This window comes from Streptomyces sp. AP-93 (genome assembly GCF_022808175.1).
Taxonomy (GTDB): Bacteria; Actinomycetota; Actinomycetes; order Streptomycetales; family Streptomycetaceae; genus Streptomyces.
On record NZ_JALGBX010000004.1, the window covers coordinates 1 to 55,125 of the forward strand.

General features: G+C 72.6%; 54 protein-coding genes and 3 pseudogenes (1 of these 57 only partly in view). 25 read left to right on the plus strand and 32 right to left on the minus strand.

What is annotated here, in order from left to right; all coding sequences use genetic code 11:
- Positions 1-162, plus strand: a pseudogene (locus MTF69_RS07815) (IS110 family transposase); the annotation flags it as partial.
- Positions 163-400: 238 nt separating this feature from the next.
- Here MTF69_RS07815 and MTF69_RS07820 read toward each other — a convergent pair.
- Positions 401-580, minus strand: coding sequence for a hypothetical protein (locus tag MTF69_RS07820; protein WP_243331957.1), 180 nt, complete (start codon positions 578-580; stop codon positions 401-403).
- A gap of 146 nt (positions 581-726) precedes the next feature.
- Between MTF69_RS07820 and MTF69_RS07825 the strand changes: the two genes are divergently transcribed.
- From MTF69_RS07825 to MTF69_RS07840, 4 genes are all read left to right on the plus strand, one after another.
- Positions 727-1,533: a helix-turn-helix domain-containing protein gene (locus MTF69_RS07825; RefSeq protein WP_243331959.1), complete on the plus strand. Its 807-nt coding sequence runs from the start codon at positions 727-729 to the stop codon at positions 1,531-1,533.
- Between the two features lie 200 nt (positions 1,534-1,733).
- Positions 1,734-2,123, plus strand: a complete 390-nt coding sequence (locus MTF69_RS07830) for a hypothetical protein (protein ID WP_243331960.1) — start codon at positions 1,734-1,736, stop codon at positions 2,121-2,123.
- A gap of 68 nt (positions 2,124-2,191) precedes the next feature.
- Entirely contained in the window at positions 2,192-3,895 is a 1,704-nt protein-coding gene (locus tag MTF69_RS07835; protein ID WP_243331961.1) for a hypothetical protein, read from the plus strand.
- A 195-nt stretch (positions 3,896-4,090) separates the two neighbouring features.
- Complete coding sequence (locus tag MTF69_RS07840) at positions 4,091-4,555, plus strand: DUF3052 domain-containing protein (protein WP_374322578.1); 465 nt, start codon at positions 4,091-4,093, stop codon at positions 4,553-4,555.
- Here MTF69_RS07840 and MTF69_RS07845 read toward each other — a convergent pair.
- Positions 4,510-5,355, minus strand: a complete 846-nt coding sequence (locus tag MTF69_RS07845; protein ID WP_243332615.1) for a PaaX family transcriptional regulator C-terminal domain-containing protein — start codon at positions 5,353-5,355, stop codon at positions 4,510-4,512. The genes MTF69_RS07840 and MTF69_RS07845 overlap by 46 nt on opposite strands.
- A 35-nt stretch (positions 5,356-5,390) precedes the next feature.
- Positions 5,391-6,047 carry a GNAT family N-acetyltransferase gene (locus MTF69_RS07850; protein WP_243331963.1) on the minus strand — a complete coding sequence of 219 codons (657 nt, stop codon included), beginning with the start codon at positions 6,045-6,047 and terminating at the stop codon, positions 5,391-5,393.
- Between the two features lie 113 nt (positions 6,048-6,160).
- Here MTF69_RS07850 and MTF69_RS07855 point away from each other — a divergent pair, with 113 nt between their 5' ends.
- Positions 6,161-7,228, plus strand: a complete 1,068-nt coding sequence (locus MTF69_RS07855; protein ID WP_243331964.1) for a S9 family peptidase — start codon at positions 6,161-6,163, stop codon at positions 7,226-7,228.
- A 99-nt stretch (positions 7,229-7,327) separates the two neighbouring features.
- Here MTF69_RS07855 and MTF69_RS07860 read toward each other — a convergent pair whose 3' ends face one another.
- The 8 genes from MTF69_RS07860 to MTF69_RS07895 form a co-directional block, all read right to left on the minus strand.
- Positions 7,328-7,846, minus strand: coding sequence for a hypothetical protein (locus MTF69_RS07860; RefSeq protein ID WP_243331965.1), 519 nt, complete (start codon positions 7,844-7,846; stop codon positions 7,328-7,330).
- Between the two features lie 139 nt (positions 7,847-7,985).
- Positions 7,986-8,390, minus strand: coding sequence for a hypothetical protein (locus MTF69_RS07865; protein WP_243331967.1), 405 nt, complete (start codon positions 8,388-8,390; stop codon positions 7,986-7,988).
- A 126-nt stretch (positions 8,391-8,516) separates the two neighbouring features.
- Positions 8,517-9,092: a hypothetical protein gene (locus MTF69_RS07870; RefSeq protein WP_243331970.1), complete on the minus strand. Its 576-nt coding sequence runs from the start codon at positions 9,090-9,092 to the stop codon at positions 8,517-8,519.
- 288 nt (positions 9,093-9,380) lie between these two features.
- A complete protein-coding gene (locus tag MTF69_RS07875; RefSeq protein ID WP_243331971.1) occupies positions 9,381-9,980 on the minus strand; it encodes a hypothetical protein in 600 nt (199 codons plus the stop codon).
- On the minus strand, positions 9,977-11,251 hold the full coding sequence (locus MTF69_RS07880; protein WP_243331973.1) for a hypothetical protein: 1,275 nt from the start codon (positions 11,249-11,251) through the stop codon (positions 9,977-9,979). The genes MTF69_RS07875 and MTF69_RS07880 overlap by 4 nt, the downstream gene beginning before the upstream one ends.
- Position 11,252: 1 nt before the next feature.
- The gene (locus MTF69_RS07885; protein ID WP_243331975.1) at positions 11,253-11,996 is read right to left on the minus strand and encodes an ATP-binding cassette domain-containing protein; all 744 of its coding nucleotides are present in this window, start codon (positions 11,994-11,996) and stop codon (positions 11,253-11,255) included.
- A gap of 404 nt (positions 11,997-12,400) precedes the next feature.
- The gene (locus MTF69_RS07890; protein WP_243331977.1) at positions 12,401-12,895 is read right to left on the minus strand and encodes a hypothetical protein; all 495 of its coding nucleotides are present in this window, start codon (positions 12,893-12,895) and stop codon (positions 12,401-12,403) included.
- 9 nt (positions 12,896-12,904) lie between these two features.
- Complete coding sequence (locus tag MTF69_RS07895) at positions 12,905-13,204, minus strand: hypothetical protein (RefSeq protein ID WP_243331979.1); 300 nt, start codon at positions 13,202-13,204, stop codon at positions 12,905-12,907.
- A gap of 310 nt (positions 13,205-13,514) precedes the next feature.
- Here MTF69_RS07895 and MTF69_RS07900 point away from each other — a divergent pair, with 310 nt between their 5' ends.
- The 3 genes and pseudogenes from MTF69_RS07900 (at position 13,515) to MTF69_RS07905 (ending at position 14,995) form a co-directional block, all read left to right on the plus strand.
- Entirely contained in the window at positions 13,515-14,162 is a 648-nt protein-coding gene (locus MTF69_RS07900; RefSeq protein WP_243331982.1) for a hypothetical protein, read from the plus strand.
- Positions 14,163-14,172: 10 nt separating this feature from the next.
- Positions 14,173-14,528 (plus strand): annotated as a pseudogene (locus MTF69_RS42790) (transposase); the annotation flags it as partial.
- 50 nt (positions 14,529-14,578) lie between these two features.
- The gene (locus MTF69_RS07905) at positions 14,579-14,995 is read left to right on the plus strand and encodes a hypothetical protein (RefSeq protein ID WP_243331984.1); all 417 of its coding nucleotides are present in this window, start codon (positions 14,579-14,581) and stop codon (positions 14,993-14,995) included.
- Between the two features lie 165 nt (positions 14,996-15,160).
- Here the strand turns inward: MTF69_RS07905 and MTF69_RS07910 are convergent, their stop codons facing one another.
- Positions 15,161-16,885, minus strand: a complete 1,725-nt coding sequence (locus MTF69_RS07910; RefSeq protein WP_243331986.1) for a chloride channel protein — start codon at positions 16,883-16,885, stop codon at positions 15,161-15,163.
- Between the two features lie 336 nt (positions 16,886-17,221).
- On the opposite strand from MTF69_RS07910, the gene MTF69_RS07915 reads away from it, so the two are divergent.
- Positions 17,222-18,613 carry a cytochrome P450 gene (locus tag MTF69_RS07915; protein ID WP_243331989.1) on the plus strand — a complete coding sequence of 464 codons (1,392 nt, stop codon included), beginning with the start codon at positions 17,222-17,224 and terminating at the stop codon, positions 18,611-18,613.
- On the opposite strand, the gene MTF69_RS07920 is transcribed toward MTF69_RS07915, so the two are convergent.
- Both MTF69_RS07920 and MTF69_RS07925 read right to left on the minus strand, forming a co-directional pair.
- Positions 18,585-19,334 carry a ZIP family metal transporter gene (locus MTF69_RS07920; protein WP_243331991.1) on the minus strand — a complete coding sequence of 250 codons (750 nt, stop codon included), beginning with the start codon at positions 19,332-19,334 and terminating at the stop codon, positions 18,585-18,587. The two genes, MTF69_RS07915 and MTF69_RS07920, sit on opposite strands and share 29 nt — an antisense overlap.
- A 186-nt stretch (positions 19,335-19,520) precedes the next feature.
- Entirely contained in the window at positions 19,521-22,001 is a 2,481-nt protein-coding gene (locus MTF69_RS07925; protein ID WP_243331993.1) for a YfhO family protein, read from the minus strand.
- Between the two features lie 434 nt (positions 22,002-22,435).
- Between MTF69_RS07925 and MTF69_RS07930 the strand changes: the two genes are divergently transcribed.
- Positions 22,436-23,056: an L-threonylcarbamoyladenylate synthase gene (locus tag MTF69_RS07930; protein ID WP_243331995.1), complete on the plus strand. Its 621-nt coding sequence runs from the start codon at positions 22,436-22,438 to the stop codon at positions 23,054-23,056.
- Between the two features lie 16 nt (positions 23,057-23,072).
- Here the strand turns inward: MTF69_RS07930 and MTF69_RS07935 are convergent, their stop codons facing one another.
- The 4 genes from MTF69_RS07935 to MTF69_RS07950 all read right to left on the minus strand — a co-directional run bounded on the left by MTF69_RS07935 (position 23,073) and on the right by MTF69_RS07950 (position 26,832).
- Positions 23,073-23,324, minus strand: coding sequence for a hypothetical protein (locus tag MTF69_RS07935; protein WP_243331997.1), 252 nt, complete (start codon positions 23,322-23,324; stop codon positions 23,073-23,075).
- Positions 23,325-23,383: 59 nt separating this feature from the next.
- Entirely contained in the window at positions 23,384-24,244 is an 861-nt protein-coding gene (locus MTF69_RS07940) for a hypothetical protein (RefSeq protein ID WP_243332000.1), read from the minus strand.
- 78 nt (positions 24,245-24,322) lie between these two features.
- Positions 24,323-25,705: a uracil-xanthine permease family protein gene (locus tag MTF69_RS07945; protein ID WP_243332003.1), complete on the minus strand. Its 1,383-nt coding sequence runs from the start codon at positions 25,703-25,705 to the stop codon at positions 24,323-24,325.
- Positions 25,702-26,832, minus strand: a complete 1,131-nt coding sequence (locus tag MTF69_RS07950; RefSeq protein ID WP_243332005.1) for an aryl-sulfate sulfotransferase — start codon at positions 26,830-26,832, stop codon at positions 25,702-25,704. Before MTF69_RS07950 ends, MTF69_RS07945 begins: the two co-directional genes overlap by 4 nt.
- A 226-nt stretch (positions 26,833-27,058) precedes the next feature.
- Between MTF69_RS07950 and MTF69_RS07955 the strand changes: the two genes are divergently transcribed.
- Entirely contained in the window at positions 27,059-27,685 is a 627-nt protein-coding gene (locus MTF69_RS07955) for a helix-turn-helix domain-containing protein (RefSeq protein WP_243332007.1), read from the plus strand.
- Between the two features lie 275 nt (positions 27,686-27,960).
- On the opposite strand, the gene MTF69_RS07960 is transcribed toward MTF69_RS07955, so the two are convergent.
- The gene (locus tag MTF69_RS07960) at positions 27,961-28,908 is read right to left on the minus strand and encodes an AI-2E family transporter (RefSeq protein ID WP_374322581.1); all 948 of its coding nucleotides are present in this window, start codon (positions 28,906-28,908) and stop codon (positions 27,961-27,963) included.
- Positions 28,903-29,058: pseudogene (locus MTF69_RS43690) on the minus strand (AI-2E family transporter); the annotation flags it as partial. The pseudogene MTF69_RS43690 and the gene MTF69_RS07960, both read right to left, overlap by 6 nt.
- A gap of 346 nt (positions 29,059-29,404) precedes the next feature.
- Here MTF69_RS43690 and MTF69_RS07965 point away from each other — a divergent pair.
- From MTF69_RS07965 to MTF69_RS07995, 7 genes are all read left to right on the plus strand, one after another.
- Positions 29,405-29,785 (plus strand): hypothetical protein, encoded by a 381-nt coding sequence (locus tag MTF69_RS07965; RefSeq protein WP_243332009.1) that lies wholly within the window; start codon positions 29,405-29,407, stop codon positions 29,783-29,785.
- A 174-nt stretch (positions 29,786-29,959) separates the two neighbouring features.
- On the plus strand, positions 29,960-33,997 hold the full coding sequence (locus MTF69_RS07970) for a helix-turn-helix domain-containing protein (RefSeq protein WP_243332012.1): 4,038 nt from the start codon (positions 29,960-29,962) through the stop codon (positions 33,995-33,997).
- A 205-nt stretch (positions 33,998-34,202) separates the two neighbouring features.
- Positions 34,203-35,051: a C40 family peptidase gene (locus MTF69_RS07975; RefSeq protein ID WP_243332617.1), complete on the plus strand. Its 849-nt coding sequence runs from the start codon at positions 34,203-34,205 to the stop codon at positions 35,049-35,051.
- 168 nt (positions 35,052-35,219) lie between these two features.
- Positions 35,220-36,452 (plus strand): serine hydrolase, encoded by a 1,233-nt coding sequence (locus MTF69_RS07980; protein WP_279345541.1) that lies wholly within the window; start codon positions 35,220-35,222, stop codon positions 36,450-36,452.
- 176 nt (positions 36,453-36,628) lie between these two features.
- A complete protein-coding gene (locus tag MTF69_RS07985; RefSeq protein ID WP_243332619.1) occupies positions 36,629-37,369 on the plus strand; it encodes an NPP1 family protein in 741 nt (246 codons plus the stop codon).
- A gap of 155 nt (positions 37,370-37,524) precedes the next feature.
- Positions 37,525-37,863 (plus strand): HPP family protein, encoded by a 339-nt coding sequence (locus MTF69_RS07990; protein WP_243332015.1) that lies wholly within the window; start codon positions 37,525-37,527, stop codon positions 37,861-37,863.
- 98 nt (positions 37,864-37,961) lie between these two features.
- Positions 37,962-38,147 carry a DUF6381 family protein gene (locus MTF69_RS07995; RefSeq protein WP_279345527.1) on the plus strand — a complete coding sequence of 62 codons (186 nt, stop codon included), beginning with the start codon at positions 37,962-37,964 and terminating at the stop codon, positions 38,145-38,147.
- A 31-nt stretch (positions 38,148-38,178) separates the two neighbouring features.
- Here MTF69_RS07995 and MTF69_RS08000 read toward each other — a convergent pair whose 3' ends face one another.
- Positions 38,179-38,529 carry a hypothetical protein gene (locus MTF69_RS08000; RefSeq protein WP_243332017.1) on the minus strand — a complete coding sequence of 117 codons (351 nt, stop codon included), beginning with the start codon at positions 38,527-38,529 and terminating at the stop codon, positions 38,179-38,181.
- Positions 38,530-38,648: 119 nt separating this feature from the next.
- On the opposite strand from MTF69_RS08000, the gene MTF69_RS08005 reads away from it, so the two are divergent.
- A complete protein-coding gene (locus MTF69_RS08005; protein ID WP_243332018.1) occupies positions 38,649-39,260 on the plus strand; it encodes a YdeI family protein in 612 nt (203 codons plus the stop codon).
- A gap of 15 nt (positions 39,261-39,275) precedes the next feature.
- Here the strand turns inward: MTF69_RS08005 and MTF69_RS08010 are convergent, their stop codons facing one another.
- The gene (locus tag MTF69_RS08010; protein ID WP_243332019.1) at positions 39,276-40,469 is read right to left on the minus strand and encodes a cytochrome P450; all 1,194 of its coding nucleotides are present in this window, start codon (positions 40,467-40,469) and stop codon (positions 39,276-39,278) included.
- A 115-nt stretch (positions 40,470-40,584) separates the two neighbouring features.
- Here MTF69_RS08010 and MTF69_RS08015 point away from each other — a divergent pair, with 115 nt between their 5' ends.
- A complete protein-coding gene (locus tag MTF69_RS08015; RefSeq protein WP_243332021.1) occupies positions 40,585-41,349 on the plus strand; it encodes a dienelactone hydrolase family protein in 765 nt (254 codons plus the stop codon).
- Positions 41,350-41,431: 82 nt separating this feature from the next.
- Here the strand turns inward: MTF69_RS08015 and MTF69_RS42795 are convergent, their stop codons facing one another.
- A complete protein-coding gene (locus MTF69_RS42795) occupies positions 41,432-43,162 on the minus strand; it encodes an Ig-like domain-containing protein (RefSeq protein WP_279345528.1) in 1,731 nt (576 codons plus the stop codon).
- Positions 43,163-43,209: 47 nt separating this feature from the next.
- Positions 43,210-44,235 carry a hypothetical protein gene (locus MTF69_RS08030; RefSeq protein WP_243332022.1) on the minus strand — a complete coding sequence of 342 codons (1,026 nt, stop codon included), beginning with the start codon at positions 44,233-44,235 and terminating at the stop codon, positions 43,210-43,212.
- A gap of 326 nt (positions 44,236-44,561) precedes the next feature.
- Between MTF69_RS08030 and alc the strand changes: the two genes are divergently transcribed.
- Complete coding sequence (alc, locus tag MTF69_RS08035) at positions 44,562-45,692, plus strand: allantoicase (RefSeq protein WP_243332024.1); 1,131 nt, start codon at positions 44,562-44,564, stop codon at positions 45,690-45,692.
- An 85-nt stretch (positions 45,693-45,777) separates the two neighbouring features.
- Here the strand turns inward: alc and MTF69_RS08040 are convergent, their stop codons facing one another.
- The gene (locus tag MTF69_RS08040; RefSeq protein ID WP_243332026.1) at positions 45,778-46,188 is read right to left on the minus strand and encodes an organic hydroperoxide resistance protein; all 411 of its coding nucleotides are present in this window, start codon (positions 46,186-46,188) and stop codon (positions 45,778-45,780) included.
- 127 nt (positions 46,189-46,315) lie between these two features.
- On the opposite strand from MTF69_RS08040, the gene MTF69_RS08045 reads away from it, so the two are divergent.
- Positions 46,316-46,789, plus strand: a complete 474-nt coding sequence (locus tag MTF69_RS08045) for a MarR family winged helix-turn-helix transcriptional regulator (RefSeq protein WP_243332029.1) — start codon at positions 46,316-46,318, stop codon at positions 46,787-46,789.
- On the opposite strand, the gene MTF69_RS08050 is transcribed toward MTF69_RS08045, so the two are convergent.
- The 3 genes from MTF69_RS08050 to MTF69_RS08060 all read right to left on the minus strand — a co-directional run bounded on the left by MTF69_RS08050 (position 46,752) and on the right by MTF69_RS08060 (position 49,696).
- Positions 46,752-47,441 carry a cytochrome b/b6 domain-containing protein gene (locus MTF69_RS08050; RefSeq protein ID WP_243332031.1) on the minus strand — a complete coding sequence of 230 codons (690 nt, stop codon included), beginning with the start codon at positions 47,439-47,441 and terminating at the stop codon, positions 46,752-46,754. The genes MTF69_RS08045 and MTF69_RS08050 overlap by 38 nt on opposite strands.
- Positions 47,425-48,090, minus strand: a complete 666-nt coding sequence (locus tag MTF69_RS08055; protein ID WP_243332624.1) for a molybdopterin-dependent oxidoreductase — start codon at positions 48,088-48,090, stop codon at positions 47,425-47,427. Before MTF69_RS08055 ends, MTF69_RS08050 begins: the two co-directional genes overlap by 17 nt.
- Before the next feature lie 244 nt (positions 48,091-48,334).
- Entirely contained in the window at positions 48,335-49,696 is a 1,362-nt protein-coding gene (locus MTF69_RS08060; RefSeq protein ID WP_243332033.1) for an FAD-dependent oxidoreductase, read from the minus strand.
- Positions 49,697-49,880: 184 nt separating this feature from the next.
- On the opposite strand from MTF69_RS08060, the gene MTF69_RS08065 reads away from it, so the two are divergent.
- Entirely contained in the window at positions 49,881-50,423 is a 543-nt protein-coding gene (locus MTF69_RS08065; RefSeq protein ID WP_243332035.1) for an HAD domain-containing protein, read from the plus strand.
- Positions 50,424-50,599: 176 nt separating this feature from the next.
- Positions 50,600-51,388: an HNH endonuclease family protein gene (locus MTF69_RS08070; protein ID WP_279345529.1), complete on the plus strand. Its 789-nt coding sequence runs from the start codon at positions 50,600-50,602 to the stop codon at positions 51,386-51,388.
- 6 nt (positions 51,389-51,394) lie between these two features.
- On the opposite strand, the gene MTF69_RS08075 is transcribed toward MTF69_RS08070, so the two are convergent.
- The 4 genes from MTF69_RS08075 to MTF69_RS08090 all read right to left on the minus strand — a co-directional run.
- Entirely contained in the window at positions 51,395-52,561 is a 1,167-nt protein-coding gene (locus MTF69_RS08075) for a YncE family protein (protein WP_243332036.1), read from the minus strand.
- A 186-nt stretch (positions 52,562-52,747) separates the two neighbouring features.
- Positions 52,748-53,281 (minus strand): GNAT family N-acetyltransferase, encoded by a 534-nt coding sequence (locus tag MTF69_RS08080; RefSeq protein WP_243332038.1) that lies wholly within the window; start codon positions 53,279-53,281, stop codon positions 52,748-52,750.
- A gap of 58 nt (positions 53,282-53,339) precedes the next feature.
- A complete protein-coding gene (locus MTF69_RS08085; RefSeq protein WP_243332040.1) occupies positions 53,340-54,311 on the minus strand; it encodes an isopenicillin N synthase family oxygenase in 972 nt (323 codons plus the stop codon).
- A gap of 97 nt (positions 54,312-54,408) precedes the next feature.
- On the minus strand, positions 54,409-55,125 hold the 3' portion of the coding sequence (locus tag MTF69_RS08090; protein ID WP_243332042.1) for a GNAT family N-acetyltransferase. It continues 369 nt past the right edge of the window; only the last 717 of its 1,086 coding nucleotides appear in the window; its start codon lies off the right edge, out of view; its stop codon occupies positions 54,409-54,411.

The following is a 55,125-nucleotide window of genomic DNA, read 5'->3' on the forward strand; positions in this document are numbered from 1 at the left end:
GACGGGCCGAACCGGGACTTCTACCTCAAGAAGCGCGGCGAGGGCTGCAAACACGTCCAAGCAGTCATCGCCCTGGCACGCCGACGCGCCAGCGTCCTGTGGGCTCTCCTGCGCGACAACCGGGCGTTCACCTCCGCCCCGCCGGTCACGCAAGCGGCTTGATTTAGTCATTGAGACTCCAGGGGCGGCCAGGACGATCGATCCCGTTGCATCGTGCACGGAACCTCGCGGCAGGACTACCCACGCCTCATGCGCCCAAGGCCTGGGTTCACCCGAACGAGAAACGGCCCGCCAGGAAGCCCGTCTCTGCCCGTTCGATGCCTTCTGAGTAGTCGCGGCAGCTGACGAGTGTGCGGTTCATGCTCCTCAGGCCGCTTGCCATGCAGCGGCGGGCTGCACGTCAGCGGACGGCGATGGTGCACACGCAGGTCACGACGAGGGCCACGGCCATCCCGGCCGCCGTCAGTGGCGCGGTCAGCGCCGGGTGCCGGTGGACGGTGTAGCCGACGGCGCCCGCCAGGAGCAGCGTCACCAGGACCAAGACCAGGAGCAGTAGTACGGCCAGGGCGATCGAGGACATGGGGGTCTTCCTTTCGTCGGGCGGGGAAGTTGGCCGGTATCGGCTCTGTGATCGACCTTCGCGCCTAGGCTCGGTGTCCCCTCCTGGGAGCAGGTGGTTTCCCGGTGGGGAAGATTTCCGTGGGCCTCGGGGGAGCTGGAGCAGTCATGTCTGAGAGCGATGGCCGAAGCGGGGCCGGTTCCGGCGTGGAGGGCGCCGGGGAGCCGGGTTCCGTGGCGGCGGCGCGGGCGCTGGGTGAGCAGTTGCGGCTGCTGCGGGAGAACGCGGGGTTGTCCCAGCGGGCGATGGTCGCCCTGCACGGGGGGAGCATCACCTCGGTCTCGCGGTACGAGAACGGGGACCGCCTGCCGCGCAGTGCCTACGTGGAGGCGCTGCTGGAGGAGGCGGACCGGCGCGGGCGGGCCCCGCTCACCACCGCCGTACGTGAGCTGGTGACGGCCCTGTACGAGCGGGCCCTGGGCCCGGTGGGCGGGCGCAACAGCGAGCGGGCCGCGCTCTACGAACAGGAGCGGGCACTGCGGGAGGTTCAGGACCGGGAGGCTGAGACCGCCCGGCTGCTGGCCGAACTGGCCGAGCCGGCCGACCAGAGTCAGGACCCGCAGGCCGGCGCCGAACCCGGGGACGGGGCGGACGGGGTGGACGCGCGGGCGGCGCAGCTGGAGCGGCTCAGCGGCCACCTGGCCGTACAGCGGCAGCGGATCCTCGGCGAGATCGACCACCTCCTGGCCCGGCTCCCCGGCGAGGGCTCCGCCGAACTCGTGCCCCACCGTCCCCACCGTGGGATACGGCCGTTCCCGAGACTGTTTCCGGCACGGGCCGCGAGGCTGTTTCCCCCTGGAGACACCGTCTCCCGCTGGCGGGTCTGGCCGCGGTCTTGTTCGCGGTGGCCGCGATCGTCTGGGGCGCGGTACTGCTCCAGCGGGAGAATCCGGCGGCGGGAGAGAGCCCGATAGCCGATGCCGGCCCACAGCCCGCGAGCTCAGCATCGTCCCCGGTCGGGGCGGCGTTCGCGTCCCCGTCGCCGTCGCCGTCGCCGTCGCCGAACCCGTCACCGAGCCCCACGCCTTCTCCCACCCCGTCCGCCCCGCTCTCCTCCACCTCTCCCTCTCCGAGCCCCACCCCGTCCCCAGCGAGTGAACCCCCCGCCCCAACGGTGCCCGCTGCCGTACCCGTCCGATGGCGCGGGACGCTGACCCTGGACGACGGGAGCAAAACCGGGATCCCGACGACGGGCTGGTTCCTGGATCCCGTCCCGCCCCAGCGGGCACCACTGGGGGATCTCGGACTGTCCTGCCAACTCAGCTGCGATCCAGGACGCTACGTCGGCAACACGATCGTCGCCTTCAACGGTCCCGGGACACCCGACCGGCACAAGTGCGTCGACCTCCTGAACACCCAGCTCGGACAACGCACCGCGGACGTCCCCGCGGGCCGCTCCGCCTGCTTCGGAACCGAAGCCGGCCGGGTCGGGTACTTCACACCCGGCCCAGGAAACGGCGGCCAGGTCAGACTTCAAGTGACCGTGTGGGAACTGCCCACTTGACCCGTATGGCCTTGTTGGTTGGTCAGTGGCGGGAGCGTTTGTCACTCTAGGGGTGGCACGATGCCGTGGTGTCCGACTCTCTCCATGAACCGTGGCTGCACGGCATCGCCTTGAACCCGGCGGCCCCCTCCGACGTACTGATACGCCTGCTGGATCGACCGGCCGGTGATGAGGCCGGGCGGCTGATGTGCGAGGGCCGCGACCTGCCCGACGCCGTCATCGATGCGGCCCTGCGGCACCCGGCCAGGGGGATCCGCCGCGCGCTCGCCGGCAACCGGCACGTCGACCCCGCACGACTCGCCCCCTTGGCAACCGACCCGTCGGGGATCGTCCGCGCCGCCCTCGCCGGCGGCCCCCGCCCGCGCCCCAGATGGGTCCGACCGCTGCCGGACGACATCCTCGTCACCTTCCTGACCGCCCAGGACGGGGGCGAGGACGGCATGCTCACCGAGCACGAGATCACCCAGGAGCTCAGCGCCTCACGACAGACCCCTCTGTCCTTCTACCGAGCCATGGCCGGGCACGAGCACCCCGAGCTCCGCGTACGCGCCACCTGGAGGTGGCAGTCGCTCACCCCTGCGCAGCGGGAGGCCCTGCTCCACGACCCCGACCCCGCTGTACGGGAAGCGGCGCAGGGAAGCATCTGGGAGCTGGACCCGGAAGCTGTGGAGGCCAAGCTGCCGTCCTTCGGCTCGCACGGCAAGCGGTTCGTGCTCGGCACGTGCGCCCTGTCCCCCGGCCTCGTCGAGCAGTGCTTCGCGGACGACACGGTGCACCCCCTGACCTGGAACCGCCACACCCCGGCCTACGCCGTCGCCCGGCTCGCCCGCCACCCCGAGGCAAAGGTCCGCGAGATGGTCGCCGCCCGGCCCGACCTGGGACCGGACCTGGTCACCGAGCTGAGGGAGGACCCGGACGAGGACGTACGGATGCGCGCACGCCTCCACCCCTTCCCCCGCACTTGGGCCGAGTACTGGGCGATCCGCCGGGTCATCGGGCACGGTCCGGACTGCACCTGTCCGATCACCGAGGCTGACACCGAGCCTGACACCGAGCCGTCCCCCGCGTGGTTCGCCGCCTGCGCGGCATCCGAGGAACCAGTGCTGCGCCGAGTTGCGGCGAGCTGGCCCGGCCTGCCCGAAGAACTCGTCGAGACACTCGCGCAGGACGACGACGAGGAGGTACGGATCCGGCTGGCCTGCCACCACCCGCTGGCTCCGCCAAACCTCCTCCTGGACGTCTTCGCCAGCCGCCCGGTCCACCGTCCGCACCTACTGACCCTGCCCGCGTTCCCCCGCACCGGTCGGACCCACCTCATCGGCCACCCGGATCCCGAGGTACGCGCCCTGGCCGCATGCGATCCCACCCTGCCCGAACCGCCCGTGGAAGACCCCGACGAGTCGGTGTGCCGGGCAGCCGCCTCCAACCCGAGCCTGACAGCAGAGGTCCTGGAGTCCCTCCTCGCCGACCCCCGCACCGCGGAGGGCGCCGCCTCCAACCCGTCCCTCCCCGTTCCGCGCATGCACGCACTCCTCGACCGCTGCCTGAACGACGCGACGACCCCGCCAACATCCGCCGGATGCCGGATGCCGAGAGACGACTCCCACGTAGCGACCACAGGTAGGGCACGTGCTCCTCCCCGAAGCCCGGATGGCGCTACTTGGCCACGTCGTGGCCCGCCGGCCGGGAGAGTCGGAGGTGTACGCCGAGACCGCCGATCTCCACGAGCGGTTCTGTCCCGACAGCCCCGGCTGGGGTCATCCACCACTTGAGGACGACGTACGCACCACCAACGAGGGCTGGGGACTGGTCGACGCTGGGTCGGTGACCACGCGAACAACTGCTCCAACGGCAACGTGATCGACCACTCCGGCAGGTGACAAGCGTCCTGCTCGCAACGCAGGTGGGACGGGCGAGGGTTCCGGTCGGGGATACCCCCGGCCGGGCTGCACCCACCGGGGCTCGCCATCGAACCCAACATGGTCCTCCTCGAGCTCGGATGGGGCGAGGACGTCGACAACAGGGTCCGGAAGGCCGTCGAGGCACGCGCCGGCGCGGAACTGCTGGACGAGGAGGCCGATAAGGCCGCCGACGTCGTGCTCCTGCGGTGGCGCGGCCACGACGGAGACCTCGTCGACGCCTTGATCGACGCCATCGGTTCCCTCGCCGAGGACGGCATCATCTGGGTCCTCACCCCCAAATCGGGGCGGGACGGCTACGTGGAGCCCAGTGACATCGCCGAAGCCGTGCCAACCGCCGGCCTCGCCCAAACAACCTCCACGCTGCTCGCCATGATGGATGACGACTTCATCGGGACTCGGACGCCGGTCCGCACGATTCTTGATCCAGGCGAGGCGTTGAGCGTGAGGAAGTCCTCGCCCAGGTGTCAGCGCGCGGCCCGGTCCGCAGCTTCTCGGGTGATGTCGGCGTAGAGGCGGAAGAGGGTTGGGCGGGCTTCGCCGCCTTCTCGTTCGTGCAGGGCCGCCCAGCACCGGGCGACGAGCTCCCGGGCCTGGGTGCCGGGCCAGGGCTGGGGCAGGAGCTGAGGCGGCAACAGCGGGTCGGGCTCCATGGCGCGGGTCAGTTCGGCGGCGAGCTCGACCGCGATGGTGAGGAGCGCGGGCGCGGGGAGTCCGGCAGGACCGGTGAGCCGGGCGAGGCGGGGCCGGGCGATGCGGCTGAGGCGGTGGTAGCGGTCGGCGATCTCCTGCAGGGACCACAGGCTGCGTGCGAGTTCGGCAGGCTCTTGGGTGTCGCCCTTGCGCAGGTCGGTCGTGGTGAGGAGGGTGAGCGCGCCAGTGGCGCCGAGGCGCTGGGCCGCTTCTTCGACGTACGGTTCCCAGGCGTTGGCGCAGACGTACAGTCCGCCCTGGAGCGGGGCGCCGCCGAGGTGGACGAGCGTCTCACGCAGGGCGTCCCGGGCCGTGCGCGCCGATTCGGGCACCGCGAAGGCGGCCAGGTGCCAGACACCGTCCCAGGGAGCGAGCCCGGCGTCTTGCTGGAACGCGTGCCGGAGGAAGTCCGCGTGGGGAGCCAGGTCACGCGTGGTGTCCGCGGTCGCGTGCAGCTGCGCCTTGCGGCCACGGCCCTCGTGGGTGAAGCGGCCCTCGGCCACGAGGCGTTTGACGCACAGCCGCACCTGCTGGTCGCTCATGCCCAGGGTGTTGGCGACGGTGTAGAGCTCGTCCGCGCCGACGGTGCCGTCCGCGCGGATCAGCGCGTGGACGAGCATGCGGGTGGGGACCTCGACGTGGTCCGCCTCGGTGCTCACAGTTCTCGCGCCCCTCTCGTTCCGACGGCGCGACGCATGGTGGTCACCGCGCCGAACCCCAGCAGCCCGCGCAGGTAGGGCGTGCGCTCGGTCCGCACGGCCGTGAAGCCGCGCCGCTCGTACAGGGCCCTGGCGCGCGGATTGGTGTCGATCACATCCAGTCTGATCTCCCGGCACTGTTGCTCCGCCGCGACGGCGGCCACTTCCTCGATGAGCAGGCTACCGACGCCACGCCCGCGCATGCCCGGGTCCACGGCGATGCCGTCCATGACGAGCTGTCCGGGGGCCGGGTGGCGTTCGAACAGGGCGAGGAGCAGGAGCCTGTGCAGCCCCCGCACGTGTCCGTACGCGCCCAGCACGGCGGAGGCCGATCCCCCGGTGAGGGCACGGCCGCCGAGCTGGTAGCCGGCGAGGCCGACGAGCTGCCCGTCGAGGAGCGCGCACACCGCGCGATCAGCGTTCAGGTGGGCGGCGATGAAGGGCACCGCCTTGTCCGGCGGGTTCAGCGCGGGGCCGAATTTACGGCCGAAGGCGTCCCAGTACATCTCGGCCGCCCGCCGCTCGGCGCCGGCCGGAAGACCCCGCCGGACCGTCACCGGTCCAGTACCGGTGTTCGGCGTGTCCCTACCGCTGTCCGTCGTGTCCCGTCCCATCCCGTGCCCTTCCTTCTCACTGCAACCCGAAACTCAAAACTATCATCCTTACTACGATCGTGCTGGTACTGATAGTTTCAGGTTGGCTCACCGAACAGAGGCGGTCAAATCCCATGCATCCAAAGATCCAGCCGCCCCGACGGCGCGGGCTCCGCATGGCCGTGTGGTCACTCGTCACGGCCCTGGTCGTGGCCGCCGGTCTCGCCGGCGTGGTGCTGTGGCAGCACTCCTACGCCATGGACGAGCAGCGGGTATCGATCCGCCACGGCGGCCACACCCTCAACGGAGTGCTGACCACCCCCAAGGGCAGCCGCGAGCCCCACGGCCTGGTCGTGTACGTCCACGGCGACGGCCCCGTCGACGCCACCCATGACGACGGGTACAAGCCCCTGTGGGAAGCGACCGCCAAGGCCGGCTACGCCTCCCTGTCCTGGGACAAGCCCGGCGTCGCGGGCGCGCCCGGAAACTGGCTCAGCCAGTCCATGGACGACCGGGCCGACGAGGCAGCCGCCGCCATCGCCTGGGCGCGCGCCCGCCCGGACATCGACGGCGACCGGATCGGGCTCTGGGGCGCCAGCCAGGCGGGCTGGGTCCTGCCGAAGGTCGCCGCCAAGACGCCCGTGAGCTTCGTCATCGCCGTCTCGCCCGCGATCAACTGGCTCCGGCAGGGCCGCTACAACCTCCTCGCCGAGCTGCGCGCCGACGGCGCCTCGGCAGACCGCACCAACGCGGCGATCGCCAAGAGCGACACCACCCGACGGCTACTGGAACGCCACGCGACCTTCGAGGAGTACGTCCAGGCGATGGGCGGCGACGCGGACGGCATGACCGCCGACCGCTGGGGCTTCATCTCCAAGAACCACACCGCGGACGCCACGCACGACCTCCGCGCCCTGCGCGGCGTACCGGTGCTGCTGGCCCTCGCGGGTCATGACATCAACGTAGACACCGCCGACACGGAGCACATCTACCGCGAGGTACTGGACGCGGGCGGTGCGTTGACGTCCAAGAACCACCCGGACGCGACCCATTCATTGCTCAAGCAGTCCATCGAGCAGTCGGACCTCAAGCTCACGCTCACCGCGCTCTTCTCGCCCCGCTCGCTCTTCGCGGACGGATTCCTGGACGGCCAACGTCAGTTCCTCAAGGATCTCGACCGAGGCGGCCACGCCATTCCGTGACAGACCGCCAAGATCGGCCACAACAGCGTCCCGTCGAGTGGCGGGCCGAAGGGGAAGGGGAAGGGGGACGGGTGGTACGGCGAGGAGCGAGCCGAGCAGCTACTCGGCCGTCGGCTCGACGTAGGTGTTGTCGAACCAATCGAGGAACTCGCGGACCGTGCCGATCTTGGCGACTCGGAGATGCAGGGCCTTCTGGTCGTGTCCGGCCAGGAACCAGCCGCCGGCGACCGGTTCGCCACAGTCGCAGCCGCACAGGCGCTTGTCATGCGGGGAGTCGAAGTAGGTGATCGGGTTGCGGGTCGACTCCACGGGAGGCTTCCCGCCGACGTAAGCGTCGTAGACCGCGTCGCCCGGCTTGAGGAACCTGCCCTCCATCGCCTTGCGCCCTCCGGCCACCGGAACCAGCCCGTCGATCTGGATGGCCATACGCACCTCACCCTCGCAGGAAAGCAGCGCGTACTGTTCCTTCTCCGCCCGCTCGCCCAGGACCCAGCAGCCCCGGTTGGCGCGGAACAGAGCTTCGTCGCCCATGTTCGGGTCCCATCCGACGTGTTCCCGGCCCAGCTGGTCCTCCTGCGGGTTGACGTAGCGCATGCGGCCGAGCGTGATGTGGATCATGATCCGCCCCCAATAGATGGATACCCAGGGCTACTTGCCCTGTCGACCATCAACACCCTGGCAGAGGATGCCGATACCTTCAAGCCCCGGGATGCCAGGCCTTCGACTATGCCAGTGCACCGGATCGGTGAGGCGATACCTAATGGGCGGTCGGCTTGGGTGTGCCCTTGATGGGGAGCGTGCCGAGGCCGATGACCCAGTCTCCGTCCTTCTCGTTCATCAGGACGTACATGCTGAACGGCTTCCCGGTGCCGTCGGTGCCGGTGATGCCTACGCTCGCCAGGGTCGGCTCGAACTCCTTGCTCACGTCGATACCCGAGATCTTGAGGCCGCGGCCGCCGTTCTCCGCTATCAGCTTGTCGGCTTCCTCTTTCACCCCGGTCTCGCCTGGCGCAAGATGATTCAGGTCGATGAGCCCCTGAGGGTCCCGGGCGTTGAGCGCGGCGATGTACTTCTCCGCGCTCTGCTTCTCACTCCTGCCGCCCTTGTCATCAGAAGAACAGGCGGCAAGTGCTGCGCACAGGACAGGCACCGCCAGCAGCACGAGGGCCCTCTTCATGGCTTCCACCCTTCGGGTCAGGTGCGGTGGGCGTACCACGATGAGCCGGGGTACTTGGCTCGAAGGTAACTGAGGGGAGCGTCGACGGAGTTGGGGGGGTGGTTTGGGGCCCTAGTCTTCGGAGCCGGGCAGTGGCTCGTCGTCTGGGCCCGGCTCGTTGATGGGGCCGGGGTCCTCAAGCTGCGTGGGCACCGCGGGGCCCGAGCCGTTGTCGGGCGTCTGATCGTCCGCGAGCTTCCACGCGCCGTCCACGGCACGCTTGAACGTGAGCGTGTGAGGGAGGACGTACGAGGTGTGCGTGATCGCGTCCCCCTCCTGGACGTCGGGGAAGTACAGGCGGGTTTCCTCCTCGACCTCCAGCGTCGCGGTATCGCCGCTGACCGTGCCCTTGCCGGGAATGACGGTCACTTCGGCGTGGCTGAACCCGCTCCAGCGCTCTTCCAGCGCCCGAGCGTTGTCCTGCAGAGCGGCGATCTCGCCTCCGAGTTCGTCGGCCGCCTGCGCGGTCAACGCAAGAGGTGCCGCGGCGCGCAGGCCCTGGGATCGCGAGAGGGTGACGGCGTCGGCTCGGCGCTGGAGGTAGGCGTCGGCGATCTGCGCCAGGTGCCCCTTCTCTGCGGCCGGCAACTCAGTCGCCGCCGCCTGCGAGACGGGCAGGGCCATGCCGAGCAAGAGCGAGGCCAGCATCAATGTCACGGCGCCGGCAGCGCGTACGGAAACTCTGGTTCTACGCAAAAGGTCCCCCCGGGTTGCGTCGAATGATCCATCAGAGTTATACGGCCACTCCTATCTGCCCCATGAACCATTTCGATCATCCGTCCGGTAACCGTGCCGGATGTGGCCGATTGCGCGTGTGCGATCTCTCGGGTTCGGGACAGTGGCTCGAGAGGGCGGTGCGACTTTATGTCAGTGCACGTTTCTCCTTCCAGGGGTGCGACTGCCTCTCGCGCGGAGGCCGGGTCTGGGGGTGGCGGACTACAGGCCCCGGATGGTCAGGGGCGGTCGGCGCCACGTCAGTGCGAATGCCATGCCTGCTGGGAGCAGGGCGGTCACGAGGAGCAGCGCGGGGAGGGAGTCGGCGGGGTGGAGGATCCAGGCCCAGTAGTCGGGTTGGCCGTTGCGGGCCCAGCCCGTGGCGGCGCAGACGAGGGGGATGCAGGCGAGTGCCGAAGTGGACAGGTGTTGGCCGAGGAGGGGCATGAGGAGGAGGGCGAGTGCGGTGTAGCCGGCGAGGTTGCGGCCCAGGACGGTGGTGAGGCCGTCCGCGTCGGCGAGGCGGCTGACCACTGCGGTGCTCAGTCCGAGGAGGCCGATCGCCCCGGCGAGTGCGGTGTCCCAGACGCGCAGGGGTCGGCTTGCGACCGTCTCGGTGGCGAGGTCGCCTCGGCCGGTGCCGTAGAGAAGGACGATCGCCGGTGCCAGGGTGATCAGGTGACCGATGAGGAAATCGCCTGATGCTCCGGTCAGCGCGGGTACGGGGAGCTGGGCGTCGCCGATGAGGAGGCCGAGGGCGATCGTGGCGATGAGGGTGGCCAGGAGGGCGGGGACCGCGCGGGCCTTGCACCACCAGATCACTGGCTGTTCCCGGCAGCGAGGGCGATCGGGGGCTTGTCGATGCAGTTGGCCATGGCGGCGGTGTTGCGCTGGTACCAGTCGAGCTGGACGTTCTTCGGCTGGCTGAGGACCTTCTCGGTGACGAAGGCGACGTCGCGCGGGTCGAAGCGGCCCTCGATGAAGCGGGTTTCGCCGGTGGCCGTGGCATAGAGCCAGGCCGCGACGGGGCCCTGGGCAGCACCGGCGGGGTAGGCGTCTCCGTTGAGGGCGCAGGCGGGAGGCTGAGGCAGGAACCCGGAGATCACACCGGCCGCGAGGTCGCTGGGGGTGGGCCGGGTGGGGATGCCGAGCTTGCTCTCTCCTGGGCCGGGTTCGGCCGCCATGGTGAGGGTGGGGGCGATGGTGAGACCGGCCTTGGCCAGGCGGTCGGTCGCGGCCCGGGCCCCGGTCGCGATCACGTCGGCTTGGGGTTTCAGTTCCGGCCACAGGCACACCTTGGGGGCGCCGTTGTCGCAGGCCAGTTCGGCGGTTGGGCGGGCGACGACGGGGTCGTAGTCGATGTCCCGGGCCAGGTAGCCCGCGATGCCGGCGCCCGAAACTGCGAGGGCTACGGCTGCCGCGGCTGCCGGGAGGGTGTCTTCGAAGTGGATCACGACCAGGGCGGCGCAGCTGGTGGCGAGGGCGAAGACGGCGCCGCTCCACAGGGCGCGGGGGTCGACGACCTGGTCAACGGCGCAGCAGCTGTCGAGGCTGGCGGCGACGAGGTGCCGGATCCAGCGGATGTCCCAGGACGCGGGATAGGCGTTGGCGATGAAGGCCGCGATCAGTGCGAGGGGCGCCGCGAGCACGCCGGGCAGGAATCGGCCCAGGACGGCGCCGGCGAGCGTGTTCGCGATGAGGATGGCGGTGGAGACGGCGAGGATGCCCAGGTCCGGGATGCCGAGGCCGAGGTCGGCGGCGGCCGCTGCGGTGGCGAACGCGATGAGGAGGGCGAGCAGGCCCATGACGACGACCGGGGCGAGGGCGGGGAAGGTGATGGCGAGCGGGGAGCGGACCGGACCCTGGTCGAAGACCCTTCCCCGGTGGAGGCGGGCGCCTTCCCATGCCCCGGCGGCCGCGCACGCGGCGGCGATGAAGGGCTGGGCGAACGTGGCGGTGCCGGTGGCGGAGGGCCAGTACTGCGGCGTCACCCAGGTGGTGAGGTCGTCGCCCAGGGCTGTGACCACGAAGAGGGCGAGCAGGGGCAGGAGCCAGGTGGCCGAGGAGGACCGGATGATGGTGCGCAGCAGCATCTCAGACCTCCTTGCCTACGAGGCGGGCGTAGGCGCTCTCCGCGTGTGCGCGGGGTGGTTCCCCGTGGTCGGCGAGCTCGTGGAACTGGGCGGTCGTGCCCTGGAAGCGGACGGTTCCCTCGTCCAGGACGACGACTTGGCTGTAGAGGTCGAAGAGGTCTTCGGTCTGGTGGGTGGAGACCAGGACCTGGACGTCCCCGGTGAGTTCCTCGACGAGTCGGCGGAACACGGACCTCTGCTGCGGGTCGAGGCCGGCGGTCGGCTCGTCCATGAGGATCAGTTCGCTGCGGTGCGTAAGGGCGCCCGCGATGCCCATGCGGCGGAGCTGGCCCCCGGAGACCTGGTGGCTCTTGCGGTCGGCGAGCTTGCCCAGCAGCACCCGGTCAAGAGCACGCTCGGACGCCTGCCAGGCGTCACCGCGGGACATTCCCTTGAGCCAGCCCGCGTAGGCGACCTGCTCCCGGACGGTGAGGCCGGGCATCGGCGTCACCCGCTGGGGAATCCAGGCGACCTGGCGGCGGAAGGCTGCCCTCTCGCGGCGCTTCGCGGGATCGAGGTCCTTGAAGGACAGTCTGCCCGCATGGGGATGCAGCTGCGATGAGGCCAGCGCCATGAGCGTCGACTTGCCGGCACCGTTGGGTCCCAGGAGGACCGTCGCGGGACTGTCCAGATGAAGGTCGAACCCGTCGAACACGTCGTTCCTCCGGCTGTACCGGAAGGTTACGCCGTCGAATACCAGAGCCATGAGGTTGCGCAATCCGCCGCCTGATCTACGGGCAGCTGGTAGTGGTCCACTGGAGGAGCGTGTGCCGCCTCAAGGGCCCGGTGGAATACGAGCCTTGAGGCGGCGGCACGCGATGTCTATCAGTACTGGGTGTAGACGTTGCCCACCCACAAGTACCGGCCGTACAACCGGCCCGAGAGCCCGACGTAGTACTTCCCTGCGGCCTTGTCGCCCCAGTAGCTGGTCCGAAGCCAACAAAGGTTTGGGCGCCATCGGAGTTGCGCGGTCGTCCCAGCGGCGCAAGACGAGATTTGTGCGGCGCCTGCATGCCCCTCCCTCCCCCCGGCCACGCCAAATGTGAGACTCGAACGTTCAAACGCCGTGGCCGGTTGACCCCGCCCGTTGTAGCGTCGGCTCCGGCCGGATCAAGCCTGCTTGATGTCTCGGAGCGACTGGTCGATTCGTTGGCTGGTCCGCAGGGTGGCGGCGGTTGTCGGCTGTTGCGGCCAGGCGGTGAGGAGGTAGTCCTCGACGGGTTCTTCGCTGACTCCGTCACGGAGGAGGTCGCGTCCTCGGGCGTGCACCCGCATCCGGTACCAGCCGGGGCCTTGGTTGCTGAGGGCGGGCGGTTCGTCTGGGCCCTCGCCCTGGAAGTAGTGCAGGGCGAGATCGACCTCGTCGGCGTGCACGCTGACCTCGACCACCTCCTCCCAGCCCGCGGTGTCGGCGGGTGGCGGGGTGGAGGTGATGAGAGTCTGGACGTTCACGAGTCCCGTGTGGATGCCGGTGAGGATGAACGCCCCGTGGTCCATGGGAGCGGCGAGGGCGTTGGACCAGTCCGCGGACTCGACGCTGTAGACGGAGCCGCCGGTAATGGCGAACATCCCGTCGTTGACGAAGATGACAGCCGGTTCAGTCATGGCCGCAGGCTATGCCAGCGGGCCGAGCGCTGCGGGGCGGTTGAAGGTGCCGGTGATTCCTCCCTGGTAGTCCTGGTCATTCTCGCTGATCATGCAGGCGCCGGCTCCGGTGGTGCCCGTTCGGGTCGGTACCCCCGTGATGGAGCAGCCGGAGAAGGTGCGGCGGGCGCCGCCGGCGGACATGCGCTGGGCGGATGTGGCCAGCGGATACTCGTCGCAGGTCTTGCCGACCGGGCGTGTTTCCCCCGTGGGGCAGGCCCGGGTGATGTGGGAGGCGAGCTGGGCTGCCTTGGCTTTGCTGTAGACCATCGCCGAGGCGTACGCCGCTGACGTTGGGGAGCGGGTCGGCGAGGGGCGGCGAGGGGCGGCGACGGTACGGCGTCGAATCCTACGTATGTCTGCAACTCCTTCAGGCGGAGCAGGCATCGCTCTCATCTGAGAAGGGTGTCGGGGAGCGACCGCCTGGGGCACGACCGGTTTTGTCGGCATGGGCCGCCGTTCGGTGGTTGGGCAGAGGGCTCAGGCCCAGGTGTTTCGGATGGGACGGCACCCTGACGACTGCCGGACAGGCCGTGGCTGACAGAATCCGATCACCGGCTCTCAGCGATGGAGAAATAGCGTGCGCGGCTTCATACGAGGAGTGGCGACGCTCCTTGTCGTGTCTTCCGCAGCGGCGGGTTGCACCAGCGAGAAGGCGGGTGAGAAGGGGCGCGCGATGCTCAGCTCCGCGGATCTCTCGGAGGCCCTGCTGACGGGGGAGCACTCCGGGTTCACCGTCTCGCCCCAGCGGGAGCCCTTGCTGGAAGACGTGGACGTGGTCACGGCGGCCGATCCTGCCTGTCAGCCCCTGGCCGACTTGAGGAGCGTCAAACCCGAGCACGAAGCTACCGGGACCGCCTGGGCGACCCTTGAGCCCAGGAACGGAACCGCCGGCGGGAGCGTCGTGCTCACCAGTTTCGCGACGGGTGAGGCAAAGAGCTGGATGGGCGAGCTGAAAGCAGCTCTCACCACGTGCAAGGATCTCGCGGCTTCCTCCCAACGCGGTTGGTCGGAACGAGGCACCCTCGTGGCGTTGCCATCTGTCGGAGTGGGCGACGAATCCGTCTCCTACTCGATCACCAGCGACCAAGTTCCCGACAGACGGCAGATCATGACGGTCGTACGAACCGGCGGGTCGCTGGCCGTCTATCTCACCCCTCCAGACGAGGATCAGCCCCCGGCCTCCCTCATGGAGCGCCAACACGAAAAGCTGGAGGCGGCCGGCTAGCGGTCCCTGGAAACTGCGGGGCTCGGCGGCGGCAGACCGCTGAGCCTGGCTCGTCCTGGCCGCACACGCGCAGCTCCGTCTCGCCCGCCGCCTCGCACGCGACCTCCGACGTCCCCGGGAACGAGCCGCGGAACCGAACGGGCTCTCCCCCGCCCGGGTCTGCCGGGGGTTCAGGAACCTGCGCGGGAAGACGGGCACGCCAGCCGGTATAGCAGAAACCCGCCCGTCCCGGCCCCGGTCGGCCGTCCGGCTCGAAGAACGGACAGCCGCCACCCGCTACGACGTCGGACGCGTCTTCGCACCGGCGAGCCCTACATTCGGCCCGCCCACCACAAGGTCAGCACGAAACCCAGACGTGCTGGATAGGCCATGCCGGACCGCTCCGTAGCCCGAGCACGGCGGCCTACCCTGCAGCCATGCCGAAGATCAGATTGAGCAACGACACCAAGAAGACCCTCGGGATCTGGGTTGAACCATGGGGTGAGGACTACTGGATGAAGCCCGGGGAGAAATTCACGATCGTCACGGACACCCCCAAGGACACCGACCCCGACGAAGCACCATTCGAGGTCCTCTTCCACGACCAAGGCGCCAGCGTGTGGGTGAACACCGGCTACAAGGCGACCGTCTACGACCATTCGGGCAACGAAGTCGACTGCGGGCATCAGCGGCCCATCGAAGTCCTGCGTGCCTGGACCGAAGCCTCCGAGGCTGCCGCGGATCGCCCCGACCTGACGGCGGAGCTTCAGGAGAGGGCCCGTGGCGAGGCGGAGACCATGCGATGGCGCCTCTCAAGAGCCGAAGCCGCCGAGCAGGAGGCGCAGGACGGCTGACAGCCTCGGAAGGACGGACTCCAACGGAGTCTGCCCTGTTCAGTTCAACTCAGTTCAACGGCCGGCGCCTGAGGTTGAATAACCAAGCCAACGGGGCGTCTGAGCGTGGGTGCCGGGCGGAGCGGCCGTCGCGGCGCAGGCCGGTCACCGGCCTGGGGCGCCGCGTCAGGTCGGTGGGTGCAGGGTCAGCAGGGCCGAGCGGTGGGAGACCCATCCCAGGAGGCGGAGCCGTTCCTCGTCGAGGACCGGGAGTCCGTCGCCCTCGCTCGCGGCGAGGAGCGGCAGCGCTTGCTGCAGGGACTGGCCGGCGAGCAGGGCCGGCGGGTGGTCCCGTACCGCCTCGACGGGCGTGTTCTCGGGGAGGCCTTCGTGCAGCGCCCGGGAGAGGGCGAGCGCGCCGACCGAGCCCGTGTAGTGGCCGTGCCGGTCGACGACGGGGAGGCGGCCGGCGTCCGCCTCGATCATCGCCGTGACCGCCTCGCGCAGTCCGGTGCCGGGCGCGAGCGGGGGCGGCGGCGGCCCCATGGCGGTCCGGACCTCGATCGCGGCCGGGCCCGTCAGGTCCAAGTCGACGCCGCGGCGGCGGAGTTTGGCCGTGTAGACAGTGTCCCGGCTGAGCGCGTGGCTGACTCCGGTGGCGACGGCGACGGCGGCCATCAGCGGCAGGATGATGCCGTACTCGCCGGTCAGTTCGTAGATGATGACGACGGCGGTGATCGGTGCGCGGGCCGAACCGGCGAAGACCGCGCCCATCCCGATGACGGCGTAGGTCGTGGCCGAGCCGGTCACTCCGGGGGCGAGGTGGTCCATCGACTGTCCGAAGGCGCTGCCGAGCATGGCGCCGACGAAGAGGCTGGGTGCGAAGACGCCTCCGGAGCCGCCGATCCCGATCGTGACGCTGCACGCGATGATCTTGCCGACGAGCAGCACGAGCAGGAACCCGATCGCGTACCCGCCCACCGCGGCCTTGCCCAGGACGGGGTAGCCGACCCCGTACATCTCGGGCAGTGCGAGCAGGATCGCGCCCAGCACGATGCCGCCGGCTGCCGGGCGGAGCCATTCCGGGCCGTGCCAGACGGAGTCGCAGAGGTCTTCCACCCCGTACAGCACCTTGGTGAAGAGCACCCCGACGACCCCGGCCAACGCGCCGAGCAGTACGTACAGGGCGTACGCGGCCAGGTGGCCGGCGCCCACCGGCGCCAGGTCCAGGAACCGTTCGTCGCCGAGGACCACGCGTCCGATCACGCTGGCGGTGACCGAGGAGACCGCCACCAGGCCGAAGGCGCGGGCCGTGAAATCGCGCAGGATCAGTTCCATCGAGAAGAAGACGCCGGCCAGGGGCGCGTTGAAGGTGGCGGCGATGCCGCCGGCCGCGCCGCAGGCGACGAGCAGCCGCATCCGTTCCTCGCGCACGCGCAGGAGGGCTCCGGCGGTGGAGCCGAGGGCGGCCCCGATCTGGACGATGGGCCCTTCGCGGCCGACGGAACCGCCGCCGCCGATGCACAGCGCGGAGGCGAGGGATTTCACCACCGCGACCCGGGGCGGGATCCGGCCACCCTTGCGGGCGACCGCGTACATCACCTCGGGGACTCCGTGGCCGCGCGCCTCCTTGGCGTAGCGGTAGACGAGCGGTCCGTAGAGCGCGCCCGCGACCACGGGCGCGAGCAGCACGAAGTACGGTCCGAGCCAGGGCACGTACGGGTTGTCGGCATGGCCGGCGGAGGAGTAGTCGTCGTGGCCGGACAGCGCCCGGGTGAAGACCTCGATCAGCCAGCGGAAGCCCACCGCGCCGAATCCCGACCCGGCGCCCACGAGTACGGCGGGCAGCAGCATCGCGGCCTGGGTGCGGTCCAGCGCGTCCCGTGCCCCGTCCGCCGAGAACGGACCCATCGCCACTCCTCAGGAACCGATCCACTGCCGATCGCGCGCCCCGGCCCCTGACCACGATCCCCCGGACCCCCATCCAACGGGCCGCCTCCCGCCTCGGCCCGGAGGCGGGCCGGAGGTACACCCGCCCGGCGTAGGGCCCCCGTCACCGGTCCGTCGAGGGCCCGTCCGGGACGGTGTGCCGCCTGGCCGAAGGGCGACCCCCGTCCGTGCCCGGTCCCGTACAGTCCGTGCTGCCGCCGGCCCCGCGCGGGCGGAATCCGCCGCAACCGGCGGAACGCAGGGGGTGCCCGAGCGGAACCCGGCCCAGCCGGCGAACGGACGAACAGGGGAACACCGATGGCCATCGAAGCCGGTCCCGTGGGCCGCCTCAGTCCCCCGGTCCCCGAGCTGGACCCCTCCGTCGTGGAGCGGTGGAGCGCGGGGGGAGGCCAGCTCGTCGAGCTGCTGGCCGAGGTGTGCGGACGGCTCGGCGGGGTCGGTGCGTTCCGGCTCGGCGACGGCCCCGGGGGCGGGGCGGCCAGCGGGCCAGCCGCCCGGCCGACCGTGCTGGTCACCGATCCCGGGGCGATCCAGCACGTGCTGGCCCTGCATCCGCAGCGCTACGTCAAACGCTCGCACCGCGCCCGGCTGCTGGTCGGCGAGGGCGTGCTCTCCGCGACCGGCGAGGCGTGGAAGCGGCAACGGCGGCTGCTGCAGTCCCAGTTCACGGGGACCGGGATGCGCCGCTACGAGCAGCGGATCGCCGAGGCGGCGCGGATCACCGCCGGGCGCTGGGCCGCGTACGCCCGTACCGGGGAGGTCTTCGACGTCGGGGAGGAGATGCGGCGCTTCGCCCTCGACACCATCTGGCGCTCCCTGACCGGCCACCCGCTGGACGCGGACACCGAGCGCGAACTGGGCTCCGTCGCGGCCGTGGTGGCGGCGCTGCCGACGCTGCCCGCGGATTCCGCCGACGCCGGGGAGGCGGTGGCCGCCGATCTGGCCAGGATCGACGCCGTGGCCCACCACGCCATCGCCGCCGCCCGCCGGGGCTCCGCGGGTCCCGACGGGCCGGGGCTGCTCCACCTGCTGGTGGAGGCCTCGGCCGAGCGGCCCGAGTACACCGACCGGCTGATCCGCGACGAGCTGGTCACGCTGCTGGTCGCCGGGCACGAGACCACGGCCACCACGCTGACCTGGCTGTACCTGCTCCTCGACCGCCGTCCCGAGGCCCGCGAGTGGGCCCTCGCGGCGGGCGGCGAGGGTTCGGCGGAGCGCCGGGAGGCGATCCAGGCCCTGGTCAACGAGACGTTGCGGCTGTACCCGTCCGCCTGGATCCTGCCCCGGCACGCCGTCGAGGACGACGTCCTGGCGGGCTACGCCATCGAGGCGGGCACCGACGTGCTCGTCTGCCCGTACCTCGCGCACCGCGACCCCGCGCTGTGGCCCGATCCCGGGCGCTTCGACCCGCTGCGCTTCACCGCACCGGGCGGCCGGCCGTCCGCCACGGGCGGGTACGTGCCCTTCGGCATCGGCCCCCGCGCCTGCCTCGGGCTGCAGTTCGCGCTGCGCGAGTCGACGGTGCTGCTGGAGCAGCTGCTGCCGGCCCATGTGCCGGCCTTCCGGTCCGTCCCGGACAAGGCCGCCTACAGCATCACGGTGCGTCCGGACGGTCCGACGCCGGCCACGCTCGCTGCTCGCACGCTCGCGGCTCGCCCGCTCACAGCTCACCCAGACCCAGGGCGGTGAGGAATCCCGCCACGGTCACCAGACCGGTGGCGAGGTGGGCGTTCTCCTGGGCCTCCGGGAGCATGGTGTCGGCGATCATCGCGAGGATCGCGCCGGCCGCGAAGGCGGTGACCGCCGCGAGGGTCTCCGGCGCGGCGTCACCGAGCAGGGCGTTGCCGAGCAGCGCGGCCGCACCGCTGAGCAGGGCGATCCCGCCCCAGAGCCCGAAGACGTACCGGCGTCCGCGGCCCGCGGTGCGCATGCCGGCGGCGCTGGCCATGCCTTCGGGGACATTGCTGATGAACACGGCGCCGATCGTGGCCAGTCCGACGGATCCGCCGTCGAGCAGGCTCGCGCCGATCACCACGGACTCGGGGACCCCGTCGAGCACGGCTCCCATCGCGATGGCGCTGCCCGAGCCGGGCTGCTGGTCCTCCGAGGGCTGGTGGCCGCCCGAGCGTTTGCGGTGCCGGCCGCCGCGCCGGGCCAGCAGGGCGTTGCCCGAGCTGTACACGGCCGCGCCCGCGGCCGTACCGAGCGCGGTGGGGAGCATGCCGCCCGTGTCGTGGGCCTCGGCGATCAGATCGTAGGAGACCGCCGCGATCAGCACGCCCGAGCCGAACGCCATGATCAGGGCGATGAGCCTTCGCGGTACCGCGAAGAAGGTGCCGATGGCCGCGCCGGCCAGCAGGGCGCTGCCGGCGAGGAGCCCCCAGGCGCCGGCCACGAGTGCGTCGTACAAGCTGCGCTTCCTTCCCCTGACTCCTCGAATCGGCGATCCAGGACGCCCTCATTGTTCCCTTTGCGGCACTCCGCCCCGGCGGGACGGGCCGGTCGTGACCGGGATCACCGTCGACGGGCCCGTTCTCGCACGGGCTGATCACGGGTCGGGATACGGCCGGAAGATGAGGGTGGCAGGGCTTTTCGATCACCGATCGGCGGGATGGGAGGCCCTGGAGCGCCACCGCGCGCCGACCAGGGCACCCGCGATGAGCAGCAGGCCCGCGCCGGTGCCGGCCAGGCCCGCGCGGAGCCCCTCGGGGACGTACGAGCACTGCAGCCGGTCGGCGCCGCCGGACCCCAGGGGGACGCCGAGCAGGCCCTGGTACGGGACCGGGGCGCGGGCCGGTCCCGCGTCGACCGAGCAACTCCAGCCGGGGGACGCCGTGGTGGCGAGCACCGCGGTGCCCGTCGAGCCCTTGGGGAGCCGGGCGTCGACGGTGTGTCCGCCGGCCGAGACGTGGGTGGCTCCGTCGGCCTTCAGCCGGGCCACGGCGGCGTCGAAGGCGGCCTGGTCCAGGCAGCCGAGCGCCTCGGGCGGCAGGACCTGGCCGCCCTTCGGGGTGCGCACGGAGAAGGTGAAACGGCCGTCGGCCGCCACCGTGCCCAGTTCCGTGACCGGAGCACTGACCGCGGGCGGCCTGCCGGCGAAGTCCTGGAGCCGGCCGGTGCCTTCGGCCCGGACGGTCGCGTACAGGTCGGGTGCGTGGAGGAAGGCGCGGGCCCCCGGGGCGCACTGCCCCGTGAACGCGGTCCAGCTCTCCGGGCCCTTGCCCTCGGCCCTGGTCAGGGCGAAGCCCGGCCCGGCCGCCGGTGCGGGTGCGGCCGGCCCGCCGGTGCGGGCGAGCGCGGGCACGGTGTAGATCCTGGCGCCGAGGGCGGCCTGGCGGCGGCCCCATACGGAGTCCTCGGGAGCCCCGTAGGACTGGTCGCTGCCTGGTGTGCGGAGGGTGACCAGGGGCGGTGCGGGCAGGGTGCGGACGGTGACGCCGCTCTCGCCGACCGGTTCGAGGACGGTGCCGATGCCGAGCAGGGCCCGCAGCACCGGGTCGCCCGCGGGCCACAGGTGGCGGCCGCCCATGCCCTGGCCGAGGCCGAGGCCGCGCAGTCCGCGCGCCGTCTGCACGCTCACGTAGCTGCTGTAGTAGGCGCCGCCCTGGCCGCCGACCAGCATCGCGTCGTTGTTGGTGACGAAGAGGCCCGATCCGGCGTCGGCCCGGGTGGCGGGCCAGTTCTTGTGCGCGTCCAGGGCCTGGTGCGCGCCCTTGCCCCGCTCGGTCATGGTCTGGGCGCGGACGGGGCCGCGCCGGCGGGGGTCGTCGGCGACGGAGTTGCCGTAGACGGAGTACGTGGTGCCGGCGAAGACCGATAGGGCCAGCAGCAGCATGACGCCGGTGCGGGCGGGGCGGCGCAGCCCGCGCGCGTAGAGGAGCAGCAGGACGGTGGTGACGGCCCCACCGATCAGGACGCCGGTGAGGGCTTGCCCGTTGACCGGCGGGAGGTCGTAGGTGGCCGCGACGAGCAGGGCCAGCAGGCCGGCGCCGCCGAGCAGGGCCCGGGGCCGGGGCATGTGGGCCAGGCAGATCCAGGCGGCCATCGCCAGCATGCCGCTGAGTACGAAGGACTCGCGGAAGGGGGCGCCGTGCGGGAGGGCCCCGCCCTGCCAGAGTTCCGCGGTGGGGGTGAGGACGAAGGAGACGCCGGTCAGCAGTATGAGCGAGAACCAGGCGAGGCGTTCGCGGCCGCGCACCTTCGACTGGAAGGGCAGGGTCAGGACGAGGAGGAGGACGAGCACCCCGGCGTAGACGTTCGGCGACGCCACGCGGACGGGGTGGGTGCCCGGTATGAGCATCGAGAGGAAGGTCAGCGGGTCGGTGTTCACGCCGACCACGTACAGCTCGGTGGGCTGGGCCCGCCGGTTGGCGAAGGCGCACACCAGGATGGCGGGGGCGGCGAGGAGCAGCCCGGTGCCGGTCATGGTGGCGGCCCGCCACAGCGCCCGGCCGCGGGTGCGCAGGCCGGTGTCGGCGAGCAGGAGCCGTACGGAGAACACGAGCGCGGTGGCCGCGGTGGCCATGGCGGCGGTGTAGAAGTTGGCGAACCAGCACAGGGCGACGAGGAGGCTGCCCAGGATCCAGCGGCGGCCGGTCAGACACCAGTCGGCGGCCATCCCGAGCATCGGTATCGCGACCAGGCCCCAGGTCCACATCGGCACGACGGTGCCCTCGGTGACTCCCCAGCCGCAGACGGCGTAGCCGACGGAGAGCAGGGCGCGCAGCCAGGGCGAGCCGGGGCGCAGGCGTCCCAGGTACACGGTCATCAGCGCGGCGGCGAGGCCCATGCTGCAGAGGCTGACGAGGTACACCGAGAGGTCCGCCTGCTGGCGGGGCAGGAGTCCGGTGAGCAGGGAGAACGGATTGGTGAGATAGGTGAAGAAGTCACCGAGGAATCCGACACCGTAGCCGCTCTGCCAGTTGAAGAGCAGATCTCCCTGGGCATTGCCGTGCTGGAGGTCCCAGAGGCGGGTGTGGAACGGAACGTATTGGTGGCGCAGGTCGTTGGTGGCGCGCGAGACGGACCCGAAAGGGTAGACGCCGCGCGCGGCGAGACCGGAACTGTAAGCCGCCATGGATATGAGCGCGGCCACGAGAGCGGAAAGGAATTCAATATTCCGTTTGACCCCGCCCACCTGGGGCGCGACCCCTCTGCGGCCTCGCGTGGAGAGGGGTTTTCCGGCTGGCTGGAGTGAAGTGGCGGTCATGTGTGGCAATTCCCCGTGCGTGGCCGATCGGCCGCGGGCAGGCCACCGATTCCCGCAGCCTATGCACACCGCCGAAAAATTCAGGCACACGGCGCAACGAATATGATCGCAATCACGAGATTGTCCGGTCCGTGCAGCATAAAAAATGGACAATCGGCCATTTTTTTGTGCGGCCCGGCCTCGCGGAGTCGTCGGGCGGGGGCGTCGGGGGGCTCGGGCGGGGTCCTCGGGGGGCCTCGGGGGGAGCCTCGGGGAGCGCCCGGCCCGAGTGCCGGAACCACCGGATCCCGTAGGCTCGGCGGATGGCAAAGTACTTCGACGTACACCCCGAAAACCCCCAGCCCCGCGCGATCGGCAGCATCGCCGACGGCATCCGCGCCGGAGGGCTCGTCGCCTACCCGACGGACTCCTGCTACGCGCTGGGCGCCCAGCTGGGCAACCGTGACGGCGTGGACCGGATCCGGTCCATCCGACAGCTCGACGACCGCCACCACTTCACCCTGGTGTGCGAGAACTTCGCGCAGCTCGGCCAGTTCGTCATCATCGACAACGACGTCTTCCGCGCGATCAAGGCGTCCACCCCCGGCAGTTACACCTTCATCCTCCCGGCGACGAAGGAGGTCCCGCGCCAGCTCCAGCACCCGAAGAAGAAGACGGTGGGCGTGCGCATCCCCGACCACGTCGTGGTCCAGGCGCTGCTGGCCGAGCTCGGCGAGCCGCTGCTGTCGAGCACGCTGCTCCTGCCCGACGAGGCGGAGCCGATGACGCAGGGCTGGGAGATCAAGGACCGGCTCGACCACGTCGTGGACATGGTGGTCGACTCGGGCGAATGCGGGACGATGCCGACGACGGTCATCGACTTCTCCAGCGGCGAGGCCGAGATCGTCCGGCGGGGCGCGGGGGACACCGCCCGCTTCGAGTAGCGGCGGCCGCTGCGCGTCAGGTGGGCGGGTGCAGGACGGCCTTGAGGCCGTAGTCGAGCTCGGAGCCGTCCACGAGGAGCGCTTCCACCGTTCGGGTGACGGGGTCGATGTCCGCCACCATCCCGTCACCCGAGTAGCGGGGATAGCCGGAGGCGCCGTTCTGGCCCGTCGGCGTGACGACGGCCGAGCGTACGGCGTCGGCGGCGGATCCCTCCACGACGTGCTCGGGCACCAGCAGGATCTCGAAGGTCTGCGGTTCGGTACTCATCCCCCGACGCTAACCGGCTCCCGCGCATCATGCCGTCCGGCGCGGGCGGGCGGGCGGGGCTAGGCCGTTTCCTTCCCGGGTGGCGACGGGTGGCGCAGCAGTCCGCGCGCCCACCGTTCGTTCAGGCCCGCGAGGAAGCCGATGGCTCCCCAGAAGAACCAGGTCCTGGCCAGGGCCCCGGGCCCGTCGCCGGAGAGCGGGCCGGGGCCGCACAGTTCGGCCGGGTCGGCCGGCGGGGTGAGGGCGGTGAGGATCCCGCCGGCGACGAGGAGGTAGAGCGCGGTGGCCAGGAACCACCCCACCACCACCCGGTACCAGCCCTCTTGGCGCAGTGCCCGGCACAGCTGGACCGGATCCGCGTCCGGGCCGGCCCCGCCCGGACTGTCGCGGATGAGCTGCCGGGGATCGCGCAGCCGGACGATCACGCTGAAGACCGCGCCCATCGCGCCGCCCGCGAAGCACACCAGGGCCCCCGCCAGGGCCAGTCGCGACTCGCAGCCGAGCTCCACTCCGAAGATCCTGGGCACCCACGCGCCCAGCGCGAAGACCACGACCAGGATCACCGGGCTGACCACGATCCCGCACGTCAGGCCGGTGTTCAGGCCGCGCGCCCCCGCGGTGGCCGTATCGGCGTCCAGCCGCGTTCCGGCCAGCGCGACCGCCGTCTCCAGCCGGGCCACGTCGGCCCCCTGGGCAACGGCGCGCAGGGCCCGCAACAGGTCCTCGGTGACCGCCGCCCTCGTGCGCCGTTCGAAGGCCCGCTGTGCGGCCGTGTGCAGGCGGTCGAGGCGGAGCATCAGCTCCGGTTCGGCACACCACAGTTCCCGCAGCCGTTCCGGATCGATGCCGGGCACTTCTTCGAGTGCCCGTATCTCCCCGTCGGCCGCGCCGTCGAACCACTCGCGCGCATCGCGCAGCATCGGCTCCCCCTCTTCGCACAGCAGTTGTATCCGCCTTCGCCGCGCGAGGATAGCCGCCGGCCCGGCGGATCACCGCCGTCAGTCCGCGGAGCGGGCCTTCCGCGCGGACACCCTGCCCGGCGGCTCGCCGCCCCCGAACGCGCGGAAGAGCGCGTGGAGCAGGACCGCGGCGAGCGTGCCCGCCACCACCCCGCTGCCGAGGACCGTCCGGGCCCAGGTGGGGAACCCCTGGTAGAGGTCGGGGGCCACCACCGGCAGCAGTCCGGCGGTGAGGGCCAGCGCGATCACGGTGGAACCGCCGCCGGCGCCGGGCGCGGTCCGCCCGAGCATGTCGACGCCCATCACCGCGATGATCCCGTAGATCACCAGGGCGGATCCGCCGACGACGGGCGCGGGGATCGCGGCGAGCAGCCGGGAGACGGGTGCCAGCAGGCCGACGGCGATGAGCAGTACTCCCGCCCCGGCGGTCACGAAGCGGCTGCGGACCCCGGTGAGCCGCCCGATGCCGATGTTCTCGGCGCTCGTGACCATCAGCGAGGTGCCGAACAGCCCGCCGAACACCGAGATCAGGGCGTCGGCCCTGGCCACCCGGGGCACATCGCGGCCGGGGTCGCTCTCGCGGCCCACCGTCTCGCTGTTGAGCACGGTCTGCCCGGTGATCTCCGCGAGGGTGGTGAGGCTGAAGACGAGGAGGGGCAGCGCGGCGAGCACGTCGAAGTGCGGTGCGCCGTACGGGAGGAGGTGCGGCAGGGTCAGGCCCCCGCCGGCTCCGCCCACGGGCTCGAAGTGGCCGAGGCCGGTCGTGAGCGCGATGAGGGTGCCCGCGCCCATGCCGAGGAGCACGGCGGTCTGCCGCCAGATCCCGCGCAGCACCATGAGGAAGAGCACGGTGGCGGCGATGGTCGCGCCGGCCAGCACCACGGCCGACGGCGCGGCGTACCCGGGGCTCCCGGGGCGGCCGGTGACCAGCTGGGCGGCGACCCGGATCATGGCGATCCCGATGAGCAGCACGGTGATGCCCATGACCACGGGCGGGAAGAGCCGTACGACCTTCGCGTAGAAGGGCAGTACGGCGAGGAGCAGCGCCGCGGCCAGGAGCACGGAGCCGGTCGCGGTCGCGGGGCCGTGGTCCTTGGCTATCTGGAGGAAGAGGGCGGTGGCCGCCCCGCCGGGGAGCATGACGAAGGGCAGCCGGGCCCCGAACCGCCAGATCCCGAGGGACTGGAGCAGGGTGCCGGCGCCGCAGAGCACGAGGGTGGCGCTGAGCAGGGAGGCGGTGGCGGCTGCGGTGAGGCCGAGGGCCTGGCCGGTCAGGAACGTGGTGGAGACGGGCGCGGCCACCATGGCCAGGACGTGCTGTGCGGACAGCGGGGCCAGCCGGCGCAGCGGCAGCCGCTCGTCCACGGGACTGACGGGACCGGCCGGGCTCTGCGGTGCGCGCTTCGCGGAGGCGGCGCTCACCGGGCGGCCTCTCTGTCCAGCCAGGGCAGCTCTTCGGCGGTGTACCGGTAGGCGCGGAAGACCGCGTTGGGTTCGGACGGGAACAGGCCTCGGACCTCGGACTCCTGGTAGGGGCCGAAGTGGGGGACGACGTACTCCCAGCAGAGGTAGCCCTCGGGGGTCACCTCGAAGAGGCGGCCGGACGGGGAGTCGGTGACGAGGGTGTTGCCTCCGGCGAGGCGCTGGGCGCTGCCCATGAACGGGGCGAAGAAGGCCTCGCGGGCGGGGTCGTGGTACTCCCAGACGACCTTGCCGGAGGAGCGCTCGATCTCGATGACGCGGGAGTAGGGGACGTCCGATCCGGGCCGGAAGACGCCGTTGTCGAACACCAGCACCCTGCCGTCGGCGAGTTCGGTGGGGGCGTGCTGCTGCGAGACGGTTCCGGGCTCGGTGCGCCAGAGGATCTCGCCGGTCGCCCGGCTGATGACGACCACGGCCGAGACGCTGCGCAGGCTGGCCAGGACGTTCCCGTCGGCGAGCGGTACGACGCTGTTGATGAGCGGCCAGTGCTCGCGGGCGTAGTCGGGGTGCAGGGCGTAGTCGGCGCGGTCGAGGTGTTCGGCCGCGCTCCACGACCAGCGTACGGAGCCGTCGGCGTCGACCTCGGTGATGGTGTCGGCCCACACCGTGCCGTCGGCCGCCTCCGAGCCGGGCACTCCGCCGAGCACGCCCGCCGCGTCGGCACCGCGCAGCGGTTCGAGCGCGGTGTAGAGGACGCGGCCGCCGCCGAGGTGGTGGGCGCCGTGGTGCTGGAGCGGATCGCGGTGTTCGCGCAGGACGGTGCCGTCCGGGGCGGCTTCGAGCATCACGCCGCCGCGGTACTTGTGCCACATCGGGAAGAGGGCCTCCTCGCCGGGGAGCACGCCGCTGTAGGCCAGGTTCCCGTTGGCGAGGATCCGGGCGTGCCGGCCGGGGCGGTAGGGCAGCCGCCACTCGTGGACCACCTCGCCGTGGATGTCGATCAGGTAGACCTCGCCGGTGCCGGTGAGCGGGGCGTAGAGGGTGTACCCGCCTTCCGAGGCGGTGGGGTCGAGGGCGATGAGACCGGTGCCGCGGCGGCGGCGGAAGTTCTGGTCGACCGGGGGCATGCGGATGTCCTCCTGCGGGATGGGGCGGGGGGCGAGGCCGGGCGGGCCATGAGGTGGCGGCGGTCGTCGCCGGATCGTGAAACTTTCTTTGATGCGAGCAATCTCCTTTGAAGTTAGCCGCGCATTGTTGCGGCACTGTGAAGGGCGTGCGAAGCCCGCGGCGGGGTGCGGGAAGATGATCGTCAGAGGCGGAGAACGACGAGCGGGGTGCGGGGTGGGCGGCCAGGTGGAAGACGAGACGTCCGAGCGGAGGATCGGTGCGGGCATCCGCAGACGGCGCAGGGCTCTGGACCTCACCCTCGCCGAGGTGGCCGCGCGCAGCGGGCTGTCCTCGCCCTTCCTGAGCCAGATCGAGAACGACCGGGCCCGCCCCAGCATGCGTTCGCTCCAGCGGGTGGCCGACGCCCTGGACACCACGGCCGTGCAGCTGCTGGCCGCCGGGGAGACCCCGCGCCGGGTGGACATCGTGCGGGCCGACGCCGATCCCGGGCTCGCATCCGGGCCGGGTTCCGGGCCGGGTTCCGGGCCGGGTTCCGGGCCGGGTTCCGGGCCGGATCCGACGGCCCGGGTCCGTCCGCTCGTACGCGGGCAGCACCAGATGCACGCGCTGGAGTTCACCGGGGACCACGACGCCGAGCGCGCGTTCCGGCACCGCAACGACGAGTTGATGTACGTGGCCGACGGCGCCGCCGAGGTCGAGGCCGACGGGCGGACCCACCGACTCGGCCGCGGCGACACGCTGTACCTCACCGGCGGGGTGGAGCACCGGTGGCGGGCGCTGGAGGCCGGCACGCGGGTGCTGCTCGTCGCCGTCGCCGACCACGTCGAGGCCGTCGTGGACCCCCTCGGCTGACGGGTGCTCCGCGCGTGCGGGACCCCTGCGCGTCAACTCGTACGGGCCACCTCCGCGTCAGCCCGTGCGGGCGCCCTCCGCATCAGCTCGTACGGGCCCCTCCGCGTCAGCTCGTACGGGCCCCTCCGCGTCAGCTCGTACGGGCCCCTGCGCATCAGCCCGTATGGCCCCCTCCGCGTCAGCCCGTGCGGGCCCCCTCTGCGTCAGCCCGTGCGGCGCTCTGCGCATCAGCCCGTGCGGCCCCCTCCGCGTCAGCCCGTGCGGGCCGCTCCGCGTCAGCCCGTGCGGGCCTTGCGCAGGGACTGGTGGACGGACCAGGCCACCGAGACCAGGGGCACCGCCACCACCGCCCCCACGATCCCGGCGGCGATGGCTCCCGCGACCACCGACAGGGCCACCACCATCGGGTGCAGGCGCACCGCCCAGCTCATCACGAGCGGATGCAGCAGGTGCCCTTCGATCTGGCCGATGACCACGATGAGCGCGACCACCAGGGCGGCCACGAGCGGCCCCTTGGTGGCGAGGGCGACGACGGCGGCGACGCCGAGGGCCACCGGGGAGCCGATGAGCGGGACGAACGCGGCCACGAACTCCAGCAGGGCGAGCGGCACGGCCAGCGGGACGCCGAGGAGGTAGAGCGCGATGCCCACGAGGACGGCGTTGGTCGCGGCCACGAGGACGATGCCGTGGGTGTAGCCCGTGAAGGTCCGCCAGGCGGCGCGGCCGGCGTCGGCCACCCGCCCCCGTACCCCTTCGGGCAGTTGTCCGCAGAACCAGTTCCACTGCCGGTCGCCCGAGTGGATGAAGAAGATGGAGCAGAACAACCCCAGGGCCGCCACGGTGAGCACCGACACGACCCGTCCCGCCCCGCTCAGGGCCGTGCTCAGCACGGTGGATCGGTGGCTGGAGAGGTAGGTGCCGATCTTCGACTGGACGTCGCTCAGGGCGTGCGAGTCCAGGTGGAACGGCGGGCCCTGGAGCCAGCTCTGGATGCGGGCCAGCCCGACCCGGAACTCGCGCACCAGCGCGGGCCATTCCCCCGCGACGGCCTCGCCGACCAGGGCGAGGGCGCCGGACACCAGGACCAGACTGACGATCAGCGTGCAGGCCACGGCGAGCCCGCGCGGCATCACCCGGGCCAGCAGCGCGGCCGGCGGGCGCAGCATCGCCGCCGCGACCAGACCGAGGAAGAGGGCCAGCGCGATCTCGTGGAACCGGCCCAGGACGGCGAAGACCGCGTACGCCGCCGCGCCGACGACCAGCAGCCGCCAGGCGTACCCGGCCGCCGTCCGCAGGGCCGGGGCCACCGGGGTCGCGGCGGCGGCCGCCCGTGCGGCCGGGGCCGCCGCTAGCTCAGGGGTACGGGCCCGGCCGGTCCCTCCTTCGCCGCGGGGGCGGCCGCCGGGAGGGAGCCGCCGGGCGGGCCGCGTCACGAGTCGCCTGGTCATGTGCGGCCGCACCTCCGGGGTGTGTTGGTCCCCTCGGGCTATCACCCCGGCGGCGGCCGCCCCGTGTGCCGCGCAGCGCGTTCGCCCGAAGGCCTCATCCGCGCTGGGCCGAAGGAGCAGGCACGGGCGTTGCCCCTCCATCGGGGAGTTCGCTGGTCACAGGGGGTTTCCCGGTCCGGTCCGCGGACGGGCGACGGGAAACCCGTCGACCCCGGTGCCCGCCGGGGACAGGCTCGAAGTGTCAGCACGGAGCAAGACCCGAGGGGACACCATGCGCAAGATGATCCGCGGCGCCGCCGCGTTCGCCACCGCCGCGGCCGCCGTCGTCGCACTGAGCGGAGCCGCCGGAGCCGCCGGAGCGGCCGGCGCCCAGCCGGCCGACACGTGGGCCGGATGTCCGGACGGGGCGGTCTGCATCTACCCGCAGAACCAGAACCCCGCCGTCAGTCCGAGCCACGTCTTCTACAGCTACGGGGCCCACAACCTGACCAACCAGTACGGCAACCACTGGGTCCTCAACAACCAGTACGGCGGCGCCACCGCACGCCTGTGCCGCGGTTCCAACGGGGTCAACTGCGGCAACCCCATCGCCCAGGGCACCGGCGTCTACGCCGACCTCGGGCCGATCAACTCGATCACCCTCAACCGCTAGCGGTTCACGGGCCGGTACGCCCGTTCGCCACCCGCAAAGACGTTCCGGAGTCCGGCCCGCGGCCGGGCTCCGGAACGCCGCCGTTTCACGCCACACCGCACGAATGGCCGGTCGGCCCTCCGACCCCCGCGCTAGCCTGGGCACCTGCCTCTCACAACCTGGGCGCACATTGCCATGGGGGACGTCTTGGGGGATCCGGACCGCGCGAGCGGGACCGCGGCGGCCTTTCCCGCCCAATTGCGAAGGCTGCGCGTGCAGCGCGGCCTGTCGCTGGGCGACCTGGCCCGCCGGACGCACTACAGCAAGGGCTATCTCAGCAAGATCGAGACCGGTGCGAAGCCGGTCACCCTCGATGTCGCCCGCAGCTGCGACCGGGCCCTCGGGGCCGAGGGCGAACTGCTGCGGCTGGTACCGGAGAACGAGGGGTCAGGGCCGCCCCCGGCCGGATCCCGCGCCGGGCCGGCCGGCCGGCCCGGTCCTCCTGACACTTCCGGTCCTCCCGGTCCTCCCGGTCCTCCTGGCTCTCCCGGTGCTCCCGCCGCTCCCGGCCCGCCCCGCCAGCGTGCCCCGCAGTCGGACGGCGCCTGCCCCTACCGCGGTCTGTCGGCCTTCACCCCCCAGGACGCCCAGTGGTTCTTCGGCCGCGAGCGTGCCACGGCCCTCCTCGTCGAGCGGGTCCACGACCGGCTCGGGCACGGCCCGTTGCTCCTCGTCGCCCGCTCGGGCGCGGGCAAGTCCTCCCTGCTCAGCGCGGGGCTGGTACCGGCGCTGCGGCGCGGTCGCTTCCCGGTGGCGGGGGCCGACGGCTGGCCGGTCGTCAGGTTCACCCCCACCGCGCATCCGCTACGGGAACTGCTCGAAGCCACCGTCAAGGCGGTGGGCGGCGATCTCGACGTCACCCCGGGGCAGTTGAGCGCCCACCCGGAACTGCTGCTCGAATCCGTCCACCGGCTGACGCACGGCGCCGGCTCCCTCCCCGGTCCGGACGGGCAGCAGCTCCCGACCGTGCGGCCGGTGTTGCTGGTCGACCAGTTCGAGGAGCTGTTCACCCTCTGCTCCGACGAGGAGGAGCGCCGCTCCTTCGTACGGGTGCTCCTTGCCCTGTCCGCTTCCCCGGCCTCTCCCACCCACGCCGAGGCCGACGCCGACGCCGGTGCCGGTTCCCGTGCCGGTGCCGGTGCCGGGTACGAACCCGCCGTCGTCGTGCTCGGTGTGCGGGCGGACTTCTCCGGTGAGTGCCTGGACCTGCCGGAGCTGGCCGCCGTGTTCAGCGACGGGCTGTTCGTCCTGCCCCCGATGTCCGTGGCGGAGCTGCGGGAGTCGATCACGCGCCCGGCGGAGCTCGCGGGGCTCGTACTGGAGCCGGGGCTGGTCCCGCTGCTGCTGCGGGACGCGGGCGTACGGGACCCCGGTGCGGGTGACCCCGCGGCACGCACCGGCGGCGGTACGGAAGCCTGGCCCGGGGAGGCTCCCTCCAGCGCCCTGCCCCTGATGTCCCACGCGCTGATGGCCACCTGGCAGCGGCGCGAGGGATCCACGCTCACCGTCGCGGGATACGAGTACGCCGGCGGCATCCAGGGCGCCGTCGCGCGCAGCGCCGAGCAGGTGTTCGCCCACCTGTACCCGGCCGAGCAGCGGATGGTCCTGCGGCTCCTCGTCCGGCTGGTGCACATCGCCGACGGAACGGGGCCGACCCGGCGCCGGATGAGCCGCACCGCCCTGCTGGAGGGGCAGGCCGACACAGCACGGGCCGCCGCCGCCCTCGACGCCTTCGTCCGGGCCCGGCTGATCAGCGCGGACAGCGAGAGCGTGGAGATCACCCACGAGGCCCTGCTGCACGCCTGGCCCCGGCTGCGCGGCTGGATCCACGCCGACCGGGCCGGACTGCTGGTCCACCAGCAACTGGCCCAGGCCGCCGACGAATGGGCGCGCGAAGCCCACGACCCTTCCGTGCTGTACCGCGGCAGCCGCCTCGCCACCGCCCGCGCCTGGGCCGACGAGCTGGACGGCCGCAGCCGGCTGGGCACCCGGGAGGCGGCCTTCCTCGACGCGAGCCGGGCCGCGGAGGAGGCCCGCCGCCGTCAGGAGCGGCTCCGGGTCCGGCTGCACCAGCGGATGCTGGCCACGCTCGTCGTCCTGCTCCTGCTGGCGCTGACCGCCGGCGGGGTGGCCTACCAGCAGCGCGCGGGGGCGCTCGGCCAGGAGCGGACCGCCCGGTCCCAGGCGCTGGCCGCCCGGTCCCTGTCGCTGGCGGCCGGACAGCCCGAGGCCTCCATGCTGCTCGCCGAGGAGGCCTACCGGGCCGAAGCGACGCCCGAGGCGCGCGGCGCCCTGCTCAGCACCCAGTCGCAGCCCTTCCTGGCGCGGCTCGGCGGGCACGGCGGGCCGGTCAACGCGGTGGCCTTCGCACCGGACGGCCGGCTCCTGGCGACCGCCGGCTCCGACGGGAAGGTGCTGCTGCGGCGGGTGGCCGACCGGAGCACGGTCGCCGCCTTCACCGCGCCCGGCCGGGTGCGCACGGTCGCCTTCAGCCCCGACGGGCGGACCCTGGCGGCCGGTTCCACCGACGGCCCGGTCCGGCTCTGGTCCGTCGGCGCGGGCGGCCGCCCCGTGTCCGTGCTGCCCGCCAGTACGGCGGGCGCCCGGGCGGTGGCCTTCGCCCCCGACGGGCGCACCCTCGCCATCGCCACCGCCGAGGGGACCATCCAGTTGCGGGACCCGGCCGGGGAACACGGCGAGCGCGCCGTCCTGACCGGGCACACCGCACGGGTCAACACCCTGGCCTACGCCCCGGACGGCCGGAGCCTCGTATCGGCCGGCGCCGACGGGACCGTACGGCTGTGGGACACGCGGCGGGCGGAGCCGGCCGCCGTCCTGGAGGGGCACACCGGGGAAGTGCTGGGCGCGGCCTTCGCCCCGGACGGCCGTACGGTCGCCACCGGCGGGGTCGACCGTACGGTGCGATTGTGGGACGTCGGCGGGCGGCGCGCGGCCGCGACGCTGGCCGGGCACAGCGACGACGTCAACTCCGTGGCCTACACGCCGGACGGGACCACCGTCATCAGCGGGGGCGGCGACGGCACCACCCGGCTGTGGGACGTCCGGGGCGCCCGGCTCACGGCGACGCTCGCCGGGCACACCGACTACGTGCTCGCCGTCTCCGTGGATCCGGCGGGATCGGTGCTCGCCACCGCCGCGTTCGACCAGTCCGTCGTGCTCTGGGACCTGCGGGGGCCGGTGCTGACGGCGCGCCCGTTCACCGAGGTGTGGCACTCCGCGTACAGCCCCGACGGGAAGCTGCTGGCCACGGCCGACGCCGATCACACGGTGCTGGTGTGGGACGTGGCCGGACGGCGGGTTCAGGCCACTTTCGCGGGGCACGCCGAGACGGTGTTCTCGGTGGCCTTCGCCCCCGACGGCCGCACCCTCGCCTCGGCCGGAGCCGACGGCACCGTACGCCTCTGGGACACCGCCGGGCGCGCTCCCCTCGCCACCCTCACCGGGCACACCGGGACCGTGTTCTCGGTGGCCTTCGCCCCCGACGGCCGCACCCTCGCCTCGGCCGGGGCCGACGGCTCCGTGCGGCTGTGGGACACCGCCACGCGCAGTCCGCTCGCCATCCTCACCGGGCACACCGACTTCGCGAACGACGTGGTCTTCAGCCCCGACGGGCGGACCCTGGCCAGCGCCGGGGACGATCTGACCGTACGGCTGTGGGACGTGGCAGGGCGCCGCCCGCTCGCCGCGCTCAGCGGGCACGCGGGAGCGGTACGGGCCGTCGCGTTCGGCGCGGACGGGCGGACCCTGGCGAGCAGCGGCAACGACGGCACCGTACGGCTGTGGGACGCGGAGCAGCGGCGCGTCACCGCGGTGCTGACCGGGCACACCGGATCGGCGCGGGGCATCGCCTTCTCCCCCGACGGGCGGACCCTGGCGAGCAGCGGCAACGACCGTACGGTGCGGCTGTGGGACGTGCCCGGACACCGGCTCCGGGCCGCGCTGTCGGGCCACACGAACGCGGTGTGGGGGGTCGTCTTCTCCCCCGACGGGCGGACCCTGGCCAGCAGCAGCAACGACGGCACCGTACGGCTGTGGAACCCGGATCCCGGCGCCCGGCTGGCGGACATCTGCCGGACGGTGGGCCGCCTCGGACCGCGCGAGCGGCAGGCGCTGGTGCCCGGCCTGCCGCCGCGGGCTCCGCGGCGCTGCTGAGCCGTTCCGGGGTTTCCTCGGGGGTTTCCCGTTGCCCGTTCGGGTGGTGCCGCGCCCGGTCCTCGACGGGACGCGGCGGCGGCCGACAGGCTGGTCGCGGGTGCGGCGCCGACGGCCAAGTGCCGGGCGGACGGCCGCGCTTCACACCACCACCGCGCCCAGTGAATCGAGGTCTCCCATCGTGTCTCCCCTCGTGTCTCCCCTCGTGCTGCGCCGAACAGGTCTCATCGGAACGCTCCTCGCGCTCCTGGCCGTACTCCTCTGCACCCCCGCCGGCCCGGCGGCCGCCGACGGCGGTTGCCGGGTCCTGGCCCCCGGGGCCTCGGCGGCGGCCGAGCGCGCCGTCGCCGCCGCCTGCGAACAGGTGGGAAAGGGGGTCTGGTACACCTGGGGCGGTGGTCACGGCCCGGGGCCCGGTGCCACGTACGGGCAGGTGGACCCCACCGATCCGGCGAGCGAGCACGATCCCGAACGGCTCGGCTTCGACTGCTCGGGGTTCGTCCGCTACGCCTACGCGCAGGCAGCCGGCTCGGACCTGCTGGACGGGGTGGCCAGTGCGCAGTACTACACGCACCGCGCGGCCGGCCGCTTCACGGCCGCCCAGGGGCTCGCGCCGCTGCTCCCCGGCGACCTGCTGGTGTGGGGCACCTCCCGCGACCTGCACCACATCGCCCTCTACCTCGGGGCGGGCAAGATGGCGGAGGCCCGGCAGTCGGGCACCAAACTGATGGTCAGCGAGGTCACCGACGCACGGCTGTCGAACGGCTACTACGGGGCGGTCCGCGTGGACACCGGCCCGGTCACCGGACACGTGTTCCAGACCTGGGGCTCGGGCGTCTGGACGAAGGACCGTCCCTCCACGGCGGCCGCGCGCGTCTACGCCTTCCCCGGGCCGACGACCATCCGCGTCGAATGCCAGAAGCACGCGGAGTCGGTGACCTCGGACGGCTACACCAATGACGTCTGGTCGTATCTTCCGGACTATCAGGCGTGGATGACGAACATTTACGTCCGCGGGGCGGCTTGGCTGGAAAACGTGCCTACCTGTCGTTGATCATCCGTAAGGTCGGAATCGACCCGCAAACCCCCCGCGCCGGCCCGCCCGGCCCATCCGAGGAGCAAAGTGCGCCTGTCCGCGTCCCCGTCGTCCCTGTCGTCCCCGTCGTCCCCGTCCACCCGGCCGCCGCTCCCCCGCTCACGGCGCCTGGCCGTCGGCGCCGCCCTGCTCGCCGTCGTGGCCGGCGGTACGCTGCCCGCCACCGCCGCCCACGCGGCGACCGCGCCGGGCTCGGCCGCCCAGGCCGCCGCCCAGCCGGCCGCGGCGCCGGCCGCCGCGCCCGATCTGGAGGCGCTGACGCAGGCGTTGCGCAATACGACGGCGGCCGGAGCGCCCGGCGCGATGGCCCGCTTCACCGGTCCGGACGGCGTCCGGTCCCGGGTGGAGGGCGTACGGGACCGGAGCACGGGCGCGGCGATGGACACGCGGGCCCGCTTCCGCATCGGCAGCGTCACCAAGACGTTCTCCTCGGTCGTCCTCCTCCAACTGGTCGACGAGGGGCGGATCGAGCTGGACCGGCCGGTCAACGCGTACCTCCCGGGCCTGCTGCCCGACGACCGGATCACGGTGCGCCACCTGCTCACCCACCGGAGCGGTCTCGCGGACTACACGAACGCGATGTTCGAGCACACCGTGCCCGGCTTCGAGGCCGTCCGGAACAAGGTGTTCACCTACAAGGAGCTCGTCGGCCTCTCGCTCGCCGAGCCCAGGACCACCGAGCCCGGGGTCGCGTACAAGTACTCGAACACCAACTTCGTCGTGGTGGGGATGCTGATCGAGAAGGCCACCGGAAAGCCGGTGGCCAAGGAGTACGAGCGGCGCATCATCAAGCCCCTCAAGCTGAAGCACACCTCCTACGTCCACCCGGGCACGGCCATCAAGGGTCTGCACGCCAACGGCTACCTCCACCCGGACGAGGCCGGCGCCCCGCTGGTCGACTCCACCGAACAGACCGTCTCCTGGGCGCAGTCCGCGGGCGCGATGATCTCCAGCGCGGCCGACCTCAGCACCTTCATGTCCTCCCTGCTCGGCGGGAAGCTGCTGCGCCCGGGCACGCTGGACGCCATGCTCACCGTGACCCCGACGGACACCACGAACACCCGGTTCTACGGGCTGGGCCTGCGCCGCTACGACCTCTCGTGCGGTGCGCAGGTCTACGGGCACACGGGCACGGTGCAGGGCTTCTACACCTACGCGTTCACCACCCGGGACGGCAAGCGCTCCCTCTCCGCCATGGCGAACACCTCCAACCGGGGGCAGGCCAACACCGCCCTCGGCGGCACGCTGGAGGCCGCCTTCTGCGGTAAGGCTCCGGCGGCCGGCCCGGCCACGGCCCGCGGTTTCGCGTTCGCCCCGGCCGCGGCCGCGGCGGAGGCGGACCTCCCCGAGAACCGCTGACGGCGATTCCCGGACACCGGGAGGCTCCCGCCCCTTGGCCTGGGGGCGGGAGCCGGGAAAGCTGAACTCCGCATTCCCACACGGGCGTTGTCCGTGTGACCGATGAGGAGGACACGATGCCCGACGCACCGTCCGTGAAGCGTTCCCGCAGGGGGCCGGGCCGACGGGCCCGCAGGATGGCCGCCGTCACGGCGGGGGCCGCGGCGCTGGTCCTCGCCGCCTCGGGGATCGCGTACGCGGCTCCGCCCCCGGCGCTGCCGGCCAACGCGGACGGGCTGGAGCAGACCTTCCAGCCGGCCTACGACTACGACCGCGACGGCTGCTACTCCAGCCCCGCCATCGGTCCGGACGGCACCATCAATGGGGGCCTGAAGATGGGGGGCGACGTCAACGGCCAATGCCGCGACCTCTCCGACCTCAACAACACCAACGGCTACTCCCGCGCGAAGTGCAACAACGGCTGGTGCGCCGTCATGTATGCGCTCTACTTCGAGAAGGACCAGGTCTCGCTCGGCCCTGGCAGCGCGGGGCACCGGCACGACTGGGAGCACGTCGTAGTGTGGATCCAGAACAACCAGGTGGCCTACGTCTCCACTTCGGAGCACGGGAACTTCAAGGTGCACGCCGCCTCGCAGATCCGGTTCGACGGCACCCACCCGAAGATCGTCTACCACAAGGACGGCTGGAGCACGCACTGCTTCCGTGCCGCGAACTCCAACGACGAGCCGCCGGAGAACCACAAGGGGACCTGGCAGTATCCGACGCTGGTCGGCTGGAACGGCTACCCCGCGGGGCTGCGCGACAAGCTGAGCCAGGCCGATTTCGGCAGCGCCCTGCTCGGGATCAAGGACGGCCAGTTCAACGGCCACCTGGCCAAGGCCAAACCGGCCGGGATCCCCTTCGACCCCAACGCGTGACGGCCGTGACGGCCGTGGCTCCCGTGACGGCCACCGGACTCGCGGGCAGGTGGCGAGAGGGGGCCGGATAGGGTCACGGCGGGAACGGCGCCGCCCCGCCACCCCCGCTCCGCCCCTGCCCGGCCGGCGGCCGCCCTGCCCGGAAACCTGCCTCGATGAGTACCGCTGTCCACCCCGCGTCGCCCGCCGGATCCCCGGGTCCTCCCGGATCCACCGGGCCCGCCGCCCCCGAACCGCCCCGCCGCCGGGCGTTCGGCGGCCGGGCCCCGGCCCGGCCCACGGCCGCCGCCGGTGTCACGCTGGCGCTGGTCATGGCCGCGCGCACGCCGCATTCACCCGCCTGCGCCACCGCGGTGGTGGTCGTGCTCCAGACCCCGGTGGCGGCCCGGTTCGTCCCGTTGCTGTTCGGATCGACCGTCCTGATCGTCCTGACCGGGTACGCGGCCTCCCGCGTGCGCCGCACGGCGCCGAGGTACCCCGCGTACTGGTGGTGACCGTACGTCGCCGTGGCGGCGCTTCGAGATGCGCTCCGGGTGTACTGCTGGTTCGCTGAAATCCGCCCGGCGTCCCCCCACAGCGCCCAGGAGTGATCATGAGTGCAGGCGAATCCCACGGCCGGTCCCGGCAGCTGCGCGACAAGGCGCAGGAACTCGACGAGGCCGCCACCCGCTCGACCGACCCCGACGAGAGCCTCCGGCTGCGGGACAAGGCGCGCCGCCTGCGCGAGCAGAGCGAGCAGGAGCGCGTCATCGACGACCCGGGCATGGACCTGCGGTAGAGCCGGCTGGTCCGGCAGGGGTCTGTCCGGACTACGGGGCCACGGCCGCCGCGGGGGCTTCGTCGAGTTCCCACGCGTGGCGCTTGAACTCGCGGACGAAGTCGGCGTGGTCCTCCCACTGGCGGGCGATGCCGCGCAGCACGTCCCAGTGGTGCTCCACCGCCTGGTCGATGACCCGGCGGACCGCCGGCTCGGCCGTCTCCCGCTGCTCGATGAGCCCCTTGGCCACCGAGGCCTCCAGCGCCGCGTTGCGCAGGGCCCGCAGGGCGCGGGAGGTGTCGTCCATCCCGAAGCCGTTCTCGCTGCCCGTCTCCTCGGCGAAGAGCGGGGTCAGCCGCGCCTCGATGAAGGCGGTGATCCGCTCGAAGTGGCGTACGTCCATCGGGGGCTCCATCTCGGGTCGCTGCGCTGTCCGGCGCGAACCGGGCCCGCACCGGCGATCATTATCCCGCAGCCGGGCACCCGCTCCGCTCCGGGGGCGCGGCCACTAATCTGGCCCGCATGGACGAGCGGGACGAGCGGGATGAGCGCGACGGGCTGGACGAGCTGGACGGCGTGGAGGTCATCGCGTTCGCCGATGCCGGGGCCTTCGAGGACTGGCTGGCCGGGCACCACGCCCGGCACGAGGGCGTGTGGGTCAAGCTGGCGAAGAAGGCGTCCGGGATCCCTTCGGTCACCGCGGACGAACTGGTCGACATCGGGCTCTGCTACGGCTGGATCTCCGGGCAGCGCCGGTCCCTGGACGAGCGGCACTACCTTCAGAAGTACGTCCCCCGCCGGCCCCGGAGCCTGTGGTCGCAGGTCAATGTCGACAAGGTGACCGAGCTGACGGCCCTGGGCCGCATGCGCGGACCGGGCCTCGCCGAGGTGCGCAAGGCGCAGGAGGACGGCCGCTGGGCGGGGGCCTACGCCTCCCAGCGGACGGCGGAGGTGCCGCCCGACCTCTCGGCGGCCCTGGCGCAGAACCCGGTGGCCCGGGCGGCCTTCGAAGCCCTGGACCGGACCGGACGCTACCTCGTCGCCCTGCCCCTCCTCCAGGCCCTCACCCCGCAGACCCGGCAGACCCGCCTGGAGCAGGCCGTACGCCTCCTGGCGCGGGGCGCCGCCGGCTGACCCGGGCCGCCGGGGCTACCAGCGGAGCGGCAGGCGGCTCACGCCATGCATCAGGGTGCCCGGCAGCCAGGCCGGCGGGCCGGCCGCCGGGTCCTCGGCCAGGCCGGGGAAGCGTTCGAGCAGGGAGCGGATAGCGATGCGGCCCTCCATGCGCGCCAGCGGAGCGCCGATGCAGAAGTGCAGCCCGTGCCCGAAGGCCAGGTGGCCCTGCGGGGCGCGGCCGATGTCGAAGACCTCGGGGTCCGCGAAGCGGGCGGGGTCGCGGTCGGCGCCTGCCAGGGAGACGAGCACGGTGGCCTCGGCCGGGATGGTGGCGCCGCCCAGTTCCAGGGACTCGCGGGCGTAGCGGTACGTGGTGTGCTGCACGGGGCCGTCGTAGCGGAGCATCTCCTCGACCGCTCCGTCGAGCAGTCCGTCGAAGTCCTCGCGCAGCGCGGCCAGTTGTCCGGGGTGGGCGAGCAGGGCCCGTACGCCGTTGGAGATGAGGTTGACGGTGGTCTCGTGGCCCGCGACCAGGAGCAGGAAGGCCATCCCGATGACCTCGTCGCAGGACAGCGAGTCGCCGTCCTCGTCGCTGGTCCGGATCAGCGCGCTGAGCAGGTCCTCGCCGGGCTCCTTGGCCTTGGCCTCGATGAGCTCCGCGAGGTAGATCCCCAGCTCCTGGTGCGCGGTGCTGTTCGAGGCGCCCGAGGTCGGGGCGACGATCTCGTTGGACCAGTGCCGGAAGCGGGCACGGTCCAGGTCGGGGACGCCGAGCAGCTCGCAGATCACGGTCATCGGGAGCGGGAAGGCCAGTGCGTCGATCAGGTCGCCGCCGCGCTCCGGCCGGGCGGCCATCGCGTCGAGCAGCTCGTCGGTGATCTGCTGGACTCGCGTCCGCATGCCTTCCATCCGGCGTGCGGTGAACTCCCGTGCGACCAGGCGCCGCAGCCGGGTGTGGTGGGGCGGGTCGGATTCCAGCATGTTGGAGTTCACGGCGTTGAGCTGGGCGTCCGGGAAGTTGCCCGAGGAGCGCCAGTCCTTGGACAGGGCCGGGTGGTTGAGCGCGCGGCGCGCTTCCTCGTGCCCGACGATCATCCAGCTCGGCTGGATCTCGTCGGCGTTGAGGACGATCTGGTGGACGGGCGCCGCCGCGCGCATCCTCTCGTAGAACGCATAGGGGTCGGCATCGAACTCTTCCGCGCTGGCACTGATGTCCACTACTGGCATCGGACCACGGTACGCCCCCAGTTGGGGACCGGTGGGGGCGGTTTCCGGACACTCCGGGGCAAGTGCCCGATCACGGTAGTCTGCGGCCTTCGCCATACGAAAGAGGGGGACGGCCATGACGACCGCATGCGAGGTAGTCCGGACGACGGTGGACGTCGTCACTCGGGACGGCACCGCCGATGCCTATCTGGCCCGGCCCGACGGCGCGGGCACGTACCCGGGGGTGCTGCTGTACGTGAACGCCCTCGGGATCCGCCCGCACATCAAGTCGGTGGCGGACCGGATCGCGGCGGCCGGCTACGTCGTGCTGATGCCCAACCTCTTCTACCGCCACGGGCGCGCACCGGTGTTCGAGCTTCCGGAGTTCGTGGACTTCGCCCGGCAGCCGGAGCTCACCGACCGGGTGGGCCCGGCCCTCGACTCGCTGACGGCCGAGCTGGCGATGCGCGACGCCGAGGCCTATCTGGAGCGGCTCGCGGGCCTCCCGGAGGTCGCCGCCGGGCCGGTGGCGATCACGGGGTACTGCCTGGGCGCCAGGCTGGCCCTGCTCACGGCGGGTACGTATCCGCAGCGGGTGGCGGCCGCGGCCGGCTTCCACGGCGGGTTCCTGGCCACGGACGCGGCGGACAGTCCGCACCTGGTGGCGCACCGGGTCACCGCCGAGCTGTACTTCGGCCATGCGGACCGGGATCCGTCGCTGCCGGCCGAGGAGATCGACCGGCTGGAGAAGGCCCTCTCGGCGGCGGGCGTCCGCCACCGGGCCGAGGTGTACGAGGGCGCCGCGCACGGCTACACCCTGGCCGACACGAGCTCCTACGACGCGGTCTCGGACGAGCGGCACTGGTCCGCGCTGTTCGCGCTGCTGGACCGGACGTTCTGAGTCGCGCGGGCCCGGCGTTCTGCCGGGCCCGCGCTCCTACGGGGCTACGGGGCTACGGGGCTACGGGGCTACGGGGCTACGCTTACCGGCACTGGCCGGACCGGGGTCCGACGACGGTGGTTGCGGTGACGCGCGGCGCCGGTTCGTTGGCTTCGCAGCGCAGCGGTCCGACGACCCGGCCGCCCGAGAACTCGACGCCTCCGGTGTTGGCTTCCAGGGTGACCGGACCGGTGATCGTGTTGCCGGCGCAGACCGGGGGCGCCCCCGCGTCCGCGGCGGAGCCGATCTCCACGAAACCGCTGGTGCTGCGTACGCCGACCGGGCCGGTCAGCGTGGATCCGCAGAGGGACACGGCGAGCGCCCCGTCGGCGGAGAACGGACCGGTGACGCGGCCGTCCGATACGGACAGCGCGCCTCCGGGCCGGACGGTCAGCGGACCGCTCTGGCTTCCGCCGGAGGCGATGCAGAGCGATTCCCCGGCCGCCACGGTCAGCGGCCCCCGGTGGCCGGTCGTGATGCAGGGCCGGCTGAATCCGACGGTGATGCCGGCCGGTTCACCGGTGGAGCTCGCCGTGTGGTCGGCGTCCGGGGTGTACGTGGCGCTGATCCGGTGGTCTCCGGGGCGCAGAGCGCTCGTGGTGAAGCGGGCCCGCCCCCCGTCGAGCGCGACGGTGGCGAGCGGGGTGGTCCCCTCGGAGAAGGTGACGCTGCCTCCCGGGGCGGCGGGCGGGTGTTCCGAGCCCGTGACGGTCGCGGTCAGGGCGACGGCGTGCCCGAACAGCGGGGTGGTGGTGTCCGTGGTGAGGGTGGTCGACGTCCTGTAGCGGAAGGAGACGACGGCCTTGCCGTCGCCGTGCTGGACGCCCGACTGCAGGGAGGACTCGGAGACACCGGCCTCGGCCCCGGCCGCATGGCCGCTGCCGCCACCGCCGCCGGCTCCGTAGAGGTTGCCGGGGTTGCCGCCGCCGGAGCCGCCACCGCCGCCGAACCAGCCGCCACCGCCTCCGCCGCCGCCGTTGCCGCCGCGGCCGCCGCGGCCGCCGTTGCCCCCGGTGCCACCGGAGCCGGGGTTGGGCAGGCCGGTGTACTGATCGATGTCGCTCGCGTTGCCGCCCGGTGCGCCGAGCGGGTTGGTCCGGGTTCCGGTCCCGTGCTGGGTCTGGGTTCCGCCGGTTCCCCCGGCGCCGGATCCCTCGGGACCGCCGCCCTGGCCGCCGTTCCCGCCGCGCAGGAGGGGGCCGCCGTTCCCGGCGCCTCCGCCCGCGCCGGCCACCAGGATCCGGTCGGCCGGCCCGAAGGCGCCGGCGCGCAGGTCGGTGGCGCCGCCGCCGGAGCCGCCGCCGCCGTGTGCGCCGCCGCCGCCCGTGCCGTGGCCGAAGCCGCCGGGCCGGGCGTACTCGCCGCGCCGGGAGGTGCCGGAGCTGCCGACGCCTCCCCGGGTGATCTGAAGAGCCTGGCCGGGGGTCACGGCCAGGACCGCGTGGGTCCGGCCGCCGAGGCCGCCGGGTGCGCCCTCGTTCGGCGGGTTCGGGGAGACGAAGCCGGCGGCGCTGCCGCCTTCGGCTCCGTACAGGTCGACGGTGAGCTCACTCACCCCGGCGGGCACGGTGAAGACGTCCGTGCCCGCGGTGGCGTACGTACAGGTGGGCGGCGAGCTGGTGAAGAAGCCCGCCGGGCCGCAGGGGCCGGACGACGCGTCCGCCGGGTCGGCGGTCGCGGTGAGGGGTGCCACCAGGGCGGCGAGGAGTGCGGCCGCTCCGAGGGCGAGCGCGGTCCGGGAGGCGGGGAGGGAGTGGGGTCTGATTCGGGTCATGGTCCTGATCGGTGTGGTGGTGATGGGGCGGGGGTCCCTCGTGCCGCTCAGACGCCGTCGTCGGCGCACAGCGCCCAGGCGTCGGTGTAGGTGTTGGGGGAACTGCCGCCGCCCGTGTGGCCGGTGTGGGTGTAGGCCGTGGCCGTCCAGTAGGAGGCCGTGGTGGTGCCGTCGCCGACCGGGGTTCCGCCGGAGTCGCTCGGGTAGCTGCCGCCCAGGTGGTCGCCCGGCGAACCCGGTCCGGTGAAGGCCGTGGTGGTCACGCTGCCGCCGCTGATGGCCGCGCCGCCGCTGATCAGCTTTCCGTCGTTGCCGCCGCAGCCGACCGTTGCGGTCTGGCCCGACGTGGCGGCGGTCGGGCCGCTGACCTCGCTGTGGCGCACCTTGACCGTGGCGCCGCTGATGTCGATGGTGTTGCCGCTGCAGATCGCGTAGGCGTACGTCGTATTGCCGGTGCCGCCGCCACCGCCGTTCCAGCAGACCGCGGTCCAGGAGTCGGGGTTCGTCTCGCCGTCGGCCGCCGCCTTCTGGCCGTAGGCGTGCCCGGCGTCGTTGAAGGTGGGGAAGGACGCGATCGGCTTGAGGCTGCCGACGTCGGCCGGGGTGATCCGGGCGCCGCCGCCGAGCAGCCGGGTGTTGGCCGGGCAGGTGGCGGTGACGAGGCCCACCGTGGAGGACGTGGTGGGTCCGGCGACCTTGTTCATCACCACCTGGGTGTGGTTGATCAGGTTGCTGGTGAAGCACATGGCGTAAGGGGTGCTGGAGAACGAGGCGTTGACCGCGCCCCCGCTGCCGCCGATGCCGAGCCAGTGCGTCACGTCGCTGCCGACGACGCCGGTGGAGCCGGTGTACTCGGTGCTGCCGTCGGGGCTGGGCGACGTGCCGTTCACCTTGTTGCCGTTGGACGACGTCCCGGTGCCGATGGCCTGGTTGATCCCGCCACCGGAGACGAGCCCCGAGGGGCAGTCCGCGTGGGTGGATATCTCGGAGAAGGTCGCTGCGGGTCCGGAGGTGGCCCCCGGAGTCTTCACCGTCACGCCGACGGTGTTGGCGTAGGCCGGTCCCGGCACCAAGAGGGCCAGGAGGGCGCGATGACCAGTGACTTTCCTGCGACGGCGCGCCGCAGAACTGTCTTTGGCATGAAATTGTCTCCCTCATCCAGAGTCGCGCATGCGGACTGTAACAGTCCTTTTGGCATGCATCCACAGCGAGAGAGGACTGTCTCACCTAGCAGATAAGAGGTTTACGCCGATCAAGGCGCCCGCCTGCATCTTTCAGGTTTCCTGAAAGGAATGATCGAAAACAATCGATGGACCTGAACAATTCCGGTGCGCGAGAGTCGGGGCATCACCACAAGGCCCCAACTCCCTTACCCGCAACGGAAAGCAGGATTCCGCGCATGCAGCTCCCGACCACCGACTTCGCCGCCGCGCCCTACGTCTCGGGCGACCCGTACGCCGACTACCGGGGCGGCACCTTCGGCTTCTCCCACCTGACGGACCTCGCCGACCGCCGACTCGGCGCGGGGGTCGTCGCGGCCAACGACGAGTTCTTCGCCGAGCGGGAGAACCTCCTGCTGCGCACTCCGGCCGTCTTCGACGTGCACGACTACGGCAACAAGGGGAAGGTGATGGACGGCTGGGAGACCCGGCGGCGGCGCGGGGCGGGCGCGGGCGAGCCGTTCCCGACGGACTCCGATCACGACTGGGCGCTGATCCGCCTCGGCTCCCCCGGCGTCATCCGCGGGATCGTCGTCGACACCGCGCACTTCCGCGGCAACCACCCGCAGCAGGTCAGCGTGTGGGCGGCCGCCTTCGAAGGGACGCCCTCGACCGCCGAGCTCCTCGAACGGGCGGACGCCTGGGAGGAGATCGTGCCCCGCACTCCGGTGCGCGGCCACGCCGCGAACGGGTTCGCGGTCGGGTCGGGGCGCCGCTGGACGCACCTGCGGATCAACCAGCACCCCGACGGCGGCATCGCACGCCTGCGGGTGCACGGCGAGGTGCTGCCCGATCCGCGGTGGCTGGCCCTGCTCGGCACGGTGGACGTGGCCTGCGTGGTCAACGGCGGGGTCGTGGAGGAGGCCTCGGACGGCTTCTACTCCTCCCCCGGGAACACGATCATGCCGGGGCTGTCGCAGAAGCAGGACGACGGCTGGGAGACGCGCCGACGCCGCGACAAGGGGAACGACTGGATCGCGTACCGGCTGGCGGGGCAGTGCGAGATCCGTGCGGTGGAGGTGGACACCGCGAACTTGAAGGGGAACGCGGCCGGTTGGGTGGCACTGTCCGTCAAGGACGGTGCGGACGGCGCGTGGACCCAGGTCCTCCCGCGCACCCGGCTGGAGCCCGACAGCCCGCACCGGCTGCCGCTCGCGGCGCCGGCCCTGGCCACGCACGCCCGGATCGACGTGTACCCCGACGGCGGATTCGCCCGTCTGCGCCTGCACGGCCGACTCACCGACGCCGGAGCGGCCGCCCTCACCGCCCGCGCGGCGCGTGCGGCGGGCGCGGCGGGCGCGGCGCTCTGACGGGGAGGGCGGCCGCTCCGGCGACCTGCTCGGGGCTGTCGCCCGGAGCTCCCGGGACCACTCGACCGGGACTACTCGACCGCGACTACTCGACGACGAGCTCGACGGGGATGTTGCCGCGCGTGGCCCGGGAGTAGGGGCAGACCTCGTGCGCCTGCTTGACCAGCAGGGTGCCGGTCTCGCCCATCAGGGCCTCGGGCAGCTCCACGCGCAGGACGACGGCCAGGCCGAAGCCCGCGCCGTCCTTGCCGATGGACACCTCCGAGGTCACCGAGATCTCGCTGGTGTCGACCTTGGCCTGACGGCCGACCAGCCCGAGCGCACTGGCGAAGCAGGCGGCGTACCCGGCGGCGAAGAGCTGCTCGGGGTTGGTGCCCAGGCCGTTGCCGCCGAGGGCCGGCGGCATGGCCAGCGCCAGGTCGATCTGGCCGTCGGAGCTGACGGCGCGGCCTTCGCGGCCGTTGGCGGTGGCGACAGCGGTGTAGATCGCGTCCATCTCGGGGGTTCCTCTCACGGGGCGGAGGCGGGCCGTCGATCGACGGCCCCGCCCCATCAATATGACACACAATTGAGTTGTGCACAATTTAGTTGCCGACATGGCACCCCCGGGTACACTTGCCCCCATGACCGAGCAACCGACCGACACCCTCCCCGACCAGGACTTCCTGCGCCTCGACGGCCAGATCTGCTTCGCGCTCGGCGCGGCGAACCGCGCCTTCGGCGGGCTCTACCGCGTCGTCCTGAAGGACCTCGGGCTGACCTACCCCCAGTACCTGGTGATGCTGGTGCTGTGGGAGCACGGGGAGATGCCGGTCAAACAGCTCGGGCAGCACCTGCGCCTCGACTCGGGCACGCTCTCCCCGCTCCTCAAGCGGCTGGAAGCCGCCGGCCTGCTCGTGCGCGAGCGCAGCGCCGCCGACGAACGGTCCGTGCACGTACGGCCCACCGAGGCCGGTACGGCCCTGCGCGCCCGGGCCGCCCTGGTGCCCCGGCGCATCGCGGCCGCGACCGGCTTCGAGCTCGGTGAGATCAAGGAGCTTCAGGACCGCCTGCGGCGGCTCACCGCCGCCCTGGACGCTGCGGTTCCGCCGGAGTAGGCGGAGCAGGACGTTCCGACCGCGCGGCGGAGGTTCCGTAGGGGCGCCACAGGGGGTGTTCGCGCCGCGCCCAGTCGGCGGCCACCGAGCCCGTCCGCATGCCGCGCCGCGCCTCCGGGCTCCCGAGGGCCATCATGACGTGGCCCACGACGGCCACGGTCAGCGCGATGGCCAGCCAGTCGTGGACGAAGGTGGCCCCGGTCCGCCAGGACAGCGGCACCAGCCCGGTGAACCACATCAGCAGACCGGTGCCGAGCATCACGAGGGCGGCCCCGGCGCTCCAGCTCGCGTAGAGCTTCTGCCCGGCGTTGAACTTGCCCGCGGGGCGCGCGGACGGCCGGTGGTCGCGGCGCAGGGCGGAGCGCAGCCAGGTGCGGTCGTGCGGGCCGAAGCGGTTCAGCCGGCGCAGGTCCCCGCGGAAGGCCCGGGAGCCGAGCCCCAGCAGGGCGGGGGCCGGAATCAGCAGTCCGGACCACTCGTGGACGGTGACCACGAGGTGGCGGCGGCCGACGAGTTCGGCGAGGGGCGGCAGGTAGAGGCAGGCGGCGCTCGCCAGGCACACCCCGGTCAGGCCGACGGTGGCCAGGTGGACCAGTCGCTGCGCGCGGCTGAACCGGCGCACGCGGGCGGGGAGTTCAGACGGTCGGGGCATCGTCGCGTCCGTTCGACTTGCCGACCCAGGCGTCGACGTCGTAGCCGAGTTCCTCCCAGTAGCCGGGCCTCACGTCCCGGGTGAGGGTGATGCCCGACAGCCATTTCGCCGACTTGTAGAAGTACATGGGGGCCGCGTAGAGGCGGGCCGGACCGCCGTGGGCGTGGCTGAGGGGCTTGTCCTGCATGTTCAGGGCGACCATGACGTCCTCGCGGCGTGCCTGCGGGAGCGTGAGGCTCTCGCTGTAGGTGCCGTCGAAGCAGGTGAAGCGGATCGCGCGGGCATCGGGGTGGACCCCGGCGGCGTCCAGGAGCCGGAAGAGCGGGACGCCCTCGAAGGGGGTCTCGGGGACCCGCCAGCCCGTCACGCACTGGACGTCGCGGACGATCCGGGTCTGCGGCAGGGCCCGCAGCGCGTCGAGCGTGTACGTGGCCGGGCGCTCGACCAGGCCGTCGACGGTCAGCCGGTAGTCGGCCGGGCCGCGTTCGGGGACCGAGGAGGCCACCGAGTAGTACCGGAACCCGCCGCCGCCCGGCAGCAGTCCGGTGAGCCCGGTGGGGTCCTTGTCCGCGGCCGCGCCCAGTACGGCGTCGAATCCCGACTGGAGCCGCGGCGCGAGGGCCAGCCCGAGGGCGCCGAGCCCCACCATGCCGAGGAGCAGCCGCCGGCCCACGGGGGCACCGCGGCCGTCGGGGTCGGGAGCGGGGTCGGGTTCGAGGCCTGGGCCGGCTTGCTGATCTGCTGTGCTCACGTGCCGATTCGACCACCTGCGCCGCCCCGGCGGCCAGGGTCCGCGCCCGCCCGTCAGACTTCCGTAAGGCGCGCCCGCACGCCCGTACAGCCGTACGGCCGGTCCCGCGCTCGGCGGGACCGGCCGTACGAGGGGGACCTGACTACGCCCCGCTCGCCTTGAGCATGTCCTCGCGCTCGACGAGCTTCACGCGCTCGCGGCCCTGCGGCTCGCCCAGCGCCTTCTCGGCGGCGTCGAGCTTGTACCAGCCCTCCCACGTCGTGAAGCGGACCTCCTTCTGCGCGAGGAAGGTCTCGACCGCCTCCGGCTCGGGGGTGGGCGGCGTCAGCAGGCGGCCGTCCGCGTGGTCGGCGAGCAGGTTCGCGACCGTCTCGTTGGCGTCGCCCTTGGTGTGGCCGATCAGGCCGATGGGCCCGCGGCGGATCCAGCCGGTGACGTACGTGGACGCCAGGTGCGCGCCGGCTTCGATGACGCGGCCGCCCTCGTCCGGAACCGTGCCGGAGTCGACGTCCCACGGCAGCTTGGGCAGCTCGTCGGAGAGGTAGCCGACGGCGCGGTAGACGGACTGGACGTCCCAGTCGGTGAAGGCGCCGGTGCCCTTGACGTTGCCGGTGCCGTCGAGCTCGGTGCGCTCGGTGCGCAGCCCGACGACCTTGCCGTCCTCGCCGAGGATCTCGGTGGGCGACTCGAAGAAGTGCAGGAAGAGCTTGTGCGGGCGCTCGCCTATGTCGCGGATCGCCCAGTTCTCCAGGGTCTTGGCGACCATGTCCGCCTGCTTGTTGGAGCGGCGGGTGGTGATCGAGCCCTCGTCGTAGTCGATGTCCTCGGGGTTGACGATGACCTCGATGTTCGGCGAGTGGTCCAGCTCGCGCAGCTCCATCGGGCTGAACTTGGCCTGCGCGGGGCCGCGGCGGCCGAAGACGTGGACTTCGAGGGCCTTGTTGGCCTTGATGCCGTCGTAGACGTTCGCCGGGATCTCGGTCGGCAGCAGCTCGTCGGCGGTCTTGGCGAGGATCCGGGCCACGTCGAGGGCCACGTTGCCGACGCCGAGGACGGCGACCTTCTCGGCCTCCAGCGGCCAGGTGCGCGGCACGTCGGGGTGGCCGTCGTACCAGGAGACGAAGTCGGCGGCGCCGTAGGAGCCGTCGAGGTCGACGCCCGGGATGGTGAGCGCGCGGTCCGCGGTGGCGCCGGTGGAGAAGATCACGGCGTCGTAGAAGGAGCGCAGCTCGTCCAGGCTGATGTCGTTCGGGTAGTCGACGTTGCCGAAGAGGCGGACCTGCGGCTTGTCGAGCACCTGGTGAAGGGCGGTGATGATGCCCTTGATGCGGGGGTGGTCGGGAGCGACGCCGTAGCGGATCAGACCGAAGGGGGCCGGCATCCGTTCGAAGATGTCGATGGACACACCCGGCTCGGCGGCCGCCTCGGACTTCAGCAGGGCGTCGGCGGCGTAGATGCCGGCGGGGCCGGCACCGACGATTGCTACCCGCAGGGGGCGAGGCATGGCTGGGTTCCCTTCGAACGACGAAACACTCGATCAAGGGAACCCTAAGCTAAGGGCAGCCTAACCCGGCACCCACCCCTTGGTTATGCCCCTATAACCCTGGCTTATGACATCCCCAAGCCACGCTTGGGGCCTTCGGCGGCCTCCAGGAGGTGGGCAGAACCCCGTGATACCCATGGGCCGCATGGACACCGACCCCGCCCGCCTCCCGGAGACCTCTCGCGTCCGCCGCCCCCTCCTCTTCCTCGACGTCGACGGCCCGCTGATCCCCTTCGGTTCCCCGCACGGGCACCCGGTCTACGAGGCTCCGGGCACGGCCGACGTCTCCGGCGGCCATCCCCTCCTCTCCCGGGTCGATCCGGCGCTCGGCCCGCTGCTCGCGGCGCTGCCGTGCGAGCTGGTGTGGGCCACGACCTGGGGCGAGGACGCGAACCTGGTTCTCGGCCCCCGGCTCGGGCTGCCGGCCCTGCCGGTGGTGGAGTGGCCCGAGCCTTCCCGGGCGGACGGCCGGGGCGGCGCGGCGCACTGGAAGACTGCCGGCCTCGTCGCCCGGGCGGCGGGCCGGGCGTTCGTCTGGGTCGACGACGAGATCGGCGACGCGGACCGCTGGTGGGTGTCCGCCCACCACCGCGGCCCGGCCCTCCTCCACCGGGTCGACCCCCGGATCGGCCTCGGGAACGCCGACTTCGCCGTCCTGGAGGCGTGGCTGCGCGCCCACGGCGCCTGAGCCTGGACAGCTGCGGACGCCGCGCGGCCCCCTCGGGCGGCCGCCCCCGCGCGTCACCCGGCGTGCGCCCGGGGAGCGTTCGCCATACCGCCGGGTCAACGGGCGCGGCTTCGGGCCCCGTCCGGCATGGGTAGTCTTCCCGGGACACAGTGTGCGGCGGGGTTCGGGGTGGGGTCATGGGGCATCAGATACGTGTGCCCGGTGCGGTACTGGCGGCCGTGCTGCTGCTGGCCGCCGCCGGCTGTTCCGGGGTGGGGACGGGGTCCGGGACGGGGGCCGGGAAGGCTCCCGGCGACGACCCGAAGCCGGGCGGCGCGACGCCCTCCGCGTCCGCGCCCGCCGGGTCCGCGCCCACCGGGTCCGCGCCCACCGGGTCCGCGCCCGCCGACGCCAAGCCCCCCTCCGGCGACGTGCTCCCCGGCATGGTCGGCGCCTCCGTGGCCCGTACCCAGCTGGCCGCGCTGAAGATCGCGCCGCCGGGAACCATGTCCGGCTACAGCAGGGACAAGTTCACGCACTGGGCGGAGCAGGGCGACAAGTGCGACACCCGCGAGGTCATCCTCCAGCGGGACGGCGCGAACGTCACCCGGGACTCCCAGTGCAAGGCCGTCTCCGGCACGTGGAAGAGCCTGTACGACGAGGTGGTCGTCACCGAGGCCTCGAAGATCGACATCGACCACATGGTGCCCCTCGCCGAAGGCTGGCGCTCCGGCGCGGCCGGCTGGGACGCCGCGAAGCGCAAGGCCTTCGCGAACGATCTGACGCACCCTCAACTGCTCGCGGTCACGGCCTCCTCCAACCGCTCGAAGGGCGACCAGAGTCCCGACCTGTGGCAGCCGCCGTCGAAGACGGCCTGGTGCCAGTACGGGCGGGCCTGGACCACCGTCAAGTCCGTGTACGGCCTGACCGTCACCGAGCCCGAGAAGAAGACGCTCTCCACCATGCTGGACACCTGCGCGTCCTGACGCCGCTCATCCCAGGACCGCGATGCCCAGGGGACGCGATCCCGCCTCGAGCCGGCGGCTGTTGCCGCTGTCGAGGTCCACGACCGTGATGCCGTTCCAGTAGCCGTCGCGGGTGTAGCCCCCCGTGACGTAGGCCGTCCGCCCGTCCCGGGACACGGCCACGTCCTCGTGCGGCCCGTCCAGCGGGTACACCCGCTCCGAGCCGTCCGGGGAACGGACGGTGAGGGAGGGCCCGTTGCCCTTGCCCGGTTCCACCGCCCCCGTCCCGACCACCAGCAGCCGGCCGTCCGCCGTGACCGCGGCCCCGTGCTGGTGGGTGTCGGCGGTCATCTCCTCCACCGTGGTGCGGCCCGTCGCCGGGTCCACCACCGCGAGCCGCTCGCCCTCGAAGGGGAGCAGCAGCATTCCGTCCGCCGGGCGTACGACGGCGTAGTGCGGCTTCAGCCAGGAGGCGAGGCCGCCCTCCGTCCCGTACGGGGCGACCTCGATGCGGCGCGGCGGCGCCGACGCCCCGTCCTGACCGGTTCCGCCGGATCCGACCGGCACGACGGTGACGTCGAAGGAGTCGTGACCGGTGACGTACACCTCGGAGCCGTCGCGCGAGACGTCCACGTCGAAGGGCCGTCGGCCCACCGGGATCACCCCCGTGACCTTGCTGGTCGCCGTGTCGATGACCTCCAGGACGCCGGTGGTCCCGGGCACGTTGACCCCGGCGTACGCGTGCGCGCCGTCGGGCGAGAGCGCGATGCCCATGCCGCCGCCCCGGTACTCGCCGCCGGTCACGGGCCCGGTGCCGGTGGTGCGGTACGGGATCAGGGCCCGCCGGGTCCGCGTCCGCGTGTCCACGACGGCGACCCCTTCGGCCGTGGCCACCCAGGCCCGGCCGTCCGCGCCGACCGCCAGGCCGTACGGGGCCCTGCCGACCGGCACCGAGCCGACCGCGCCGCGCTCCGGGTCCACGAAGGTGACGGTGTCGGCCCCGAAGTCGGCGACCAGGAGGGTGCCGCCCGGAGTGGTCGCGGCCGTCGGGAGCGGGGAGGCCGCGGGCGCGGCGGCCGCCGGTGCGTCGGGGGTGGAGCAGGCGCCCAGCAGCAGGGCTCCGGCAAGGGCCGCGAGGGCGGTACGGGTTCCCCGTACGCGGCGGCGCGGGTGCGGGCGGTCGTGCTGCGGCATGGGCGTGGCCCCTCTCGGTTCCGGGGGCGGGGCCGGTGGTGCGCCCGCTCCCCCGTACCCATCCTCACCTCGCGGGGCCGCCGCACCGCTCGGCCCGGCGGCCGACAGGGGGGTCGTCCGATCGGTCGATGCGGGGACGCGCCGGGCAGGGGTGACTGACCGACTGACCGGGGCGGTCGGGACGGCTCAGCCCTCGTACTCCGTCAGGTCGATGCCGTGGAGGTTGAGGAGGGCGCCGGTCTGCGGGTGGTTGATGTCCTTCTCGGCGGTCATGCCCAGCTTGCGGATCACGTTCTCGGACTCGTCGTTGCCCGCCCGGTTGATGGCGACGACCCGGTCGAGGCCCCGGTCCTGGAGGGCGAATTCCAGGGTGGCGTGCGCGGCCTCGGAGCCGTAGCCCTGACCCCAGTAGGAGCGGCCGAGCCGCCAGGTGATCTCGGCCGCCGGCAGGACCTCGGGCAGCCACCACGGCATGGAGAGCCCCACGGCTCCGATCAGCTCGCCGGAGGCCAGCAGCTCCACGGCGAAGATCCCGAAGCCCTCCTCGTCCCACTCGTCCTCCCACCGCTCGATGGTCTCGGCGGTCTCCTCCAGGTCGAGGGTCTCACCGTCGCCGATCCAGCGCATCACCTCGGGGTCGGCGTTGATCTCCGACAGGGGGACGAGGTCGTCCTCGGACCAGCGGCGGAGGAGGAGGCGGGGGGTACGGATCTCGGTCATGAGTCCCATCCTGCCGAACCCGCCGGACATCGGGTAATCGGGTCCCCCACGGACCCCCTCACCCCTCCGGAACGGTGATCGCGTCGAGCTGCGCCCTGAGGTGGACGTGCGAGTCGACCGGCTCGTGCGCGATCCGGCCCAGCGGCGCCGGGAGCGATTCCACGCGGGTGTGCGGATCGCATTCGTAGAAGTAGACCAGCGAGATCAGCTCCTCGGCGGGCGCGTCGGCGGGCGGCGGCAGCACCCGGTGGCGGCCCGCCCGCCAGCGGTCTCCCGTCCAGCGCGCCATCAGGTCTCCGATGTTCACGGTGAGCGCGGCCGGATCGTACGGGGCGTCTTGCCACCCCTCGGCGTCGGTGTGGATCTGGAGTCCGCCCGCGCCCTGCTGCCGGTCGAGGACGGTGACGGTGCCGAAGTCGGTGTGCGCGCCGATGCGGAACTGGCCGGGCAGCGGCGGGCCGAGGAGCTCGGTGCCGGGGTACCAGTTGAGGTTGAACCCCCAGGTGGGGTGGCGGGTGTGCCGGGTGAAGTGGTCCGTCTCCAGGCCGAGCGCGGCCGCCAGCAGCTCCAGCAGCTCGTCGGACAGGGCCCGCATCGCGGCCAGGTACTGCGTCACCGGCCCGTGCAGCGCGGGCACTTCGGCCGGCCACACGTTCGGCCGGAACCACTCGGCGTCCACCGAGGCGTTCCCGGTCGGCTCCTCCGCCGCGAAGGACCAGGACTCCTTGAGGTCGGGCGGGGAGGCCGCGCCCTCCGCGTAGCTGTTGGCCTCGGCCCCCGGGCCGAGCCAGCCGCGGCCGCCGACCGGCACGGCGTACGGGGCCTTGGCGGCGGCCGGGAGCCGGAAGAAGGCCCGCGCCGCCTCCCGGATCCGCCCCGGCAGCTCCGGGTCCACTCCGTGCCCGGTCACCAGCAGGAACCCGGCCGCCTGGAGCGCCTCGTCGACGCGGGAGGCGACCTGCCGGCGGGCCTCGGACCCGCCGGAGCGCCATGGGCCGAGATCGATCACGGGGACCTGCGAACTCACCACGGCGGGACCTGCTTTCCGGATCGGGAGGGCTGCCCGAGCCCGGCCCGGGCGGGATCCTCCGGATCCTGACGGCCAGGCGGGATCCGGAAGAGACGGCCTAGGCGGGCGGGCTCAGGGTGTACCGGACCGTGCCTTCCCCGGAGCCCGCCTCCGTGAAACCGGCCCGGCGCAGCACTCCGTGCGAGGGGGCGTTGTCGTCGTCCGCCTCGGCCGCCAGCAAGGTGCAGCCCGGCTGCCCGAAGGCCCAGCCGGAGAGGGCCTTCGCCGCTTCGGTGGCGTAGCCGTTGCCGCGCGCCGACGGGAGGAGGTCGTAGCCCAGCTCGGCACGGCCCTCTTTGTCCGGGGCCGTGTGGAAGCCCATGCCGCCGATCGCCCGCCGGTCGCTCGCCCGGATGATGGCGTACGGGCCCCAGCCCGGCCGGTACACGCCTTTCTCGCGCGCCTCGGCCGTCCTGCCGGCGGCGTATCGCGTACCCTCGCCGGGGCCGTCTTCGGCCCAGACGAACCCTCCGGTGCCGCCCGCGTGCAGGTCGGCCGCCACGTTCGGGGTGATCTCGCAGAGCAGCACGCGCTCGGCCGGGACGGGGTCGAAGTACCAGCGCCAGATCGTCTGCCGGGACCGGCCGGGCAGTTCGCCCCGGCCGGTGGCCCACAGCAGGGTGCGCCAGGAGTCGTCGGCGTCCCCGTGCGGGAGGTGCGGGAAGAGGCGGTCCAGGACCAGGGCGGGCAGCTCGGGGCCGGGCTGCCAGTCGTGTACGCCGAGACCGCCGAGCACGTCGTGGGTGTGCAGCAGCGTCTCGATGACGCCCATCGC

Excerpts from the sequence above, each read along its gene's own strand:
- MTF69_RS08015 (WP_243332021.1), top strand. The coding sequence starts at position 40,585 with ATGACGACCGCATGCGAGGTAGTCCGGACGACGGTGGACGTCGTCACT.
- MTF69_RS07970 (WP_243332012.1), top strand. The coding sequence starts at position 29,960 with ATGGGGGACGTCTTGGGGGATCCGGACCGCGCGAGCGGGACCGCGGCG.
- alc (WP_243332024.1), top strand. The coding sequence starts at position 44,562 with ATGCAGCTCCCGACCACCGACTTCGCCGCCGCGCCCTACGTCTCGGGC.
- MTF69_RS07965 (WP_243332009.1), top strand. The coding sequence starts at position 29,405 with ATGCGCAAGATGATCCGCGGCGCCGCCGCGTTCGCCACCGCCGCGGCC.
- MTF69_RS07895 (WP_243331979.1), bottom strand. The coding sequence starts at position 13,204 with ATGGTCTACAGCAAAGCCAAGGCAGCCCAGCTCGCCTCCCACATCACC.
- MTF69_RS07850 (WP_243331963.1), bottom strand. The coding sequence starts at position 6,047 with ATGGGACGGGACACGACGGACAGCGGTAGGGACACGCCGAACACCGGT.
- MTF69_RS07925 (WP_243331993.1), bottom strand. The coding sequence starts at position 22,001 with ATGGCGGCTTACAGTTCCGGTCTCGCCGCGCGCGGCGTCTACCCTTTC.
- MTF69_RS08040 (WP_243332026.1), bottom strand. The coding sequence starts at position 46,188 with ATGGACGCGATCTACACCGCTGTCGCCACCGCCAACGGCCGCGAAGGC.
- MTF69_RS07910 (WP_243331986.1), bottom strand. The coding sequence starts at position 16,885 with ATGGGTCCGTTCTCGGCGGACGGGGCACGGGACGCGCTGGACCGCACC.
- MTF69_RS07940 (WP_243332000.1), bottom strand. The coding sequence starts at position 24,244 with ATGCTGCGCGATGCGCGCGAGTGGTTCGACGGCGCGGCCGACGGGGAG.
- MTF69_RS08075 (WP_243332036.1), bottom strand. The coding sequence starts at position 52,561 with ATGCCGCAGCACGACCGCCCGCACCCGCGCCGCCGCGTACGGGGAACC.
- MTF69_RS07845 (WP_243332615.1), bottom strand. The coding sequence starts at position 5,355 with ATGCTCGTCCACGCGCTGATCCGCGCGGACGGCACCGTCGGCGCGGAC.
- MTF69_RS08005 (WP_243332018.1), top strand. The coding sequence starts at position 38,649 with ATGGACGAGCGGGACGAGCGGGATGAGCGCGACGGGCTGGACGAGCTG.
- MTF69_RS07935 (WP_243331997.1), bottom strand. The coding sequence starts at position 23,324 with ATGAGTACCGAACCGCAGACCTTCGAGATCCTGCTGGTGCCCGAGCAC.
- MTF69_RS07990 (WP_243332015.1), top strand. The coding sequence starts at position 37,525 with ATGAGTACCGCTGTCCACCCCGCGTCGCCCGCCGGATCCCCGGGTCCT.
- MTF69_RS08080 (WP_243332038.1), bottom strand. The coding sequence starts at position 53,281 with ATGACCGAGATCCGTACCCCCCGCCTCCTCCTCCGCCGCTGGTCCGAG.
- MTF69_RS08055 (WP_243332624.1), bottom strand. The coding sequence starts at position 48,090 with ATGGTGGGGCTCGGCGCCCTCGGGCTGGCCCTCGCGCCGCGGCTCCAG.
- MTF69_RS07930 (WP_243331995.1), top strand. The coding sequence starts at position 22,436 with ATGGCAAAGTACTTCGACGTACACCCCGAAAACCCCCAGCCCCGCGCG.
- MTF69_RS08070 (WP_279345529.1), top strand. The coding sequence starts at position 50,600 with ATGGGGCATCAGATACGTGTGCCCGGTGCGGTACTGGCGGCCGTGCTG.
- MTF69_RS07820 (WP_243331957.1), bottom strand. The coding sequence starts at position 580 with ATGTCCTCGATCGCCCTGGCCGTACTACTGCTCCTGGTCTTGGTCCTG.
- MTF69_RS42795 (WP_279345528.1), bottom strand. The coding sequence starts at position 43,162 with ATGACCCGAATCAGACCCCACTCCCTCCCCGCCTCCCGGACCGCGCTC.
- MTF69_RS07860 (WP_243331965.1), bottom strand. The coding sequence starts at position 7,846 with ATGATCCACATCACGCTCGGCCGCATGCGCTACGTCAACCCGCAGGAG.
- MTF69_RS07985 (WP_243332619.1), top strand. The coding sequence starts at position 36,629 with ATGGCCGCCGTCACGGCGGGGGCCGCGGCGCTGGTCCTCGCCGCCTCG.
- MTF69_RS07950 (WP_243332005.1), bottom strand. The coding sequence starts at position 26,832 with ATGCCCCCGGTCGACCAGAACTTCCGCCGCCGCCGCGGCACCGGTCTC.
- MTF69_RS07825 (WP_243331959.1), top strand. The coding sequence starts at position 727 with ATGTCTGAGAGCGATGGCCGAAGCGGGGCCGGTTCCGGCGTGGAGGGC.
- MTF69_RS07880 (WP_243331973.1), bottom strand. The coding sequence starts at position 11,251 with ATGCTGCTGCGCACCATCATCCGGTCCTCCTCGGCCACCTGGCTCCTG.
- MTF69_RS07890 (WP_243331977.1), bottom strand. The coding sequence starts at position 12,895 with ATGACTGAACCGGCTGTCATCTTCGTCAACGACGGGATGTTCGCCATT.
- MTF69_RS07995 (WP_279345527.1), top strand. The coding sequence starts at position 37,962 with ATGAGTGCAGGCGAATCCCACGGCCGGTCCCGGCAGCTGCGCGACAAG.
- MTF69_RS08000 (WP_243332017.1), bottom strand. The coding sequence starts at position 38,529 with ATGGACGTACGCCACTTCGAGCGGATCACCGCCTTCATCGAGGCGCGG.
- MTF69_RS07885 (WP_243331975.1), bottom strand. The coding sequence starts at position 11,996 with ATGGCTCTGGTATTCGACGGCGTAACCTTCCGGTACAGCCGGAGGAAC.
- MTF69_RS07915 (WP_243331989.1), top strand. The coding sequence starts at position 17,222 with ATGGCCATCGAAGCCGGTCCCGTGGGCCGCCTCAGTCCCCCGGTCCCC.
- MTF69_RS08010 (WP_243332019.1), bottom strand. The coding sequence starts at position 40,469 with ATGCCAGTAGTGGACATCAGTGCCAGCGCGGAAGAGTTCGATGCCGAC.
- MTF69_RS08045 (WP_243332029.1), top strand. The coding sequence starts at position 46,316 with ATGACCGAGCAACCGACCGACACCCTCCCCGACCAGGACTTCCTGCGC.
- MTF69_RS07905 (WP_243331984.1), top strand. The coding sequence starts at position 14,579 with ATGCCGAAGATCAGATTGAGCAACGACACCAAGAAGACCCTCGGGATC.
- MTF69_RS07855 (WP_243331964.1), top strand. The coding sequence starts at position 6,161 with ATGCATCCAAAGATCCAGCCGCCCCGACGGCGCGGGCTCCGCATGGCC.
- MTF69_RS08050 (WP_243332031.1), bottom strand. The coding sequence starts at position 47,441 with ATGCCCCGACCGTCTGAACTCCCCGCCCGCGTGCGCCGGTTCAGCCGC.
- MTF69_RS08065 (WP_243332035.1), top strand. The coding sequence starts at position 49,881 with ATGGACACCGACCCCGCCCGCCTCCCGGAGACCTCTCGCGTCCGCCGC.
- MTF69_RS08060 (WP_243332033.1), bottom strand. The coding sequence starts at position 49,696 with ATGCCTCGCCCCCTGCGGGTAGCAATCGTCGGTGCCGGCCCCGCCGGC.
- MTF69_RS07870 (WP_243331970.1), bottom strand. The coding sequence starts at position 9,092 with ATGCTGGCCTCGCTCTTGCTCGGCATGGCCCTGCCCGTCTCGCAGGCG.